This window comes from Mycobacterium intermedium (assembly GCF_002086275.1).
Taxonomy (GTDB): domain Bacteria; phylum Actinomycetota; class Actinomycetes; order Mycobacteriales; family Mycobacteriaceae; genus Mycobacterium; species Mycobacterium intermedium.
This window is the reverse complement of record NZ_MVHT01000048.1, coordinates 1-48,076: the sequence shown is the minus strand read 5'-3', so window position 1 is coordinate 48,076 and position 48,076 is coordinate 1. Positions and strand designations below refer to the sequence as shown.

General features: G+C 66.1%; 40 protein-coding genes and 2 pseudogenes. 30 read left to right on the top strand and 12 right to left on the bottom strand.

The annotated features are described in order from the left end of the window. Positions 1 to 32 precede the first annotated feature (32 nt). Both BST27_RS17545 and BST27_RS17540 read left to right on the top strand, forming a co-directional pair. Complete coding sequence (locus BST27_RS17545; RefSeq protein WP_069421295.1) at positions 33 to 851, top strand: amidohydrolase family protein; 819 nt, start codon at positions 33 to 35, stop codon at positions 849 to 851. A 14-nt stretch (positions 852 to 865) separates the two neighbouring features. Further along, on the top strand, positions 866 to 2,413 hold the full coding sequence (locus tag BST27_RS17540; RefSeq protein ID WP_069421296.1) for an acetolactate synthase large subunit: 1,548 nt from the start codon (positions 866 to 868) through the stop codon (positions 2,411 to 2,413). Here BST27_RS17540 and BST27_RS17535 read toward each other — a convergent pair. The 5 genes from BST27_RS17535 to BST27_RS17515 all read right to left on the bottom strand — a co-directional run bounded on the left by BST27_RS17535 (position 2,399) and on the right by BST27_RS17515 (position 11,597). After that, a complete protein-coding gene (locus tag BST27_RS17535) occupies positions 2,399 to 3,130 on the bottom strand; it encodes a serine hydrolase (protein ID WP_069421297.1) in 732 nt (243 codons plus the stop codon). The two genes, BST27_RS17540 and BST27_RS17535, sit on opposite strands and share 15 nt — an antisense overlap. Before the next feature lie 94 nt (positions 3,131 to 3,224). Then, complete coding sequence (locus tag BST27_RS17530; protein ID WP_069421298.1) at positions 3,225 to 7,406, bottom strand: PE family protein; 4,182 nt, start codon at positions 7,404 to 7,406, stop codon at positions 3,225 to 3,227. A gap of 167 nt (positions 7,407 to 7,573) precedes the next feature. Continuing rightward, positions 7,574 to 9,088 carry a long-chain-fatty-acid--CoA ligase FadD17 gene (fadD17, locus tag BST27_RS17525; protein WP_069421299.1) on the bottom strand — a complete coding sequence of 505 codons (1,515 nt, stop codon included), beginning with the start codon at positions 9,086 to 9,088 and terminating at the stop codon, positions 7,574 to 7,576. Positions 9,089 to 9,274: 186 nt separating this feature from the next. After that, positions 9,275 to 10,372, bottom strand: coding sequence for an acyl-CoA dehydrogenase family protein (locus tag BST27_RS17520; protein ID WP_069421300.1), 1,098 nt, complete (start codon positions 10,370 to 10,372; stop codon positions 9,275 to 9,277). Between the two features lie 46 nt (positions 10,373 to 10,418). Then, on the bottom strand, positions 10,419 to 11,597 hold the full coding sequence (locus BST27_RS17515; protein ID WP_069421301.1) for an acyl-CoA dehydrogenase: 1,179 nt from the start codon (positions 11,595 to 11,597) through the stop codon (positions 10,419 to 10,421). 202 nt (positions 11,598 to 11,799) lie between these two features. Between BST27_RS17515 and BST27_RS17510 the strand changes: the two genes are divergently transcribed. The 12 genes and pseudogenes from BST27_RS17510 to BST27_RS17455 all read left to right on the top strand — a co-directional run bounded on the left by BST27_RS17510 (position 11,800) and on the right by BST27_RS17455 (position 23,779). Further along, complete coding sequence (locus BST27_RS17510; RefSeq protein WP_055581977.1) at positions 11,800 to 11,991, top strand: ferredoxin; 192 nt, start codon at positions 11,800 to 11,802, stop codon at positions 11,989 to 11,991. 24 nt (positions 11,992 to 12,015) lie between these two features. Further along, positions 12,016 to 12,987 carry a 3-oxoacyl-ACP reductase gene (locus BST27_RS17505; protein WP_079220093.1) on the top strand — a complete coding sequence of 324 codons (972 nt, stop codon included), beginning with the start codon at positions 12,016 to 12,018 and terminating at the stop codon, positions 12,985 to 12,987. A gap of 248 nt (positions 12,988 to 13,235) precedes the next feature. Then, entirely contained in the window at positions 13,236 to 14,000 is a 765-nt protein-coding gene (locus tag BST27_RS17500) for an MlaE family ABC transporter permease (RefSeq protein ID WP_069421303.1), read from the top strand. 72 nt (positions 14,001 to 14,072) lie between these two features. After that, entirely contained in the window at positions 14,073 to 14,915 is an 843-nt protein-coding gene (locus tag BST27_RS17495; RefSeq protein ID WP_069421304.1) for an MlaE family ABC transporter permease, read from the top strand. A gap of 6 nt (positions 14,916 to 14,921) precedes the next feature. Next, positions 14,922 to 16,133 carry an MCE family protein gene (locus tag BST27_RS17490; RefSeq protein WP_069421305.1) on the top strand — a complete coding sequence of 404 codons (1,212 nt, stop codon included), beginning with the start codon at positions 14,922 to 14,924 and terminating at the stop codon, positions 16,131 to 16,133. Further along, complete coding sequence (locus BST27_RS17485) at positions 16,133 to 17,185, top strand: MCE family protein (protein WP_069421306.1); 1,053 nt, start codon at positions 16,133 to 16,135, stop codon at positions 17,183 to 17,185. Before BST27_RS17490 ends, BST27_RS17485 begins: the two co-directional genes overlap by 1 nt. Continuing rightward, positions 17,175 to 18,239: an MCE family protein gene (locus BST27_RS17480; RefSeq protein WP_139805213.1), complete on the top strand. Its 1,065-nt coding sequence runs from the start codon at positions 17,175 to 17,177 to the stop codon at positions 18,237 to 18,239. The genes BST27_RS17485 and BST27_RS17480 overlap by 11 nt, the downstream gene beginning before the upstream one ends. Further along, positions 18,236 to 19,665: pseudogene (locus BST27_RS17475) on the top strand (virulence factor Mce family protein). The gene BST27_RS17480 and the pseudogene BST27_RS17475 overlap by 4 nt, the downstream one beginning before the upstream one ends. Before the next feature lie 5 nt (positions 19,666 to 19,670). Then, positions 19,671 to 20,819: an MCE family protein gene (locus BST27_RS17470; RefSeq protein WP_079220094.1), complete on the top strand. Its 1,149-nt coding sequence runs from the start codon at positions 19,671 to 19,673 to the stop codon at positions 20,817 to 20,819. Positions 20,820 to 20,830: 11 nt separating this feature from the next. Continuing rightward, positions 20,831 to 22,504, top strand: coding sequence for a virulence factor Mce family protein (locus BST27_RS17465; RefSeq protein WP_069421309.1), 1,674 nt, complete (start codon positions 20,831 to 20,833; stop codon positions 22,502 to 22,504). A gap of 24 nt (positions 22,505 to 22,528) precedes the next feature. Then, on the top strand, positions 22,529 to 23,275 hold the full coding sequence (locus BST27_RS17460; RefSeq protein WP_069421310.1) for a mammalian cell entry protein: 747 nt from the start codon (positions 22,529 to 22,531) through the stop codon (positions 23,273 to 23,275). 21 nt (positions 23,276 to 23,296) lie between these two features. Further along, positions 23,297 to 23,779 (top strand): mammalian cell entry protein, encoded by a 483-nt coding sequence (locus BST27_RS17455; RefSeq protein ID WP_069421328.1) that lies wholly within the window; start codon positions 23,297 to 23,299, stop codon positions 23,777 to 23,779. 13 nt (positions 23,780 to 23,792) lie between these two features. On the opposite strand, the gene BST27_RS17450 is transcribed toward BST27_RS17455, so the two are convergent. From BST27_RS17450 to BST27_RS31440, 3 genes are all read right to left on the bottom strand, one after another. After that, on the bottom strand, positions 23,793 to 24,371 hold the full coding sequence (locus tag BST27_RS17450; protein ID WP_069421311.1) for a hypothetical protein: 579 nt from the start codon (positions 24,369 to 24,371) through the stop codon (positions 23,793 to 23,795). Between the two features lie 122 nt (positions 24,372 to 24,493). Continuing rightward, positions 24,494 to 26,032, bottom strand: a complete 1,539-nt coding sequence (locus BST27_RS17445; RefSeq protein WP_079220095.1) for an alpha,alpha-trehalose-phosphate synthase (UDP-forming) — start codon at positions 26,030 to 26,032, stop codon at positions 24,494 to 24,496. Next, entirely contained in the window at positions 26,032 to 26,196 is a 165-nt protein-coding gene (locus BST27_RS31440; protein ID WP_139805212.1) for a hypothetical protein, read from the bottom strand. Before BST27_RS31440 ends, BST27_RS17445 begins: the two co-directional genes overlap by 1 nt. Before the next feature lie 174 nt (positions 26,197 to 26,370). Between BST27_RS31440 and BST27_RS17440 the strand changes: the two genes are divergently transcribed. The 4 genes from BST27_RS17440 to BST27_RS17425 all read left to right on the top strand — a co-directional run bounded on the left by BST27_RS17440 (position 26,371) and on the right by BST27_RS17425 (position 30,797). Then, a complete protein-coding gene (locus tag BST27_RS17440) occupies positions 26,371 to 27,312 on the top strand; it encodes an enoyl-CoA hydratase (protein WP_069421312.1) in 942 nt (313 codons plus the stop codon). Between the two features lie 89 nt (positions 27,313 to 27,401). Beyond that, the gene (locus BST27_RS17435) at positions 27,402 to 28,235 is read left to right on the top strand and encodes an SDR family oxidoreductase (RefSeq protein WP_069421313.1); all 834 of its coding nucleotides are present in this window, start codon (positions 27,402 to 27,404) and stop codon (positions 28,233 to 28,235) included. 190 nt (positions 28,236 to 28,425) lie between these two features. Then, entirely contained in the window at positions 28,426 to 29,919 is a 1,494-nt protein-coding gene (locus BST27_RS35075) for a GH12 family glycosyl hydrolase domain-containing protein (protein WP_069421314.1), read from the top strand. 86 nt (positions 29,920 to 30,005) lie between these two features. Further along, complete coding sequence (locus tag BST27_RS17425; RefSeq protein ID WP_069421315.1) at positions 30,006 to 30,797, top strand: SDR family NAD(P)-dependent oxidoreductase; 792 nt, start codon at positions 30,006 to 30,008, stop codon at positions 30,795 to 30,797. A gap of 367 nt (positions 30,798 to 31,164) precedes the next feature. Here BST27_RS17425 and BST27_RS17415 read toward each other — a convergent pair whose 3' ends face one another. Beyond that, positions 31,165 to 32,724: an LCP family protein gene (locus BST27_RS17415; protein ID WP_069421316.1), complete on the bottom strand. Its 1,560-nt coding sequence runs from the start codon at positions 32,722 to 32,724 to the stop codon at positions 31,165 to 31,167. Between the two features lie 281 nt (positions 32,725 to 33,005). Here BST27_RS17415 and BST27_RS17410 point away from each other — a divergent pair, with 281 nt between their 5' ends. Then, positions 33,006 to 33,698: an LppP/LprE family lipoprotein gene (locus BST27_RS17410; RefSeq protein ID WP_069421317.1), complete on the top strand. Its 693-nt coding sequence runs from the start codon at positions 33,006 to 33,008 to the stop codon at positions 33,696 to 33,698. 58 nt (positions 33,699 to 33,756) lie between these two features. Further along, complete coding sequence (locus BST27_RS17405) at positions 33,757 to 34,491, top strand: DUF2510 domain-containing protein (RefSeq protein WP_139805211.1); 735 nt, start codon at positions 33,757 to 33,759, stop codon at positions 34,489 to 34,491. Between the two features lie 15 nt (positions 34,492 to 34,506). Here the strand turns inward: BST27_RS17405 and BST27_RS17400 are convergent, their stop codons facing one another. Continuing rightward, on the bottom strand, positions 34,507 to 34,893 hold the full coding sequence (locus BST27_RS17400; RefSeq protein ID WP_069421318.1) for a hypothetical protein: 387 nt from the start codon (positions 34,891 to 34,893) through the stop codon (positions 34,507 to 34,509). Between the two features lie 284 nt (positions 34,894 to 35,177). Between BST27_RS17400 and BST27_RS17395 the strand changes: the two genes are divergently transcribed. The 3 genes from BST27_RS17395 to BST27_RS17385 all read left to right on the top strand — a co-directional run bounded on the left by BST27_RS17395 (position 35,178) and on the right by BST27_RS17385 (position 37,581). Continuing rightward, the gene (locus BST27_RS17395) at positions 35,178 to 36,092 is read left to right on the top strand and encodes an alpha/beta fold hydrolase (RefSeq protein WP_197518176.1); all 915 of its coding nucleotides are present in this window, start codon (positions 35,178 to 35,180) and stop codon (positions 36,090 to 36,092) included. Positions 36,093 to 36,114: 22 nt separating this feature from the next. Next, the gene (locus tag BST27_RS17390; RefSeq protein ID WP_069421319.1) at positions 36,115 to 36,804 is read left to right on the top strand and encodes a GAP family protein; all 690 of its coding nucleotides are present in this window, start codon (positions 36,115 to 36,117) and stop codon (positions 36,802 to 36,804) included. A 105-nt stretch (positions 36,805 to 36,909) separates the two neighbouring features. Further along, positions 36,910 to 37,581 carry a GAP family protein gene (locus BST27_RS17385; protein WP_069421320.1) on the top strand — a complete coding sequence of 224 codons (672 nt, stop codon included), beginning with the start codon at positions 36,910 to 36,912 and terminating at the stop codon, positions 37,579 to 37,581. A 24-nt stretch (positions 37,582 to 37,605) separates the two neighbouring features. Here BST27_RS17385 and BST27_RS17380 read toward each other — a convergent pair whose 3' ends face one another. Next, positions 37,606 to 40,692 (bottom strand): patatin-like protein, encoded by a 3,087-nt coding sequence (locus tag BST27_RS17380; protein ID WP_083148562.1) that lies wholly within the window; start codon positions 40,690 to 40,692, stop codon positions 37,606 to 37,608. 237 nt (positions 40,693 to 40,929) lie between these two features. Here BST27_RS17380 and BST27_RS33800 point away from each other — a divergent pair. Continuing rightward, positions 40,930 to 41,778, top strand: a pseudogene (locus BST27_RS33800) (serine/threonine-protein kinase); the annotation flags it as partial. Positions 41,779 to 43,368: 1,590 nt separating this feature from the next. On the opposite strand, the gene BST27_RS17370 reads toward BST27_RS33800, so the two are convergent. After that, positions 43,369 to 43,722, bottom strand: a complete 354-nt coding sequence (locus BST27_RS17370; RefSeq protein ID WP_139805210.1) for a hypothetical protein — start codon at positions 43,720 to 43,722, stop codon at positions 43,369 to 43,371. Positions 43,723 to 43,910: 188 nt separating this feature from the next. On the opposite strand from BST27_RS17370, the gene BST27_RS17365 reads away from it, so the two are divergent. From BST27_RS17365 to BST27_RS34820, 6 genes are all read left to right on the top strand, one after another. Further along, positions 43,911 to 44,300, top strand: a complete 390-nt coding sequence (locus BST27_RS17365; RefSeq protein ID WP_232007396.1) for a hypothetical protein — start codon at positions 43,911 to 43,913, stop codon at positions 44,298 to 44,300. Positions 44,301 to 44,556: 256 nt separating this feature from the next. After that, entirely contained in the window at positions 44,557 to 44,979 is a 423-nt protein-coding gene (locus BST27_RS17360; RefSeq protein ID WP_083148560.1) for an MFS transporter, read from the top strand. Between the two features lie 264 nt (positions 44,980 to 45,243). Beyond that, the gene (locus tag BST27_RS32475) at positions 45,244 to 45,405 is read left to right on the top strand and encodes a hypothetical protein (RefSeq protein WP_170062335.1); all 162 of its coding nucleotides are present in this window, start codon (positions 45,244 to 45,246) and stop codon (positions 45,403 to 45,405) included. Between the two features lie 51 nt (positions 45,406 to 45,456). After that, positions 45,457 to 46,335, top strand: a complete 879-nt coding sequence (locus tag BST27_RS17355) for an alpha/beta fold hydrolase (protein ID WP_197518177.1) — start codon at positions 45,457 to 45,459, stop codon at positions 46,333 to 46,335. Between the two features lie 175 nt (positions 46,336 to 46,510). Next, a complete protein-coding gene (locus BST27_RS17350; RefSeq protein WP_232007397.1) occupies positions 46,511 to 46,960 on the top strand; it encodes a lipoprotein LpqH in 450 nt (149 codons plus the stop codon). Positions 46,961 to 47,009: 49 nt separating this feature from the next. Further along, entirely contained in the window at positions 47,010 to 47,966 is a 957-nt protein-coding gene (locus BST27_RS34820) for an MAP_0585 family protein (RefSeq protein ID WP_331250630.1), read from the top strand. Positions 47,967 to 48,076: the final 110 nt, after the last annotated feature.

The following is a 48,076-nucleotide window of genomic DNA, read 5'->3' as shown; positions in this document are numbered from 1 at the left end:
CCGTCCCCACAAGCGTCTACAGTCAGTGCGCGATGACGATCGATGTGTGGATGCAACATCCGACGCAGCGGTTCCTGCGCAGCGACATGTTGGACTCGCTGCGGCGCTGGACCGGCGGCTCGATACCGGATGCCGACATCCCTATCGAGGCAACCATCGCGTCCATGGACGCGGGCAACGTCGATATCGGCCTGCTCAGCGCCTGGCGCGGCCCGAACGGCCAGGACTTGGTCTCCAACGACGAGGTCGCCGAATGGATCCGGCTACACCCTAAGCGGTTCGCCGGACTGGCCACGGTCGACCTGGATCGCCCCATGACGGCGGTGCGTGAATTGCGCCGCCGCATCGCTGACGGGTTCGTTGGCCTGCGCATCGTGCCGTGGCTGTGGAACGCGCCGCCCACCGACCGCCGGTACTATCCGCTGTTTGCCGAATGCGTTGAGTCCGGCGTGCCGTTCTGCACCCAGGTGGGTCATACCGGCCCGCTGCGACCGTCGGAAACCGGGCGTCCGATTCCCTACATCGATCAGGTGGCCCTGGACTTCCCGGAACTGGTCATCGTGTGCGGTCACGTCGGCTATCCGTGGACGGAAGAGATGGTGGCCGTGGCACGCAAACATGAAAACGTCTATATCGACACCTCTGCCTACACCATCAAGCGGTTGCCGGACGAGTTGGTTCGCTTCATGAGAACGGGTACCGGGCAGCGCAAAGTCTTGTTCGGCACCAACTATCCGATGATCGGCCATTCGCACGCGCTGGAGGGTCTGGACGAATTGGGGCTGAGCGAGGACGCTTGTCGTGACTTTCTGCATGGCAACGCCGTGCGCGTATTCAGGTTGACCCTTTAGCGAAAGGTGCAGAAGTGAACGGTGCGCAGGCTTTGATCAACACCCTTGTCGACGGCGGGGTCGACGTTTGCTTCGCCAATCCGGGTACCTCAGAGATGCACTTCGTGGCCGCGCTGGACACCGTCGAACAGATGCGCGGCGTGCTCACCCTGTTCGAGGGTGTCGCGACCGGGGCGGCCGACGGCTATGCGCGCATCGCCGACCGTCCAGCGGCGGTCCTGCTGCACCTTGGTCCAGGATTGGGCAACGGTTTGGCCAATCTGCACAACGCCCGCCGCGCCCACGTGCCGATGGTGGTGGTCGTCGGTGACCATGCCACGTACCACAAGAAATATGACGCCCCACTGGAATCCGACATCGACGCGGTTGCGGGCACCGTTTCGGGATGGGTCCGTCGCGCCGAAACCGCCGCCGACGTCGGTAGCGACACCGCCGAGGCGATCGCAGCCAGTAAGTCCGGGCCTCAGATCGCGACGTTGATCCTGCCCGCCGATGCGTCCTGGTCCGAAGGCGGGCAGCCCGCCCCCTTCCCTGGCGCCGAACCGGTGCCCGCGGACTTCGACCTGGCGGCGGCGGCCGCGCTGCTGCGGTCCGGCGAGCCGGCGACGATCCTCATCGGAGGAGACGCCACTCGCGGACCAGGACTGGCCGCGGCCGCCCGCATCGCCGAGGCGACCGGGGCCCGGTTGTTGTGCGAAACCTTTCCGACGCGGCTCGAGCGCGGCGCGGGTGTGCCCGCCATCGAACGGCTGGGTTACTTCGCCGAAGCGGCAGCGGCCCAACTGGACGGGTCCAAGCACCTGCTGCTGGCCGGAGCCCGGTCGCCGGTGTCGTTCTTCGCTTACCCGGAGATGGCCAGCGACCTGGTACCCGCCGGCTGCGACGTGCACCTGCTGGCCGAGCACCGTGGCGCCGCGGTGGCTTTGGTCGCCTTGGCCGAAGAGGTGGCGCCCGGTACGGCCGCGCCGCTCGCCCCCGCATTCCGTCCGCAGTTGCCGACGGGCCCGCTGACGTCGCTCAGCGCCGCCGACGTGGTCGGGGCGCTGTTGCCCGAGCGAGCGATCGTTGTCGACGAGTCCAACACCTCTGGCGTGACGCTCGCGGCGTCCACCGCCGGCGCGCCTGCGCACGACTGGCTGACCCTGACCGGTGGGGCGATCGGTTACGGCATTCCGACGTCGGTGGGTGCGGCCGTCGCCGCACCGGATCGTCCGGTGCTGAACTTGGAATCCGACGGTTCGGCGATGTACACGATCTCGGGCCTGTGGACCCAGGCGCGGGAAAACCTCGACGTCACCACCGTCATCTACAACAACGGCGCCTACGACATCCTGCGGATCGAGCTGCAGCGCGTCGGTGCGGGTTCCGCACCCGGCCCCAAAGCGCTCGACCTGCTTGACATCAGCCGTCCCACAATGGATTTTGTCAAGATCGCGGAGGGGATGGGCGTTCCGGCTCGGCGCGTCACCACGTGTGAAGAATTCGCCGAGGCCCTGCAGCAAGCCTTCGCCGAACCCGGACCGCACCTGATCGACGCGATAATTCCGTCAATCCTGGGTTAGCACAGCGACGGTTCCGTTGGGCGGGCCGCCGAAATGGCTGAACAGCCATTCCGTCAATGTGTTGAGCACACTCACGCCGTTCTGGAAACTGTCGGCCTCAGCCGCTATGGCCACGCCCAACATGCCCAGTTCTGTTGGCAATATCCCGAATTGGCGCACCAGATAGCCATGCTCGACACCCGGGCCCCAACCGCCTTTGGCGGCAATGCCTTTGGCGGCCAAACCCCACTGTTGTTCGGCCACAAGACGTTTCATAAGGTTGATGACAACGGCGGCATCCGGAACACTGGCCAGGTTCGCGGCGAACCGCGCTTGGTCGCGCAAGGCCCATTGCGTTTGCCCAAATGCGGTGTAGCAGGCGCGAAGTCGCCGTGATTCGACGATGGTGGTCGAGTCGCCGCATTCCCGAAGTACGGCCTGTACCTGGCGGGCGGCGTCGGTCGGTTCGCCCAACTGCGACCACAAGCTCTCCGATGCCACGTTGTCGGACTGGCTGATCGCCTTGACTACCAAGTCATCCGGTCGCGACGGCTCGTTCCGTAACGCCGCGATGGCCAACGGGACCTTGATCGTTGACCATGCGACGCCCACCGACCAGTGGCCCAACGAGCGGACCTCATCCGGATACGCGATCGCGACGCCGATGGTCGCCGGAACCCGCGCGGAGAGCTCGTCGAAGCTCGCCTCGAGTGCACGGTGCAGGCGTGGGGGAGTCATGTCCCGCCTGAGGCTAGTACCAAGCGGGCACCGCGTTCAGGCAGCAACCGAACGACGCCAGATCATGCAGCGCTCGCCGAATAGGCCGACGACGTCAGGGGGCACCACCGACCCCGGCGGCCCCACCCGTACCCGTACCAGAGCCACCGGCAGCGCCGGCTTTGCCGGTGCTGGTGTCGCCGGGATTGAATGTGCCGGCTCCACCGGCGGTGCCCAAGTTTCCGCTCCCGGAGGCGCCACCACTACCGCCTTGGCCGCCGAGGCCGCTGTTGCCTCCGTCACCGCCGTCCCCATCGGTCGCACTCCCAGCGCCTGTGCCTTTGGCGCCGCCGGCACCGCCGGTACCGCCGGTGCCGCCGGCGCCGCCCGCACCACCGGCGCCACCTGCACCGGCTCCGCCGCCGCCTGAGGCGCCGCCCGCGCCTCCGGCGCCGCCCTGGCCTCCGGTGCCGCCGATGGCTCCATTGCCGCCGTCGCCGCCACTACCGGCATTGCCCGTCGTGGTACCCGAGCCGCCGTTGCCACCGGCCCCGCCGACTCCACCGGTGGCACCCTTACCGCCGGCCCCGCCGGCTCCCGCGTCGCCGCCGGTGCCGCCCTTGCCGCCGCCAACTGCGCCAGCGCCACCTTGGCCGCCCGATCCGCCGTTCCCGCCCGCGCCGGCATTGAGCGAGCCGATGCCGCCGTTGCCGCCGTTGCCGCCGTTGCCGCCGATGGACGTGCCGCCGGTGCCGGTTGCCGAGGCGTCGCCGCCGTTGCCGCCGTTTCCGCCGGCGGTGCCGTTGCCGGTGGTACCGATTGAGGTGGTGAAGTTGGTTGCGTTTCCGCCGTTTCCGCCGTTTCCGCCAACCGCCTTTCCGTTTTCGCCGTTCGCGGTGGCGCTGCCGCCTGCGCCTCCTTTGCCGCCTGCACCGAAGCTGCCGCCGTTCCCGCCGTCGCCGCCGTCTCCGCCGTTGGCGGTGCCGCCTTTGCCGTTCGCCGTGGCCGCGCCCCCCGCGCCGCCCGTGCCACCAGGCGCCAATTCCCCTCCGGTTCCGCCGTCACCGGCATCTCCGCCGTTTGCCGTCGCGCCATCGGCATTGTCCGTTGCGCTGACGCCGGCTCCACCCGTTCCGCCCTGTTGGATGACGTTGTTTTCCAAGTCAGTGACGCCCGTGGCTCCAGTCCCGCCGGGGTTGCCCGGGTTGGGTGAGCCGGTAGCAGCGGTGGAGTTCGGTGCGACGGGGTTGTTGAAACCGTCGGCGCCAACGCCGCCAGCCCCGCCTTTGCCGCCGTTGCCGCCGTCGCCGCCTTTGCCCGCGGAGCCGAAGAGGCCGACACCGCCAGGACCGTTGCCGGGAGTACCGCCGAAGCCACGCTGGCCGCCGTCGCTCGCGTTGCCGCCGTTACCGCCGGCACCGCCGTTTTGGGTGCCGATCGGATTCAGGGTTGTGGTCTGGGTGCCGTTGGCGCCGTTGGCGCCGTCGCCGCCGTTGGCGCCGTTGCCGCCGTCGCCGCCGTCGCCGGCGTTGCCGCCCTTGCTGTTGCCGCCAGTCCCAGCGCCGCCGTTGCCCCCCATCCCGCCGCTGCCGGCCAGGCCGGCATCGCCACCGTTTCCACCGGCGCCGGTGACCGGCAGCGGACCCACGCCTCCGTTCCCGCCGTTGGCAGCGCCGGTCCCGCCATTTCCGCCGGCGCCGGCGTTGCCGCCGGTGCCGCCCTTACCGCCATTGCCGCCGTTGCCGCCGATGTTGAATCCGCCCTGGCCGCCGGCGCCGCCGTTGCCTGCGTTACCGCCGGTACCGCCAGCGCCGCCGCTGCCGGGGCCAATGTTGATGGTGCCGGAGGCACCGATCCCGCCTTGACCACCTTTGCCGCCGGCACCGCCCGTGCCGCCTTGGCCGCCGGTACCGGCGATACCGCCGACACCGGCATTTCCGCCGAGGCCGCCGGCTCCGCCTGTTCCGCCGTTACCGCCGACGCCGCCGGCTCCCCCTTCGGGAACGATCGTGACAGTCGTGTCTGGGGTGACGGCGTTGCCACCGGCCCCGCCCAGGCCGCCCGAACCGGCCGCGCCGCCCATACCGCCATTGCCACCGTTGCCGCCCGGGCCACCAGCGCTACCGCCTGCGCCACCCGCGCCACCGTTCGCGCCGTCGCCGCCGTCTTGGCCGACGCCGCCAGCGGGCGCCGAGTCCGACTTGCCGGCGGCACCAGTGGCGCCGCTGCCCCCGTTGCCGCCGGCGCCGCCGGTACCACCGTCACCACCACTGCCGCCCTTGCCGCCGTTGGCGCCATTGGCGCCACCCGCGCCGCCATTGCCACCCGCACCCCCGACGACACCATCGGCGCCGGTACCGGCAGCGCCCGACTTGCCGGACCCGCCTTGGCCGCCCACCCCGCCGTTGCCGCCGTCGCCGCCCTTGCCCAGGCTGCCCGCGGTGCCGCCGTTGGCGAGTCCGCCGGCGCCGGGTGCGCCACCCGCACCGCCGTCTCCGCCGGCACCGCCGACAGCAAGAGCCGGATCGCTGCTGTTGTTGCCGCCGGCCCCGCCGGCGCCACCGTTGGCGCCGTTTCCGCCGGTGCCCCCGGTCCCACCGGTACCACCCGGACCGCCCGCGGCGCCGCCGTTGCCCCCAGCGCCACCCGCACCGCCCGTCTGGCCGGCGCCGCCGGGCGTGTCGGCGTTGGCGGCGTTATTCGTCCCGGCTGCGCCGGCACTGCCGTTGCCGCCGTTACCGCCGTTACCGCCGTCGCCACCGAAGCCCTGGGCACCGACCTTGCCGCCGCCGCCAGTTCCGGCCGCGCCGCCGGCTCCGCCAACGCCGCCGTTGCCGCCGTTACCGCCACCGCCACCCGCGTTGCCGTTGCCGTCGGCGTTCGCGCCGTTGCCGCCCAGACCGCCTTTGCCGCCGGTGCCGCCCTGGCCGCCCGTGCCGGCGATGCCGCCGGGTACAGCGGCACCGCCCTGGCCGCCCTGGCCGCCGGCTCCACCGGCGAAACCATCTCCGCCCTTCACGCCAGCCATAGCAGCGTTGGCGCCGTCACCGCCGGCGCCGCCCGCGCCGCCGGTGCCACCGGTGCCGCCGATCCCGAGCCCGCCCGGCGCGCCCGCACTGGTGAGCAAGCCACGGGTGCCCGCAGCTCCACCCGCACCCGCGGTGCCCCCAATGCCGCCGTTGCCGCCAGTGCCACCGACACCGTTAGGGTTGTCGGCACCATGGCCACCTGTCCCGCCGGTGCCGCCCTGGCCGCCTTGGCCACCGGCTCCGGCGTGTCCATACAGCACTGGACCGGCACCGCCGGGTCCGCCGTTGCCGCCCTTGCCACCGGCCCCGCCGGTGCCACCAGCGACCATGGGGTTGTTGGAATCGAAGCCCGGCCCGCCGTCGCCCCCTTGGCCGCCGGCTCCGCCGTTGCCTCCGTTCATGAACAGACCACCGGCCCCGCCGGCGCCACCATTACCGCCGTTTCCGGCGATGCCGCCGCCCAGTGCGCCAGGACTGCCGATCCCGCCGGCGCCGCCGTTACCGCCGGCGCCGATGAACACCGCGCCGTTACCGCCGTTGCCGCCTTGGCCGCCGGTACCACCGCCGATGCCGCCAATGCCGCCGGCGCCGCCCACGCCACCACCGCCGAAGAACGTCGAGCCGTTGCCGCCGTTCCCGCCCGTGCCGCCGACACCGCCGCCCGGGGCCCCGGTTCCGCCCATGCCGCCCGCGCCGCCGCCTCCGAACAGCAACCCCGCGTTGCCGCCGTTACCGCCTCGAGCGCCGCCTGTACCGCCCTTACCGCCGTGTCCGCCGTTACCCCACAGCCCGGCCGACCCGCCGTTGCCACCGGGCTGTCCCGGGCCGCCGTCCGCGCCGTTGCCGCCACTGCCGAACAACCACCCGCCGTCCCCGCCGTTGCCGCCCGGCGTTGTTGCGTTGGCACCGTTGCCGATAAGCGGGCGCGACAACAGCGTCTGCAGGGGCGCATTGAACTGGTTCAAGAACGACTCAAGGGGCGATACGGCGGCCGCCTCGGCGGCGGAATACGCTGCGGCACCGCCAGCCAGCGCCCGCACGAACTCGTGGTGGAACGCCGCAGCCTGCCCGGCCAACGCCTGGTAACCCCGACCGTGCTGAGAGAACAACGCAGCGATCGCCGCGGATACCTCGTCGGCGGCCGCGCTGGCCACCGCCGTCGTCGGGGCCGCCGCGACAGCGTTATGAGCGGCCAGCGATGCACCAATTTGGCCGATATCGGCGGCAACGGATGCCACCAACTCCGGCGCAACACTCAAGAACGACATTGTCCACCTCGCACACGCTTTGCCGCCCGGGCGTCACTCGGGCGGGATCGATGCAATCGGTAGTCGGATCGTATCGCCCAATCGGGCGGTGCTCACAGCAAACCCGTTCGAATATCCGATATGTGTTCAGTTAGTGCTGTGAGCTTTTTCGCAGTTTGCACGCGTAGTCAGCGGTTGATCGGCCACACCGGATCAGCGCATTCGACACCCTCGGCCGACAGTTGGCGCTTGAGCACCTTAAAAGTCACGGTGCGAGGAAGTTTCGGGCTGATCCGGACGTACGACGGCCACTGCTTGGGTCCTAGGTCGGGTTGGTCGGCGAGAAAGACCCGAAACTTGTCGGCATCGAACTCGGCACCCGGCGCTAAGACCAGTGCGGCCATCACCTGGTCACCGACAACCGGATCAGGCACGGCGTACACCGCGACCTCCACGGCGTCGGGATAGCGCAGCAGCACCCGTTCGATGGGTGCAGTACCCAGGTTCTCCCCGTCCACCCGCATCCAGTCGCCAAGGCGCCCTGCGAAATAGGCGTATCCGTCCTCGTCCCGATACGCCAGGTCGCCGCTGTGATAAACCCCGCCCGCCATCCGCTCGGCCGAGGCGGCCTCGTCGTTGTAATAGCCCTCGAACCGGCCCGCCCCGGTGATGTTGACCAGCTCACCGACGACCCCGACCGCGCATTGCTCGCCGGTCTCGGGATCGACGATCTGCACCCCGTCCGGCAGCGGACCCAAAGCACCCGGCGGTGTGTCCGGCGTCCGGGCGATCGCCACCCCGCCCTCGGTCGACCCGAAGCCGTCCTGGACGAGGCAGCCGAATCTGCGGCCGAACTTCTCGATGTCGCTGGGCACCCCTTCGTTGCCGTACACCGCGCGCAACGGATTGTCCGCGTCGTCGGGTCGTTCGGGCGTGGCCAGCACGTAGGACAACGGCTTGCCGACGTAGTTGGCGTAGGTCGCGCCGTAACGGCGGACATCCGGAAGAAATTGGGACGCCGAGAATTTGCGTCGCAGCGCCATCGAGCCCTGACAGGCCAGCGCGACCGCCCACCCGACCAGAACCGCATTGGAGTGGAACAGCGGCATCGACACGTAACAGACGTCGTCGCGGCCCAGGTCGAAGCGCTGTGTCATGGTCGTGCCGGCGATCGCCACCTTGCCGTGGCTGCACTTCACCGCCTTCGGGTCGCCGCTGGTGCCCGATGTGTAGATGAGCATAAAAAGGTCGGCCGACGAGGCGGATTGGAACTGCAGTTGGGCATCTCTCGGTACGGCATGTGCGGCAACCTCATCGGCCCAAGCGCTTGAGTCGACGTTCACATACTCGATGCCGTCCAATGTCGCCGCCGAACCCGAGTCGGCAAGCACTACTTGGCAATCGGCGTGCTCGATGTCGCGAACCAATGCCGCGCCGCGGCGCACCGGGTTGAGGCCGACCGGCACGATACCCGACATGCCCGCCGCCACCAGCATCGCCGAGAAAAACGGCGTGTTCTGCAGCAGCACACCGACGTGCGGTGGGCGCGCGGGGTCTAGGCGTGCGCGCAGCGCCCCGGCGATCGCCGCGCCGTGCCGCAGATGGTCGCCCCAACTGGTGAACGAGTCCTCGAAATAGACACCGCGATCGTCGATTTCGGCCAGCGGCACCAGCAGTTGGGTGACGGTCGGGTCTGTGCTCACGGCAAGGGCAACCCTTTCGTCGTATCGAGCCTCGTATCGAGCCTCGTATCGAGCCTGGTATCGAGCGTCACGCTGGCGTGGCACCCGAGCCCGGCCGTCACGCTGACGTGACGCTCGGCGGCGCTCAAGCCCAACGCTCGGTGGCGCTCAAGCCCAACGCCCAACGCTCAAGCGCCCGCCGGGCGCTCAGGCCGGGGTCTCCGCTAGTTCCCGGCCGATCCGCCGCAGCTGGCCGGTCGCCCCGCCAAGCGCGAACTCGGTTTCCTTGGCGGCCAAGAAGTATCGGTGTACCGGGTGGTCGGTGTCGACGCCGACGCCGCCGTGCACGTGCACGATGGTGTGCGCGACGCGATGTCCGGCATCGGCGGCCCAGAACGCCGCGGACGCCACATCGATCTCGGCCGGAATGTCCTCGGCCACCTTCCACGCCGCCTGGGTCAACGTCAGCCGCAGTCCCTTGACGTCGATGTAGCCGTCGGCGAGGCGCTGTGTCACCGCCTGGAAGCTGCCGATCGGGCGGTCGAACTGCTCACGGGTGCGCGCGTACTCGGCCGTCAGTTGCAACCCGCGCTCGAGCACCCCAAGCTGAAAGGCGCTGCGGCCCAACGTCGAAATGGTACGCAGCCATACCGGGACATCGGCCCCGCCGACCTTGCGCCCGGCGGCCAGCTCGACACCGTCGAGCGCCAGGTGCGCGACGCTGCCCAGTCCGGTGGTCTGCAGCGCGGTGACCGTAACTCCCGGGTCGTCCGCGGCGACGAGGAAAACCGACGTGCCGGAGTCGGTTTCGGCGGGTAGCAGGAAGGCATCCGCGACGGGACCGTAAAACGCCTGGGTGCGGGTTCCGCTGAGACGGAAGCCGTCGCCGTCGGCCACGGCCTGCACCGGGCCCTCGCCCATCTCGCCGTCAAGGGCGACGGTGAGGATCTTCTCGTCCCGAACCGCCGCTGCGCCCCAGGTCTGCTGCAGCTCCTCGGAACCGAAACGGGCCAGCGCGCCGGCCCCCAAGACCACCGACTCCAAATACGGGACGGCGGCCAGTTGGTGGCCCAGCGCGACCAGTATCGCGACCTGCTCGAGCACCCCGAACCCGTCGCCGCCCACCTGGGTGGCGGCCGCACTGGTCAGGATGTCGGAATCGATCAACTTGCGCCACAAGGCGCGGTCGAAGCGCTGCTCCAGCTTGTCGAGCTCACGCTGATGCTCCGGCGTGCACACCGCATCCACGATGCTGTCGACCAGACCGCCCAGATCCTGTGCCGCTTCGGTCGTCGAAAAATCCATGCCTACTCCTTATTGAGGGCGGGGCCTCTCCCGTGAACCCGTACCGTCAGCGGCTGCGAGGCAGGCCGAGCGCGACCATGCCGATGATGTCTCGCTGCACTTCGTTCGTGCCGCCACCGAAAGTCAAAATCAGGCACGCGCGGTGCATCCGCTCGACCCGGCCGCGCAGCAACGCGCCCGGCGAGTCCTGGCGCTGCGTGGCCGCGGTGCCGAGTACCTCCATCAGCAACCGGTAAGCCTCGGTGGCAAGTTCGGTGCCAAACACCTTGGCGGCCGATGCGTCGGCCGGCCCGAGCGCCTGATTCTCCGAGGACGCCAACTCCCAGTTGATCAGCTTGAGCACCTCGGCCTTGGCATGTACCCGGGCCAGGTTGAGCTGCACCCATTCGGAGTCGATCAGCCGGGCGCCACTGGCGTCCTTGGTGTTCTGTGCCCACTCGCGAACCTCGCGCAGGCACAAGAAGATCGGAGCCGACGAGACGAGGGCCACCCGTTCATGGTTGAGCTGGTTGGTCACCAGCTTCCAGCCGGCGTTCTCCTCGCCGACCAGATTGGTCACCGGCACGCGCACGTCGGTGTAGTAGGTGGCGCTGGTGTCCGGCCCGGCCATGGTGTGCACCGGTGTCCAGGAAAAGCCCTCGGCGGTCGTCGGCACGATCAGCACCGAAATGCCGCGGTGCTTCTTGGCCTCGGTGTTGGTGCGCACCGCCAGCCAGACGTAGTCGGCGTAGGCGATCAGGCTCGTCCACATCTTCTGGCCGTTGATCACGTACTCGTCGCCGTCGCGGACGGCGGTGGTGCGCAGGTTGGCCAGGTCGGTTCCCGCCCCGGGCTCCGAATATCCGATCGAGAAGTGCAGGTCCCCGGCGGCGATCTTGGGCAGGAAGAACTTCTTCTGCTCGTCGGTGCCGAACGCCATGATCGTCGGCGCGACGCTGTTGATGGTCAGGAACGGCACCGGGGCGCCGGCCAGCGCGGCCTCGTCGGTGAAGATCAGCGAATCCATCGGCGAGCGGTCCTGGCCGCCGTACTCCTTGGGCCAGTTCAAGGTGAGCCACCCGTCCTTGCCCATCTGCGCGACGGTCTCCCGGTACACGTTGCCGGTGCCGTATTCACCCTGCACGGAGCTCAGCGCCTCGCGCCGCTCGGGAGTCATCAGTTTGTCGAAGTAGGCGCGCAACTCGCGCCGCAACTCCTCCTGCTCAGGGGTGTAACTGATGCGCATGGCAGTCGCCTCCGGTCCGAGTCACGGGCGCCAATGGCTACCCATTCGTTCTCCCGGTTGTAACACGTTCTAGTCTGGGAATCCAGCGACCCTGTCGTCAGCGATGCCGCAGCTCTAAGGTGGTGCTACATACTGATCCATTAGCCAACGAGTTCGGACGAGGCGTGTTTCTTACTCCCAGCCCAGGTTCAAGGAGGATGCCGTGCGAGTGATAGTCGACCGTGACCGATGCGAAGGTAACGCCGTGTGCTTGGGAATTGCGCCGGACATCTTCGATCTGGACGACGAGGATTACGCCGTCGTGAAGACCGACCCGATTCCGCCCGACCAAGAGGATCTGGCCGAGCAGGCGATCGCCGAGTGCCCGCGCGCCGCCCTGCTTCGCGAAGACTGACCCGAAACTAGAGGTATTCATAAATTGACAGCGCCTGATTCGCCGACCCCTCCTCAGACCGCTGCGCGGTCTGCATCGTCGCCCGCGAGCTCGACGAACGCGACCGATCTATCCGGAAAGGTCGCGGTGGTCACCGGCGCGGCCGCGGGCCTGGGCCGTGCCGAGGCGATAGGGCTGGCCCGGCTGGGTGCCACGGTCGTGGTCAACGACCTCGCCAAGGCCATCGAGGCCTCCGACGTACTTGACGAGATCAGTGCCGCCGGTTCCAAAGCGGTCGCGGTGACGGGCGATGTCAGCGACCGCGCGACGGCCGACGAACTCGTCGAAACCGCTGACGGACTGGGCGGCCTCAGCATCGTGGTGAACAACGCCGGCATCACCCGCGACCGGATGCTGTTCAACATGTCCGACGAGGAGTGGGACGCGGTCATCGCCGTTCACCTGCGCGGCCATTTCCTGCTCACCCGCAACGCGGCGACCTACTGGCGCAACAAGGCGAAGGAATCCGGCGACGGCACCGTCTACGGCCGACTCATCAACACTTCCTCGGAGGCGGGACTGGTCGGTCCGGTGGGGCAGGCCAACTACGGCGCCGCGAAGGCGGGCATCACCGCATTGACCCTGACCGCCTCTCGAGCGCTGGGCCGCTACGGGGTTTCGGCCAACGCCATCTGTCCCCGTGCGCGCACCGCGATGACGGCGGACGTCTTCGGAGACGCCCCCGAGGTGCAAGAGGGTCAAGTCGACCCGCTGTCGCCGGAGCACGTGGTCTCCCTGGTCCAGTTCCTGGCCTCGCCGGCGGCGGCGGAAGTCAACGGCCAGGTGTTCATCGTCTACGGTCCTCAGGTGACCCTGGTGGCGGCGCCGACCGTCGAACAACAGTTCCGCGCGGACGGCGACGCCTGGGACCCGGGCCAGCTCAGCGCGACACTGCAGGGCTACTTTGCTGGCCGCGATCCGAACAAGAACTTTTCGGCGACCGGCCTGATGGCCTGATGCGGGCCTGATGCGGGTAGGCAACACTTCACCCACGATGCGACCCACGCTGGAACTGGTATCAAAACGGTTACAAAAAAGCCTTTTTACCTGCGAAATCATCGGTCGTGGCAAGAAGTGACATTCATTGACATGGCTAAGTCGTTCTGGGTTAATATGACTCGGCTCACACCGAGCGGCTTGTAAACCCAAACATGAACAGGAAATCCGTAGAGTTCGCCGCAAGCAGGAGACGGGGGTAAACCACGTTGATCCAACGCCTTGCGGTCCCGGCTCGGGCTGTCGGTGGGTTTTTCGAGATGTCGATGGAAACCGCTCGCGCGGCTTTCCGGCGCCCCTTCCAGTTCCGCGAATTCCTGGATCAGACCTGGATGGTCGCCCGGGTTTCGCTGGTCCCGACGCTGCTGGTGTCCATTCCGTTCACGGTGCTGGTGGCCTTCACCCTGAACATCCTGCTGCGCGAAATCGGTGCCGCCGACTTGTCCGGTGCCGGAACGGCATTCGGCACCATCACCCAGTTGGGCCCGGTTGTGACGGTGCTTGTGGTCGCCGGTGCCGGTGCCACCGCGATCTGCGCCGACTTGGGTGCCCGCACCATTCGCGAGGAGATCGACGCGATGCGGGTGCTTGGCATCGACCCGATCCAAAGGCTGGTCGTCCCCAGAGTATTGGCGTCGACGCTGGTTGCGTTGCTGCTCAACGGTTTGGTCTGTGCCATCGGTCTATCCGGTGGCTATGTTTTTTCGGTGTTCCTTCAGGGCGTGAACCCGGGCGCGTTCATCAACGGGCTGACCGTGCTCACCGGACTTCGCGAGCTGATCCTTGCTGAAGTCAAGGCTTTGCTGTTCGGTGTGATGGCCGGGTTGGTCGGTTGCTACCGCGGCCTGACCGTCAAGGGTGGGCCCAAGGGCGTCGGAAACGCGGTCAACGAAACGGTTGTGTACGCATTCATCTGCCTCTTCGTGATCAACGTCGTCATGACGGCCATCGGCGTACGAATTTCGGCCAAGTAGAGCAAGCGGCGCAGGTAGAGCAGGTAGAGGCGGAGTAACGAACGATGGCGGCGAAGCGATGGTGAGCATGGGATGAGCTACGACACCACCTATCGCTTCCGTCGCATCTTGTCGAGGCTGCAGGGGCCGGTCGACGGCTTTGGCGAGCAGGCGCTGTTCTACGGCGAGACCATGCGCTACATCCCCAACGCGATCACCCGGTACCGCAAGGAGACCATCCGGCTGGTTGCCGAGATGACGCTGGGTGCCGGGGCGCTGGTCATGATCGGCGGGACGGTCGGGGTGGCGGCTTTCCTGACGCTGGCTTCCGGTGGCGTGATTGCGGTGCAGGGTTATTCGTCGCTGGGCAACATCGGTATCGAGGCCCTGACGGGATTTCTCTCGGCCTTCCTCAACGTGCGTGTGGTGGCACCCGTCATCGCTGGCATCGCGCTGGCCGCCACGATTGGCGCCGGCGCCACGGCCCAATTGGGCGCCATGCGGGTTTCCGAGGAGATCGACGCCGTCGAATGCATGGCGGTGCACTCGGTCTCGTACTTGGTGTCCACCCGGCTGATCGCGGGCCTGATCGCGATCATTCCGTTGTATTCGCTATCGGTGTTGGCGGCGTTCTTTGCCGCCCGATTCACCACAGTCTTTGTCAACGGTCAGTCTGCGGGCCTGTACGACCACTACTTCAATACCTTCCTCATACCCTCTGACCTGCTGTGGTCGTTCCTGCAGGCGATCGTGATGTCGATCGCGGTGATGCTGGTGCACACCTATTACGGCTATAACGCCACCGGCGGGTCGGTGGGCGTCGGCATCGCGGTCGGGCAGGCCGTGCGCACTTCCCTGATCGTCGTCGTGGTAATTACTCTGTTCATCTCGCTGGCGGTTTACGGCTCTCAAGGCAACTTCAACCTTTCTGGGTAAGGAACGATGGCGAACACCGGATCTCGACGCACCGCAGCGCGGATAGCCGCTGCGGTGCTGGCCGGTGTGATCGTGGCGTTCGTGGCCATCACCTTCCTCTCGTACACAGCGGCCTTCACCCCGACGGACAAGGTGACGGTCAAAGCGCCGCGAGCCGGCCTGGTGATGGAGAAGGGCGCCAAGGTCAAGTTCCGCGGCGTACAGGTCGGCACGGTCGAGGAGATCAGCTACGTCGACCAGACGGCCACGCTGACGCTGGCGATCCGGAGCGGCGAGATGCGGTTCATACCGGCCAACGCCAAGGTGCACATCGGCGGCAACACCATCTTCGGCGCCAAGTCGGTCGAGTTCCTCGAGTCGGACGGGGACAAGGGCAAAAATGTCCCCAGGCTGCGTCCGAATTCGACGGTGCAGGCGTCGGAGGTGCAGCTGGAAGTCAACACGTTGTTCCAGTCGCTCCTCGACGTGCTGCACAAGGTCGACCCCATCGAACTGAACGGAACGCTGAGCGCCCTGTCCGAAGGCCTCCGCGGTCACGGCGACGACCTGGGAGCGCTGCTGTCCGGGCTGAATACGTTGACGCGGCAAGCGAACCCGAAGTTGCCCGCCCTGCAGGAGGACTTCCGCCTAGCGGGGCTCGCCACCGGCTACTACGGCGATGCCGCTCCCGACCTGAACACCGTGCTGGGCAACCTGCCCACCATCAGCAAGACCCTGGTCGACCAGGAGAGCAACCTCAACGACACGTTGTTGGCCGCGATCGGGCTGGCCAACAACGGCTATGACACGTTGGCGCCGGCGGAAGAGGACCTCATCGCCGCGATCCAACGCCTGCGCGCCCCGCTCAAGGTGGCTGCGGAGTACTCTCCGGAGTTCGGTTGCTTCTTCGGCAGTGTCGACCGCGGTATCAAGGAGTTCGCGCCGTTGATCGGTGTCCGCAAGGCGGGTCTGTTCACCTCGTCGAGCTTCGTCCTGGGCGCGCCGTCCTACACCTACCCGGAGAGTCTGCCGATCGTTAACGGGTCCGGCGGCCCGAATTGCCGAGGGTTGCCCAACATCCCGAACAAGCAAACCGGCGGGTCGTTCTACCGCGCTCCCTTCCTGGTCACCGACAACGCCCTGATTCCCTACGAGCCATACACCGAGTTGCAGGTCGACGCGCCCTCGACGCTGCAGTTCCTGTTCCACGGCGCCTTCGCAGAACGGGACGACTTCTGATGGCCGAGGGCGGTTACGAATCAAAGGCGGCGATGCTGACCAAGGTCGGCATCTTCACGGTGGTGATGTTGCTGGTCAGCGCCGCCCTGGTGGTCGTGTTCGGCGATTTCCGGTTCGGTCCGCAAAGTACCTACCACGCAACGTTTCTCGACGCGTCCCGGTTGAAGGGCGGCCAGAAGGTGCGCATCGCCGGTGTCCCCGTCGGCTCGGTCAACGGGGTCAAGCTCAACCCCGACAACACCATTGACGTCGAATTCGGGATCGACAAGCGCTACCAGCTGTACACGTCGTCGCGGGCGATAATCCGCTACGAAAACCTGGTCGGCGACCGGTTTTTGGAGATCACCTCGGGCCCGGGAGAGCTCAAGAAGCTCCCCCCGGGCGCCACCATCGACTCCCGGCACACCCAGCCCGCATTGGATCTCGACGCGCTGCTGGGCGGGCTGAAGCCGGTGTTGAAGGGCTTGGACGCGGACAAGATCAACACCCTCAGCAACGCGGTAATCGAGTTGCTGCAGGGTCAGGGTGGGGCATTGTCCAAGGTGCTTTCCGACACCAGCGCCTTCTCGACGTCGCTGGCCAGACGCGACCAACTCATCGGTGACGTGATCACCAACCTCAACACCGTGCTGGGGACCATCGATTCACGCAGCGAGCAATTCTCGGCCAGCGTCGACCAGCTGCAGGAACTGATCGACGGCCTGGCCAAGAACAAGGACGTCATCGCCGGCGCGATCCCCCCGCTGGCCTCGACGACGACGGATCTGACTGAGCTGCTTCAGAATTCGCGTCGGCCGCTGCAAGGTGTGTTGGAGAATGCGCGGCCGTTCGCCACCGAGCTGGACAACCGCAAAGAAGAGATCAACAACGATGTCGAGCAACTGGCCGAGGACTACCTGCGTCTCTCAGCGCTCGGCGCCTACGGGTCCTTCTTCAACATCTACTTCTGCTCGGTGACGATCAAGATCAACGGTCCGGCCGGTGGTGACCTCCTGATCCCGTTCGGTGGTCCGGTTGATCCGAGCAAGGGGAGGTGTTCTTTTGCCCAATAGCAAGCGAGACACAGACCCATTACGCACCGGCACCATCGGCCTGGTGGTCGTGGTCTGCGTCGTCCTCATCTCGTTTGGGTATGCGTCGCTGCCCTTCTTCCCGCAAGGCAAGACATACGACGCGTACTTCAGCGACGCCGCCGGCATCCGCCCGGGCAATTCGGTTCTGGTGTCGGGTTTCAAGGTGGGCAAGGTTTCCGAGGTGAGTCTGGCCGGCGACACCGCCAAGGTCAGCTTCACCGTCGATCGCAACGTCGTCATCGGCGACCAGTCACTGGCGGCGATCCGAACCGACACCATCCTGGGCGAGCGTTCCGTCTCGATCAGCCCGGCCGGCAGCGGCCGCGCGACGTCGATTCCGGTGACCCGGACCACGACGCCGTACACGCTCGCCGGGGCGCTGGACGATCTGGGTGGGGCCGCCAACGGCATCGTTGACAAGCCCACCTTCGAGCGGGCCCTGAAGGTCCTCACCGACACATTGCACGACGCCACGCCCAATCTGCGTGGCGCCCTGGACGGCCTGACCTCACTGTCCCGCACCCTGAATACCCGCGACGAGGCGCTACAGGGCCTGCTGGCCCACGCGAAGAATGTCACCGGAGTGCTGTCGGAGCGCGCCGCCCAGGTCAACAAGCTGATCGACCAGGGCAACGAACTGTTCGCCGCACTCGACGAGCGGCGGGCCGCGCTGAGCGCGCTGATCGCCGGCATCGACGACCTCTCCGCACAGCTTTCGGGTTTCGTGGCCGACAATCGCAAGGAGTTCGGCCCCGCACTGAGCAAGCTCAACCAGGTGATCGGCAACCTCAACGAGCGTAAGGACTACATCACCGAGGCGCTCAAGCGTTTACCGCCGTACGCGACCTCGCTGGGTGAAGTGGTCAGTTCCGGCCCGGGCTTCAACGTCAACGTCTACGGTGCCATCCCCGCGCCATTGCTCGCGTCCATGTTCGACTTCTTCTACCAGCCGGGCAAGCTGCCCGACAGCCTCGCCGACTACCTGCGCGGAATGATCCAAGAGCGCTGGATTATCAGGCCGAAGTCGCCATGACGACAAAGCAGCGTTTCGGCAGCAAAGGGCTGCGTACGGTCGCCATCGTCGTGCTGGTCGCGGCGCTGGTGGGTGGTGCCTACGTGCTGTGGTCCGCCGGCAGCAGCGGCAGAAAGATCACCGCTTACTTCACCTCTGCCGTCGGGATCTACCCCGGGGACGAGGTCCGTGTCCTGGGCGTTCCGGTGGGCGAGATCGAGTCGATCGAGCCGCGCCCGAAGGACGTCAAGATCGTCATGACCGTGTCCAATGACGTCAAGCTCCCGGCGAACGTCAAGGCCGTGATCATGTCGCCAAACCTGGTGGCGGCGCGGTTCATTCAGCTTTCGCCGACGTACAGCGGGGGAGCGTCGCTACCCGACGGCGCCAGCATCGACCTGACCCGCACCGCGGTCCCGGTGGAGTGGGACGAGGTAAGGAGGCACTGACCAAGCTGTCCAAGAAGCTCGGGCCCACGGCCGAGGGCCTGCAGGGTCCGCTGGAACAGGTGATCAACCAGGCCGCCAATACCCTTGACGGTGCGGGCGATTCGTTCCACAGCGCGCTGCAGGAGCTCTCGGTGGTCGCCGGGCGGTTGGGGGATTCGCGCAGCGACATCTTCAGCACGGTCAAAAACCTGCAAATCCTGGTCGACGCGCTGGCCGCGAGCAACGAACAGATCGTGCAGTTCGCCGGGCACGTCGCATCGGTGTCGCAGGTGCTCGCCGACAGCTCGCAAAACCTGGACAACACACTGGGGACGCTCAACCAGGCGTTGTCGGACATCCGCGGTTTCCTGCACGAGAACAACTCGACTTTGATCGAAACGGTCGACCAGCTCAGCACTTTCACCACCACGCTGTCCGACCAGAGCGACAACATCGAGCAGGTGTTGCACGTGGCCGGGCCCGGAATCAGCAATTTCTACAACATCTATGACCCCGCGCAGGGCACCCTGAACGGTCTGTTGTCGTTGCCGAACTTCATGAACCCGGTGCAGTTCATCTGCGGCGGCTCGTTCGAGACGGCGGGTGGCCCGTCGGCCCCGGACTACTTCCGGCGTGCGGAACTCTGCCGTGAGCGCCTGGGGCCGGTGCTGCGCCGCCTCACCGTGAACTACCCGCCGGTGATGTTCCACCCGCTCAACACCATTACGGCGTACAAGGGTCAGATCATCTACGACACCCCGGCTACCCAGGCCAAGGCGCAGACACCGGTTCCGGACTTGACCTGGATACCGGCCCAGGGCTCGGGGCAACACCCCGCCGAGAGCAACCAGACCGACTTGCAGAGCCTGTTCGTTCCGCAGAATCCGGGATCCCCGCCGGGGTACGGCCCGGCGCCGGGTCCCGTGCCCAACGCCGCGGCCCCGGCCAATGCCGGCGCCGCACCCGGACCTCCTAACAACCCGGCGCCTTTGCCGGCCGAGCGAGGAGGTGGCGGGTGAAGCGAATGATATTGCGAGGCAGCGTATTTGCTGCTAGCAGCGTACTGCTCGCCGGTTGCAGTTTCGGCGGATTGAACTCGCTGTCCATGCCCGGCACCGCCGGCCATGGCCGAGGCGCGTTCTCGATCACCGTCGAGCTGAAGGACATGTCGACGTTGCCACAGAACTCGCCGGTCATGGTCGACGACGTCACCGTGGGCAGTGTCGCCGGTGTCACGGCCGAGCAGCGGGCCGACGGATCCTTCTATGCCGCGGTCAAGCTGGCGCTGGACAACAACGTCAAGCTCCCGGAAAACTCCATCGCCGCGGTCGCCCAGACGTCGTTGCTGGGTTCGCTGCACATCGACCTCAAAGCGCCAGAGAACAAGGCAAACTGGAAGGGCAAGCTGCACGACGGCTCGGTCATCAGAGAGGCCAACACCACCAAGTTCCCCACCACCGAGGAGGTGTTCTCCGCCCTCGGCGTGGTGGTCAACAAGGGCAATGTCGGTGCGCTGGAAGAGATCACCGAGGAGACCTACCGGGCGGTGGCCGGGCGCACGGGTGAGTTCAAGGGCTTGATACCCAGGCTCGCCGAGCTGACCGAGGGGCTCAACAAGCAGGTCGACGACATCATCGCCGCGCTCGATGGGCTGAACCGATTCTCCTCAGTCCTGGCCCGCGACAAGGACAAGCTGGGCCGCGCCCTGGACACGCTGCCGGCCGCACTCAAGGTCCTCAATAGGAATCGGAACAACATCGTCGACGCCTTCACCGCACTCAGGAGGCTGGCGATGGTCACCTCGCACGTGCTTTCCCAGATCAAGTCGGACTTCGCCGCCGACCTCAAAGACGCCTATTCGGTGGTCAAGGCGCTCAATGACGCCAAGAAGGACTTCGTCACCTCGTTGCAGATATTGCTGACGTTCCCGTTCCCCAACTTCGGCATCAAGCAGGCGGTCCGAGGGGATTACCTGAACGTCTACACCACATTCGACCTGACGCTGCGCCGACTCGGTGAGACATTCTTCACCACGTCCTATGCGCTCGACCCGAACATGATGCACATGGACGAGATCCTCAATCCGCCAGACTGGTTGCTCGGCTCGATGGCCAACCTGTCCGGGCAGGCGGCCGACCCGTTCAAGATCCCGCCCGGCACGGCGAAGCAGTAGGGGGCGGGTAGATGATCGACAGACTTACCAAGATCCAGCTATCGATCTTTGCGGTGATCACCGTGATCACCCTGGCCGTGATGGGCATCTTCTATCTGCGCTTGCCCGCCACGTTCGGCATCGGAACCTACAGTGTGAGCGCGGACTTCGTCGGCGCGGGCGGTCTGTACAAGAGCGCCAACGTCACCTATCGCGGTGTCGCCGTCGGGCGGGTGGAGTCGGTCGAACTGAGCGACACCGGCGTCGTCGCCACGATGCGGCTCAACAGCGGCACCCCCATTCCGTCCAACGTCAAGGCGACGGTCAGGAGCGTGTCGGCCATCGGCGAGCAATACATCGACCTTGTGCCGCCGGACAATCCGTCGCCGAGCAAGTTGCAGAACGGATCCAGGATTGACGTCAACAACACCGCAATCCCCCAAGACGTTGCCGAGTTGCTCGGGCAGGCCGAAAAGCTCGTCAACAGCCTGGGTAACACCAAGCTGAGCGAGCTGTTGCACGAGGCGTTCGTCGCGACCAACGGCACCGGCCCGGAACTGGCCAGACTGGTCGAATCGGCGCGGCTGCTGGTGGACGAGGCCAACACGAATTACCCGCAGGTTGCTCAACTGATCGATCAACTCGGCCCGTTCCTGGAAGCCAATGTTCGGGCCGGGGGTGACATCAAGTCGCTGGCCGACGGGTTGGCCCGGTTCACCTCCGAGCTCCGGCGCGCTGACCCGCAGCTCCGCGACACTCTGGCCACCGCGCCGGGTGCGATCGACGAAGCCAACACCGCGTTCAGCGGGATCCGTCCGTCCTTCCCGATGCTGGCCGCCAGCCTGGCCAATCTGGGCCGGGTGGGCGTGATCTACCACAAGACGATCGAACATCTGCTGGTCACCTTCCCCGCGCTGTTCGCCGCGATCATCACCGCCGCCGGTGGCCAGCCGCAGGACGAGGGCGCCAAGCTGGACTTCAAGCTCGACCTCAACGACCCGCCACCGTGCAACACCGGCTTTCTGCCGCCGCCCTTGATGCGTACGCCCGCCGACGAGACGCTGCGCGAGCTGCCCACGGACATGTACTGCAAGGCGGCGCAGAACGCCCCGACCGCGGTGCGCGGTGCCCGCAACTACCCCTGCCAGGAGTTCCCCGGAAAACGGGCGCCCACGATCCAGCTGTGCCGTGACCCGAGAGGTTTCGTGCCAATCGGTAGCAACCCCTGGCGCGGTCCGCCGATCCCGTACGACACGCCGGTCACCAATGGGCTGAACATCTTGCCGCCCAACCACTTCCCGTATGTTCCGCCGGAGGCTGATCCGGACCCGGGCATTCCCATCGTGGGTCCGCCGCCACCCGGTGTGACACCCGGTCCAGGGCCGGCGCCGCATCAGCCGGCGTACGACCCGCCGCCGCCCAACGACACCCTGCCGCCGCCGGGCAACCCGCCGTGGATGCCGCCGAACTACCCGCCGGTGCCGCCGCAGCTTCCGTACCCGAAGTACCTCCCGCCACCGGGACCGCCGTTGGGAACGGGACCGGCTGAACCCCAGGCCAGCGGCGTGCTCTACGCGCCGTATGACCCGAACACCGGGGAGTTCAAGGACCCCACGGGCGGCACCGGTATCTTCGCGTCGGGACGGGTTGGTGCATCCAGTGCCGAGAACTGGGTGGACCTGATGCTTGCCCCGCAGCCGATGTAGCGGCCTGATCAAGAGGCGTAGTCAGTGGAAACAGAACGACAGTTGGTGCCCCGAAGGGTGCGCAGACGGGCTTCCCGTCCGGCGGGGCCGGCGAAGAGTACGTCCGCTGATGCGGCTACGGCCGAGTCCGAGGTGGCTGGGATATTCGATGCCACCGTCACCGTGGAGATTCCGGCGGAATCCAAGCGCGACACCTCGCGGACGGCCAAGCTGGCCAAGGGTTCTTCGGCCCTCCGCCCGCCGCCACGGCGGCCGGCGAACCGCCGTCTGGTCGGCTGGATTTCGCTGGCGGCGGCGTTGCTGGCGATCGCCGGGCTGAGCTGGGGCGGGTTTGTGCTCGTCGGGCAGCAGCGCGATGCGACCGCTCGTCACGCGCGCGAACAGCGCTTCGTCGACACCGCCACCCAGACGGTGGTCAACATGTTCAGCTACACGCCGGACACCATCGACGAATCGGTCAACCGGTTCGTCACTGGCACCAGTGGGCCGTTGCACGCCATGCTCAGCTCCAACAACAACGTCGAGAATCTCAAGGCGCTGTTCCGGTCCACCCAGGCGAGGTCCGAGGCCGTCATCAACGGTGCCGCGCTGGAAGGGATCGACGCGGTCAGCTCCAACGCGTCGGTGCTGGTCTCGGTGCGGGTGACGGTGGCCGACATCGACGGCGTAAACAAGCCGTCGATGCCGTACCGGCTCCGGGTCATCGTGCACGAGGACGACACTGGCAAAATGACCAGTTACGACCTGAAGTATCCAGACGGAGGTAACTAGGTGGGTGGCACGCGGCGGTGGTTGCGCTGGGTGATCACCGTCGCCGGTAGCCTGCTGGTCGGCACCATCATCGGGCTGTCAGCCGTGGGCGGGTGGTTCTACTGGGACCGAGTGGAGACCCGCGGCGAGGAAGCGGCGCGCGCCCAGCTGCCGCAGCTCGCGGCCAAGGAGATTCCCCAAGTCTTCGCCTACGACTACCAGACGGTGGAACGCAGCCTCACCGCGGCGTATCCGTTGTTGACGCCCGACTATCGGCAGGAATTTCAGAAGAGCGTCAACACCCAGATCATCCCCGAGGCAAAGAAGCGCGAGGTGGTGGTCCAGGCCAACGTCGTCGGCGTGGGAGTCATCAGCGCCAACCGCAGTTCGGCATCGGTGATGGTCTACATGAACCGGACCGTCACCGACAAGACGCGCCAGCCGCTGTACGACGGCAGCCGGCTACGAGTCGACTTCAAGCGGATCGACGGTAAGTGGCTGATTTCTTACATCACGCCGATCTGAGCGAACCGCCCGCTCAGAAGCAGATCGCAATTTCGTTGCAGCGCAACGGGTAACGCTCCACCGGGACCGGTGGGGGAGCTACCAGCTGCAACGAGAACGGCTCCTTCTTCATGTCCGGCTGGAGGCCACACACCGCGTCGTGCAGGATCGTGTGCGTTCCGGTGAGCGTCTCGTTGTCGAACGCGTAGGTTTCGACCGACTGTGCGGTGCCGCCGTTCGGACAGGTGACGCCTTGGTCCTTCCTGACCTGAAATGTCCACTGCAGACCCGTGAGTCGGGCCCGGCCGGTGTAATTCTGCACCTTGTCCTGGTTGGTGACGGGCGCGTGGGCCGTCTGGCTCACCACGTTCACGAAACAGAAGTCGGCCATGATCTCGGGGTTGTCGTAGTCCTTGTAGTAACGACTTCCGTTGACTTGATCGCAGATCACCCCGATAGTCCAGGTGGCCGGCACCCCTGGCCCATTGAAGACGTAGACACCGTCCGCGGGCGGCGCGATGGCGTATGCCGGGGTGCCCGAATTCGCGGCCATCCCCACCGCGACGGCCGAGGAAACGCCGGCAACAGCGGCCAGCCCACGACGAACCTTCACCGGCTTCTCCCTTCGAATCCCTTCGAATTCCTTCGAATCCCTTCGAACCTGCCTACATCCGGAAGGTGCTGCATCGAGTATCACAGCCATTCGACGCGAAAACCATGACCATTCCAGGTCTTTTAGTCCTTGGGTCGCGCTTCGGTCAGTGCGTCCAGGAACGACCGCGCCCAGCGGTCCACGTCGTGCGCGAGTACCTGGCGTCGCAACGCGCGCATCCGGCGCCGGCCTTCCTCGGGCGTCTGATTGAGGGCCGCTTCGATGGCGTCCTTGACGCCTTCCAGGTCATGCGGGTTGACCAGGTAGGCCTGCCGCAGTTCGGCTGCGGCGCCGGTGAACTCGCTGAGCACCAGGGCGCCGCCCAGATCGCTGCGACAGGCGACGTACTCCTTGGCCACCAGGTTCATCCCGTCGCGCAACGGGGTGACCAGCGCGACGTCGGCCGCAACGAAGAACGCGATGAGTTCGTCGCGGGGTACCGGGCGGTGCAGGTAATGCACCACCGGGTGACCGACCTCGGCGTACTCGCCGTTGATGTGGCCGACCTCTCGCTCGATGTCGTGACGCAACAGCTGATAGCTTTCGACGCGCTCGCGACTGGGAGTGGCCAGCTGGATCAGCACGGTGTCGTCGCGCTTCACCCGGCCCTCCGCGAGCAGCTCGGACAGGGCCTTGAGCCGTACGTCGATGCCCTTGGTGTAGTCGAGCCGGTCGACACCGAGCATCACTTTGCGGGGGTTGCCCAGTTCCTGGCGGATCTCGCGCGCTCGGCGCCGGATATTACGGTCGCGCGCGGCCTGGTCCAGCGCGCCGGAATCGATCGAGATCGGGAAGGCGCCAACCCGGACGGTGCGGGACTCGAGCTGCACCTCGCCGAAGCGCGAGCGAACACCGACCGTCCCGCGCGAGGTCTCCGCACCGGTGAGCCGACGGGACAGGATGAGAAAATTCTGCGCCCCACCCGCCAAGTGGAATCCCACCAGATCGGCGCCGAGCAGGCCGTCGATAATCTCGGTCCGCCAGGGCAACTGCATGAACAGTTCGATCGGCGGGAAGGGGATGTGTAGGAAGAAGCCGATGGTCAGGTCGGGTCGCAGCGACCGCAGCATCTTCGGGACGAGCTGCAACTGATAGTCCTGCACCCACACCACCGCGCCCTTGGCGGCCGCGCGTGACGCGGCCTCGGCGAACCGGCGGTTGACGTCGACGTAGCGGTCCCACCACTCGCGGTGGTAGATCGGCTTGACGATCACGTCGTGATACAGCGGCCACAGCGTCGCGTTGGAAAAGCCCTCGTAGTACTCCGCGACGTCGTCGGCGGACAGGCGCACCGGCTGCAGGGTGAGTTCTTCTTGGACTATCGGCTCTTCATCGCCGTCGATGACCCCGGGCCAACCTACCCAGGCCCCGCGCCGACGGCGTAGCAGTGGCTCTAATGCGGTGACCAATCCCCCCGGGCTGCGCTTCCAAGTGGTGGTGCCGTCCGGGAGCCGCTCCTGATCGACCGGCAACCGATTGGCCACCACCACAAAATCCGATTGTCCGGTGGTCTTAGTGGCCTTAGCGGCTTTGGCGGCGCCGGTGGTCTTAGCGGTCTTGGTGGTCTTGGTGGTCTGGGCGGCCTTAGCGGCCGCAGTGGCCTGGCTCCCCTTGGAAGCCATTAGCTCTCGTGCTTCGCCGGCCCAATACCGAGCATGGATAGGAAGACGCGGCACTCGTCAGCATCGTTCGCGTAGGCGGCGACTACCCGCCGCGCCTGGCTCGCGGTGCTGTCTGCCACCGGCTCCACCTCGCCGATATCTCCATGGTCAGTTTTGCTTGGCATTGTTCAACTCTAAGCCAAAGCGGTGTGCAAGCGTCTGCGACCACCGGTTTTCCCGTCTGCACGTGCGCTTGCCCGGCCCACACAGCGGACCGGCGGATCAACCCCACCGTCCGATCGCTTACACACTGACCGTAATCTGTAAACATCAGATCGGACAAAGACGAGGCAGGCGCAATGACACTCTCCGACCAGGCCGGTGCCCAGGCGAAACCGGACGACTCAGACGAGGCTCGATCGGTAACCTACGAAACCCTCGACGAGGGGCGCATCGCCCGGATCTGGCTCAATCGGCCCGCAGAGCACAATGCGCAGAATCGCACGTTGCTGGTGCAGCTCGACGAGGCGTTCTTGCGCGCCGAGGCCGACGACACCGTGCGCGTGGTGATCCTGGCGGCGCGTGGTCGGAACTTCTCGGCCGGTCACGATCTTGGCTCCGACGCAGCGCTGGCGGAACGCAAGCCTGGGCCGACCCAGCATCCGACCTTTCGCTCCCACGGCGCCACCCTCGACCCGGTCGTGGAGAAGTTGTACCACCAGGAATGGCACTACTTCTTCCAAAACACCTGCCGTTGGCGCGATTTACGCAAGATCACGATTGCTCAGGTGCAGGGTAACGCGATTTCGGCGGGGTTGATGCTGATCTGGGCGTGCGACCTGATCGTGGCGGCGGACAACGCGAAGTTCAGCGACGTGGTCGCGGTTCGCTTGGGCATGCCCGGGGTCGAATACTATGCGCATCCTTGGGAATTCGGCCCACGCAAGGCCAAAGAGCTGCTGCTGACCGGTGATTCGTTGGACGCTGACGAGGCGTATCGACTTGGCATGGTGTCCAAGGTGTTTCCGCTGGAGGAGCTGTCGGAGAAGACCCTCGAATTCGCCCGGCGCATCGCCGAACGGCCGACGATGGCGGCGTTGTTGGTCAAGGCGTCGGTCAACGCCGCGTCCGACGCGATGGGCTTCACCGAGGCGCTGCGCCACGCGTTCCATGTGCACGAGCTGGGCCACGCGCACTGGGCGGCCCACAACGAGAACCGATTTCCGGTCGGCTTACCGCCCGAAGTCGAGGACTGGCGGACGGCCAGGCCGACGAAGGTGGCGCGCCGGGATACGCCGTAGAGCCCGGGGCCGCTGGCTCACCAGTGAGCGGCGAGGTTGTCGAAACACCACCTGCGGGGCGGCGCAGGCCGCATGGTTCGATGAGCTACATGCAGCTTTCTTTCCAGGACCGGACCTACCTGGTCACCGGTGGCGGTAGCGGAATCGGCAAGGGAGTGGCGGCCGGATTGGTCGCCGCCGGCGCGGCGGTCATGATCATCGGCCGCAATCCAGACAGGCTCGCGGCCGCGGTCGCCGAGCTCGACGCCGTGAAAGGCCATGGCGGCGAAATCCGCTATGAGCCAGCCGATGTCACCAACGAGGACGAGACCGCCCGCGCTGTCGACGCCGCGACGGCATGGCACGGCCGCCTGCACGGTGTCGTGCACTGCGCCGGCGGCTCGGAAACCATCGGGCCCATCACGCAGATCGACTCGGAGGCCTGGCGTCGCACCGTCGACCTCAACGTCAACGGAACGATGTACGTCCTGAAGCACTCCGCGCGCCAATTGGTGCGCGGTGGCGGCGGCTCGTTCGTCGGCATCTCGTCCATCGCGGCGAGCAATACCCATCGCTGGTTCGGCGCCTATGGCGTCACCAAATCCGCCGTCGACCACATGATGCAGCTGGCGGCCGACGAACTCGGCCCATCGTGGGTCCGGGTCAACAGCATCCGCCCCGGCCTCATCCGCACTGACCTGGTCGTGCCCATCACCGAGTCGCCGGAACTGAGCGCGGATTACCGGGCCTGCACGCCGCTGCCGCGGCACGGTGAGGTCGAGGACGTCGCAAACTTGGCCATGTTCCTGCTCAGCGACGCGGCCGCCTGGATCACCGGACAGCTCATCAACGTCGACGGCGGCCACTTGCTGCGGCGGGGCCCGGACTTTTCCGCGATGCTCGAGCCCGCCTTTGGCGCCGACGGGCTGCGCGGAGTCGTTTAATTTGCACAATTCCGTGCAAATGTAAATTTCCTAGACGATCTCAAATAGTTGATCGGATAGCGGACACTTTTTATTCGCAATTTCGGCTGCACGCGTGTCGACGTGGTGTTATGTTCCACGGTGAAGCCATCGTTATCTGTCTGAGATATGTTCGTTATTGCGACATCGTGTCCCTGTCAAAGGATTTGCTATGTCATTTGTTTTGGTCGTACCGGACACTCTGGCGCTGACGGCGGCCGATCTTGCCGGCCTTGGCTCTGACCTCGCCGCTGCCAACGCCGCTGCGGCGGCTCCGACTACCGCAATCGCGCCCGCCGCAGCGGATGAGGTGTCGGCGGCAATCACCGCGCTGGTCACTGGGCAGGCCCTCGAGTATCAGCGGCTGAGCGCCCAACTGACGCAGCAAATCCAATTCCGATTCGTGCAGACCCTGAACGCGGGCGCGCAGTGGTATGCCTCCGCGGAGCGGAACCTTGCGTTGACGCTGCAGAACTTCGAAAGCCAGCTGCGCGGCGTGGTGGATTTGCTGCTCGGCCGCACGCCGACGTCCCCGAGCCAGGTGGTTCCCACCGAGCCCACCCCGCCGACCGGACCACCGGAAACCCCGCCAACGACACCTACGACACCACCCGGGACCGCGCTCACGGCCACCTACAGCGCATCGCAGTGGGACACCGGCTTCAACGGCAAGTACACGATCACCAACCCGACCGCGTCGGCGATGACCAATTGGCAGCTGCAATTCACCCTGCCGGAAAACACCTCCATCTCGAATGTGTGGAACGCGCAGGTCACCCAATCGGGAACGCAGTACACCCTGACACCGATGAGCTACAACGGCACGATCGCCCCCGGCACGTCTATCGATGTCGGCTTTCAGGGCGCGCACCCCACCGGCGGGTATTCGCCACCCAGCAACGTCCTGCTCAACGGGGATCCGGTCACAACCACCCCGCCGACGACCCCGCCGACGACGCCGCCGACGACGCCGCCGCCGGGTGCGACGGTGATTTCCACGCAGTATGGGACGACGACGGTCACTGGTGGGTATGTGGTGCAGAACAATGCGTGGAACAACCCGGCGGGGCAGACGATTGCGGTGGACCCGACCGGGGGGTTCACGATCACGCAGATGAATGGGTCGGCGTCGACCAACGGTGCGCCGCTGGGGTATCCGTCGATCTTTGCGGGGGTGCATTACGGCACCAGTTCGACGGGGACGAATCTGCCGGTTCAGTTGAGTCTGATCGATACGGCGATGACCAGTATCGATTACAACTACGTGCCGACCGGGGTGTGGAACGCCTCCTACGACATCTGGCTGGATTCGAGTTACACGACCACCGGGGTCAACGATCACGAGATCATGATCTGGTTCAACCATCAGGGTCCGATTCAGCCGGTGGGTTCGCCGACGGGGAATGTGACGGTGGGGGGCAAGAACTTCACGTTGTGGATGGGCAGCAATGGTCAGAACACGGTGACGTCGTATGTGGCGACCGAGCCGATCGAGGTGTGGACCTTCGATGTGATGGATTTCGTCGACCACACCGACAGCATCGCCAGCTTGCCGGTCGACCAGAGCTGGTATCTGACCAGCATCCAGGCCGGCTTCGAACCCTGGCAAGGCGGCGTGGGCCTGGCCGTCGAATCCTTCGACGCCAAAGTCACCACCAACACGTAAGGCACCTATGGCCAGCGAATTAGCCCGCCGTCACCCCTTGCGATGATGGTCACGCCGAGTGCCCGCGCGCATAGGGGGAGAAGCCGATGAACCGACTCGACGGCCAGCGAATCTTGGTCACCGGCGCCGCCTCCGGAATCGGACAGTCCACCGCGCTGCGACTCCTCGCCGAGGGCGCGTCCGTGGTCGGCGTCGACATCATCGCCGACGGACTGGCCACGACCCAGGCCCGGGCCGACGAAGCTGCCACCGGCGACCGGTTCACCGCGTACGAGTTGAACGTGGCCGACGAGCAGTCGGTGATCGCGGGGGTGCGCCGGGCCGTCGAGACGCTGGGCGGCCTGGATTCGTTGGTCAACGCCGCCGGCATCCTGCGCGCCGCGCACACCCACCAAACCAGCACCGAGCTGTGGAATCAGATCATCGCCGTGAACCTGACCGGCACTTTCCTCGTAGTCCGCGAAGCGCTACCGGCACTGCTGGAGAACCAGCGCAGCACGATCGTGAACTTCAGCTCCACGTCGGCGTCCTTCGCACATCCGTACATGGGCGCCTACGCGGCCAGCAAAGGTGGCGTCCAGGCGTTCACCCACTCGCTGGCGCTCGAGTACGCCGGGCAGGGTCTGCGAGCGGTGTGTGTGGCCCCCGGCAGCATCAAGACTGGCCTCACCGATGCCACCGGCGGATACATTCCGCAGGACGCCAACTGGAAACTGTTCACCAGGTTGATGCCGATCCTGCCCACCACGGAGACGTCCAGCGGCGCCGGAATGGCAGACCCCTCCGCAGTCGCTGGCGTCGTGGCCATGCTGGTTTCCGAAGACGGCGCATTCATCACCGGCACCGAAATCCGGATCGACGGCGGAACGCACGCCTGAACGGCCTAGCGGCCTAGGCGGCGGGTCGCCACTAATTCACGCCGTGGCGATCGCAAGCGCGGTGTAGCCGGGCGCGGCGGGTCGCCACTAATTCACGCCGTGGCGATCGCAAGCGCGGCGTAGCCGGGCGCGGCGGGTCGCCACTAATTCACGCCGTGGCGATCGCAAGCGCGGCGTAGCCGGGCGCGGCGGGTCGCCACTAATTCACGCCGTGGCGATCGCAAGCGCGGCGTAGCCGGGCGCGGCGGGTCGCCACTAATTCACGCCGTGGCGATCGCAAGCGCGGCGTAGCCGGGCGCGGCGGGTCGCCACTAATTCACGCCGTGGCGATCGCAAGCGCGGCGTAGCCGGGCGCGGCGGGTCGCCACTAATTCACGCACGGCACCCCGCCGCCGTCGATCGGCTTTCCGCGATCCGGCGTCGGGTAGGTCGTCAGGGTGCCGTTGTAGTAGTACGAGTACGGCGTGACGGACGTCGTACTCGTGGTGGTCGTCGTGGCATCGTCGGCGGCCGGCAGCGAGAAGTTGGTGTCCACCGTCACCCGTACATGTCCGGGGGCCAGAGTGGGGTCGGGCTGGCTGGGGGCGGCAATGTCGAGCAGGTTCGCCACGTTGTGCGCGTCGGCCTCCGCGCCGACGCCATAGGCGATCGTGGTGGCCGACGGGTCGCCGGATTGACGGTCGCGCACCTGGCCCGTGGTGTAGCCCTGCTTCTGCAGCGCGCTGGAAACCCGGCTCGCCATGCCGCTGATGCTGCCGGAGTTGATCACATCGACCACGGTCTCCGGGTTGGGCTTGACCGTCGTCGTGGTGGCGGGAGCGGCGGGGGGAGCGGCGCCGATAGCCGTAGCGATCTCGGCCTTGATCGCGACCGGATCGATGATGTTGACGTCCTGGCCGTCGATGTTGTCGTAACGGACCACCGGCAACGTCCGGAACTCCACATTGCCGTTCTCTGGCCCGCCAGCCAGATCACCCATGCGCCGGAACAGGTTCTCGTCCCACCCGGCGGACAACACGACGTCCTTGCGCGCGACGGCCATCAGGTTGCTGAGCCGGTCCAGGTTGGTAAACGTGCCGGACGCCTTGAGATCCCGCATCACCGAGGACAAAAACGCCTGCTGCCGGTGTGTACGGTCCAGGTCCCCGTTGTCCAGGCCATGCCGCTGCCGCACGAAGGCCAGCGCCTGTGACGCGTTCAACCGCTGCCGCCCGGCGGGGAAGTCGGCGCCGGAGTAGGAGTCGTAGACGGCGTGGTTAAGACACACCTCGACGCCACCCAGCGTCTGGGCCAGGTCGTAGAAGCCGGCCAGATTGACCTCGGCGAAGTAGTCGATAGGAACCCCCGTCAGGCTCCGCACCGCGCGCAGGGTGGCCGCGCGACCGGCCTCGCGACCCCGCGTCTCCAGTTCCCGCTGGGAGGTAATGCCCTGGTTGACCAGCTGCTGCGCGACGTACTGCTTGGTCAGCCCGTAAGCCTCTTTGATCTTGATGTGGTTGTACCCCGGGACTCCGTTGAAGGGCACCCAGTCGTCGCGGGGGATGGAGAACGCGACAACTTTCCCGTCGGCTGCGACGTGCACCAGGATCAGGGTGTTCGTGTTGTAACCGCCCTGGTCTGAGTCGCCGGCGTGCAGTTGATCCAGGATCGATTGCGGCAGGTCGTTGCCGTCTTGGTCTTTCCGCGAATCCAGCCCGATAAGCAGGATGTTCATGGTGTTGCCGGTGGAACGCGGATCCTCGGGGGTCAGCGCCTGGGAAATCGTGATGCCCCCCAGCGCGCCATGGGCCACCCAATAGCCCGCGCCGGTCAGCACCAGCGCCACCAGCGATACCAGCGTCATCAGGGAGCGGGTCACTCGCCGACGCAAGCGCGACGGCTGTGGCGTAGCCCGCCGTCGGTGGCGGCCTTTGCTGGCTGCTCCCATTTAGCAGCCCCGGCCCGCCATCCGCGCAGCAGCCACCACCGAACCGGCTGGCGCTCGGCCCTCGGTTTGCGGTGATGTCGCTTGCTGCATGATGTCCAGTATGCGGTAGCTTGCTGCGCCGTCCCTAGCCTCGCTGCCTGTTTGTGGGCAGTCTCACCTGTGTAAATGGGTGTCGTGCAGCGCCGCGTTATTTCCGCTACCAGCACGTTCTGGCTACAATTCGCCAATCTGGGGATGACCGGGGGAGTAAGCGAGACGTTTAGCCGGAGAGGTCTGTAGGAGTGGCAGCTGAGCATGTCGGCCAGGTCGACCCCAACTGGCCGCCGCCGGCTTACGACCCGTCGGACGACATCGACACGACGCCGCCGACGGAAGGCGCCCGGCCCACGCCCTCCCGGTGGCTGGTTGCCGCGGGTGCGCTCGCCGTAGGCATCGGTGCCGCCGCCGTCTTCATCTTCGCGGGCCAGGACTCGGGTACACCGAGCGCTTCGTCAACGCCGCCGTCGGCCGCCGGCCCGTCGGCCGCCACATCCGCGGCGGCCACCTCGGGTGCCAACGCGGGCACGTGCGGACCGGACGAGGCGGCCGCGCTGGCGGCCACGCTCCCCAAGCTCCAGCCGGACAAGCGGACCGGCAAACCGTGGGACAGCAAACCCCAGTCCAGCAACTACAACCCCTGCGCAGATCTGTCCGCAGTGGTGTTGACGGTGCAGGGCGCGACCGCCAGTTCACCCGACCTGGCGTTGCTGTTTCACCGGGGGACGTACGTGGGGACCGCGACGCCCAGCGCCTACCCGTTCACCGAACTGGAGGCGCCGGCCTCAACCAACGACACCGTCGTCCTCACCTATCGCACCCGGCAGAGCTGCAGCACCTGCTTGGACGGCACGCTGACGGTCGTCGGCTTCAAATGGGACGGCGACCGCGTCCAGGTGCTCGATCGGCCGCCAGAGCCGCTAGAAACACCACCGTGACGCAACGGCGGAAAAGCGCGACCCCAAACGTGACGACCTCTCACGAGCGGAATGGAGCATGACCGTGCCGAGTTCGCCCCCGGCAGGATGGTTCGCCGATCCTGACGGATCAGGGGGCCAACGATACTGGGACGGCGCAAAGTGGACCACGCATCGTCGGGCGGCGGGATCGACGTCCGCGACCCCCGGTGGTGTTCGTCAGCGCTGGCGGGCGTTGCCCAAGGCGCTGCGGCTCTTGGTTCCCATCGCGTTGGTCGTGGTCGTGGGCGTTGTCGGCCTGATCGCTTGGATGACGTCACCGACGGACTACTGGTCGCGGCTGCCGAAGCGACTGAGCTGTCAAACCCAGGACGGGCCCAGGCCTTCCACCAGCATCGCCGTGGCGACGGTCGAGGCGAAGCGTCCCCGAAAGGGCGTGTTGGAGTTGCTGATTCGATTCGAACAGGCGCTGCCGCAGTCTCCCTCGGGTTCCCGCGCGAAGGGATTCGTCGGCTACGTGTTGACCTACAGCGTCGCCAACAACGGCAAGAAATTCGCCGAATTGGGTCCGGAGCAAGACACCGACGACCTTGCCATCATCGACACATTGGGACCCGGTTCCGGGGACAGGTCGATGCGGCCGGACCGAGACACCAATGCCCGCCGGACTTCCGCTGACACCGTGCAGGTCTACCTCGAGCTGAAGCGGTTTGGCATTGAGAACGAGGTGGTGAACCCGTCGCTCACCCTCGAGGCTCAATTCAATACGCCGTCGACCACCACGGTGAAGTTCGCTCCGCAGGTCTGCCAGTAGCGTCGCGGAAGGTCCTCAGCAGTACGGGTAGGCGATGTGCCAGTGGCCGTTGACGTAATCGGCGACGAAGCGGCCACCCAGACGCGGATCCGCGTCGTTGACGCTTCCGGATCCGCCGACATTCGGCGCGAAGCCGGGCGGATCCCAGGTCACCGACTGTGGGTTGGCCGGTAGGTCCGGTGTGCAACCGGCCTGCTTGTCGACGTAACCCTCGATGACACGTTGCTCGGCAGTGGGTTGGTCGCCGGCATCGGGTGCTGGATCGGCTGGGTACAAATGCGTTGCACCACTGATGCTTTGGCTACCAGCCGCCGCTGCGAACGCGCTCGTGACCGGTGCGCCAATCCCGGTCGGCGCCAAGGCCAGTGCCGTTGCCGCGACTACGACGATGCGGTGAGGCATATCAGCCACCTTTCACGATCTTCTTCTCCCGACGCGTCATCCACCGGAGTATTGGAACCCAACACAGTCTCCGGCAGAAAGGAGGAGTACCTGTGCGACCCATTTCAATGCGAACCTCGCTCCGTCGCCGACGCCAGCCTCCGCAGTCTAGGTGGCTCCGTCTCTCGCCTTGACGCGGCTCCCGTCACCCCGCACCATGTGCGTACCAGTGCGATTCTTGTCCCCTAAAACCTCATCGTGGAGGTGAGTCGGTTTGAACGGCGCCGCAACGGATTACGGCTGCGATGTTTGTTGACCACAAGACGACCGACCACGTGCTGGGCCTTCGTGACGGGCGTACGCTCAGTTACGCGGAATACGGCGACCGACAAGGTTTTCCAATCGTCAATGCGCACGGGGGGCTCGCCTGTCGCTTGGATGTCGAGGCCGCCGCAGAGGTGGCGCAGGAGTGCGGGGTGCGGTTGATCTCTCCCGACCGCCCGGGCATCGGACGGTCTGATCCCAAGGCCGGTCGCACCGTCCGCGACTGGGCCGGCGATGTCGTCGAACTGATAAACGCTCTCGATATCGACCGCTTCGCAGCGATGGGTTGGTCGCTCGGCGGCCAGTACGCCGCGGCACTCGGTTGCGTGCTACCGGCGCGCGTGACGCGCGTCGCGATCATCGCAGGCATGGTGCCACTGACCGAGTCGGACGCCGTCGAGGGTCTGCCGGCCTTCGACCGGATGTACCTCAAGCTGTCCCAGCGCGCCCCCTGGCTGGCCCGACAGTGCCTCTACGCCATGGGATTCGCCGCAACGTGTGCCCCGCCGTTGTATGGTCGGCTAGCCGCACACAGCCTCGGCCCAGCCGATGCGGCTGTGTTGCGGGCTCAGGGTTACGGCACCTTCGCCAGGATGTCCCGGGAGGCGCTGCGGCAACCCGAGGGTGTGGTGGAGGAGTACCGGGTGATGGTCCGGCCGTGGGGTTTTGAGCCCGAAGACCTGCAGGTGCCGGTGGACGTGTGGGCGGGCACCGAGGATCAGCTGTTGGACGCGAAGTGGACTCGGCAGCTTGCCGAGCGGATCCCTAATGCCACAGTGCATTTGGTGCCGGGTGGTCACTTCCTCGCCCACCACCACTACGCAGAGATTTTCGCGGGCCTGAAACTGCCGGCCAGTTCGGAGCCGGTCGAAGCAAGCAAGGACACGCTGCATTGAGTGCACGCTTACCTCGGCGTCGATGGGAGGATTGCTGCCCGTGACCGAAAATTGGGCCTCGGTGCTGGGCAGTCTGGTGCCGCTAGCGCTTGTCATCGCCGTCTCGCCGCTGACCATCATCCCGGCGGTATTGGTCTTGCAGGCGCCTCGGCCACGGCCGGCCAGTCTGGCGTTTCTCGGCGGTTGGGTTGCGGGTTTGGCCGCGCTCACTGCGATCTTCGTCATTGGCTCCGGTGAACTCGGCGACCTGAACTCGTCGCCTCCGGCCTGGGCGTCGTGGCTCCGGATCGTCCTGGGGTCGGCCCTCATCTTGTTCGGCATCTACCGGTGGGTGAGCCGGAAAGGGCACAGCGAGTCACCGCGCTGGATGCGTTCGTTTGCCACCATCACCCCGCGGCGCGCGGGGCTCGTCGGAGCGATCCTGGTCGTGGTACGGCTCGAGGTGTTGGTACTGGTCCTGGCCGCCGGGTTGGACATTGGCACCAGTCGTCTGGGCACGGCGGGTGAGTGGCTGGCCGCCGCAATATTCGTCGGCCTCTCCGCCTCCACCGTGGCAATTCCCATCCTTGCTTACGCGGCTGCCGGTGACCGACTCGACGACCAGCTCAATCGCCTCAAAGACTGGATGGAAAAGAACCACGCCGCGATGCTCGCGGCCGTCCTGATACTGATCGGGTTGATGGTGTTGTCCAAAGGGATCAAAGCTGTCTGAGGTGCGTGCGGCGTTGTCAACGCGCCGCGCCCGCGAACCGACGCATTGAACACGGCTGCGCTAAATGAGTGCCTGCGCCTGTCTCCGATGTAAGGATTACCGCCCGTGACGGCAAGTTGGGGATCCGAACTGACCAGGTTGACCGCGCTTGCGCTGGTGATCGCGACGTCGCCGATAACGGTCATTCCCGCGGTGCTGGTCTTGCATGCACCGCGGCCGCGGCCTACCGGCCTGGCCTTCCTGGGTGGCTGGCTGCTGGGCGTGGGCGCGGCGACCGCGGCGTTCATCTCTGTATCGGACAGATACAGCGGGTTGACCCACTCACCGCCGACGTGGGCATCCTGGCTGCGGGTGGTGCTAGGTTCGGCGCTCATCGTGTTCGGTATCTACCGGTGGGTGACCCGGCACAACCACGCCCACGTCCCGGGCTGGATGAGTTCGTTCAGCCGGCTGACGCCACGGCGCGCGGGTGTGACGGGCGCGGTACTGGCAGTGGCACGACCCGAGGTGCTGCTCATTTGTGCGGTGGCCGGTTTGGGTATCGGCACCAGCGGCTTGGGGGGGGCGAGCGATTGGATTTCGGGCGTGTTCTTTGTTGCGATGTCCTCATCGACGGTCGTCGTTCCCATCGTCGCGTATGCGGGTGCCGGTGCGCGGCTTGACGATCCGTTGGAACGGCTCAAGGTGTGGATGGAAGAGAACAGTGCGGCACTCGTCGCCGCCGTGCTCGTGCTCATCGGTTTGATGGTGCTGTACAACGGCGTTCGCGCCCTGTAGCCGGCCCGGTAGTCAGCGCTAGCGCTATCGCTTGGGCTTGGTAACTCCGATTAGCGCCATGACCGCGACAATCCCGCCGACGATGGCCAGTCGGATCCACCACTGTGAGTGCGGCCAGTCAGCGCCACCGCCGATCAGGGCCTGCTGGATCGCGACGGAAAGCCCCGCGCCGACGAGGAACGACGGCAACAAAACCCAGAGCAACGCGTTGGAAGACCACCAGGCCCTACGCACGATGAGATAGCCAGCCGCCACCGCGAGTATCACCCCGACGACGCCGGACGTTGTCGGTTCAAGTGCAACCGCAACGCCCAACATCAGTAGTAACGCGGCCCCGATGGTCAGTCTGACGGTGCTTCTTGCCCAGGAGACAAACTGGTACACAGCCAGCGCCAGTGCTCGCACGATAACCACCAGCGGTCGAGCGGCGGCGGGCAATTTTCGAATAGACCGGACCGCCCCGGCTCCGGTCGCGGCGGTTTTCGCAACCGTATGGGTCATCAGCGGCGATCCCCAGTCGCCGGCAAGGGTCTCCTTGGCGACTGGATTGTCGTTCAACAACCCGTATTTGGCGATCGGGGACAGCGCCGCGAGCACGTCTTTCGCCCAGGCTTGTGAGATCTGTGGACTCCAATCTGGGCGCTCGTGATTACCCGGGCGGATCACGGTGTTCGCAAGTGCATCCAGTTCCTCGTCCAGCACGCGCTGCTGCCACGCCTGCGCCAGCCACATCGACGTCCTGGGAAGGCTGGGCGGCATCTCCGCCTGGGGGTCGTCCACGAACGCGAGCTCGCGCAGCAGGTGATCGGCCGTATGCTCGCCAGACTCCGGGAAGTCCAGGTGCGCGAGTTCTTTGAGCTTCCGCAGGAACCATTGGCCGCCGCTCTCCCGGCCGCCGTCGGCGGATTGGCGACGTTCGTGCCGGCGTGCCTGAGCCACCCACCGCACCCGACGCGGGTCCAGCAGCACGTGAACCAGCCAACCTGCCCCGTCGAGTCGGCCCCACATCCAGTCGTTGGCCCGCCACGAACGCTTGTAGAAGGCGCCGAAATGGTGAAGCTGCATGCCGGTGAGCTTCTGTTGCGCCGTCTCGTAGTCCGGCGCAAGCAGACTCCGGGTGTCCGCACTCACCTGCACCAACTCCACGGACTGGTCGATGTCGTCCTCCGCCGGAAGCATCGCCCGCTGCGTGGTGGCCAGGTCGAACAGCTTGCCCGCCATCGCCGATGGATCGTCCTGCGGCCCCAGGTAGCGCAGATACGTCGTCAGCTGACCGGCGGCGGTGTTCCTGCGTTGTAGCAGCGAACCGCGTTGTGCGCCGGCGGTGTTGGCAGATCCGGCGGCGAGGCGCGCCAATGTCCGGTAACCGTCGGACAAGACCCTGCCGAGTTTGTGCCACGACTCTTCCTGCACTTGCGCCTGATCCAGGTACGCCTCGGTGAGCTCGTGCGCGGCATCGCCAAGCGAGCCTTGGCGAATTACCGTGTCGGTGCAGACATTCCGCACCAGCCGAACGAGATCCACGGGGTCGGGCGGTGGGCACGCGTCGTGAATTCCGTAGGTCAGCTTCGTCAACTCGTCGATTTCCGCTGGGGACTGGGCGAGCTGATACGCCGCGCCGACAATGGCGATCGCGCACCCCTTTGCCAGGTCGTAGGCCGGTTGACCGTACCGGGCGAACTCGCCCGGACTGTCAGGAAGTGGGCCGTCGGGCGCCGACCAACGACGCAGAACCGACGCCGCGATGCGCCGCCGGCACACCTTCTCGGCGTCGCCGCCGATCTTGAGTTCGTCGTGCCAGTGCTCTGGGACGCTCTCGTCCAGCGCGCTCGGTGCCGGAGGCCAGGTGCTGAGCTGGCGTAGCAGCACGTCGGTGAGTTGGTGCGCATGGTTGGTCGCCTCGCGCGCCTCGTAGTCAGCCAACAGGGACGGGGTGAGCAGCCGCCCGTCGTTCTGCAGGTTCGCGGCAAGCTCAGCGAGGCGCAGTTTGGTTTCCGTTCGCGCCTCCATCCGGTCCTGGTGGGACCGGATCGCTCGCAGGTCGGTCGCGATGGATTGGGTGGTGATCGCCTGCAGGTTCTTCAGCAGCGCTTCGACCAGTCCGAGCGGGGTGTCGATGTTGTCCGCTGGCGCCTCTTCCACCAGGTCTGGCGACGGGCCTGCCGACGGGACGACGAACAACAGCACCCGGCGCACCTGTCGTCCGGCGCGGCGGTCGAAGATGCGCCTGAGCACTACGCCGAGCGGCCGGTTGTCCAGCAATCCGCCGTCGGCCACCCAGTGCGGACGTGTTGTGTTGGCGTAGGGCTGCATCGGCGGGCGAGCCGGCACCTTGTCGGTGGCGGGCGTCGCTTCCGTATACGGCACAAATGACGGCTCGAAGGCGACGGGGAACGACGCCGAGCTGCGCGCCGCCAACGCCAACGCCAGCACCGACGCGGTGTCCGTCTTGGTGAGTTGGGTGTCGGTGAAGGTGAAGATGCCTCGCCGGTCGACGTCTGGAACCAACGTGCCGAACGAGTCGGTGAATCTGCCCGTCTCTCCGGTGAGCAGGGTGGTGGTGATGTACAAGGTCGTCGAGATACGCGCATCTTTGGAAAACACGGTGGGGGGAATCGGCCCGGACTTCAGTCGCGGAATCTCTTCCGCGAGTGACTTGAACATCCTTTCGTCGCCATACAACAGCGACGGGGTGTAGCCGTCTCGTGGGTTTCGGATCAGATCGGAGAGCGCGCCGAGATCGAGCCAAAGGTCGCGAAGGCCACCGAGGTCGGCACCCGAAACCCGGGACGACGCAAGCAATGCCGCGTTGATTCCGCCGGCGCTGGTGCCGGACAACACGTCGACGTCGACGATCGTGTCCAGCAGTTCGAGGAGTTCCAGGTACAGCCGCAGGGAGGCCTCCGATGCTGGACTGAGTGCTACGTGCGCGCTGCGTTCCCCCGCCCGACGCCACTGCGACGCCTGCCCGAGCAGGTTTAGTTCCCGGGCTACCCCGGCCATCCAAATTGCGAGGCTGACCCCGCCGGTCATGGTCGCCGCCAATCGGAGTTCCAGTGTCGATTGCGTCGGCTGGGACGGACGTGACGCCGCCTGATCGAAGGCCGCCATCAAAAGCCCCCTTAGCTAACAGCCGCTGCGCAGGGGTTCGGTTGCGCTTCCTCGAACTGGCCAGGGGATGCTCGTAGCGAAGGCTCGTCGCCACCATATCGCGGCAAAATCCGAGACTATCGCCAAATGCCCCCCAGTGCCGGGGCCTGCTCGGCTTCAGATTCATTTAGCGTTGGGGAGGCGAGCGGACTTATTGTAAGTTTGCTAACTATTTTCGACTCTCGCTAGGGGGGCGGAGTGGAAGGGACGCCGTTCGGCCGATATCGGTTGATCGAGCTGATAGGTCGCGGTGGCATGGGCGAGGTGTGGCGCGCCTATGACACCGAGACCCAGCGTGTGGTCGCCGTGAAAGTGCTGCCGGTGAACCTGGCCAACGACCCGGTCTTCACAGAGCGTTTTCGGCGGGAGGCTTTGGCGGCGGCCAGCCTCAACGATCCCCATGTGGTACCGATTCACCACTTCGGTGAAATCGACGGCCGCCTCTACGTGGACATGCGTCTCGTCCACGGTCGTGATTTGCAGGCCATCATCGCCAACGGGGTGCTCGACCCGGAACGCGCCGTGAACATCATCAGCCAGGTCGCGTCGGCGCTGCGGTCCGCTCACCGGATCGGGTTGGTACACCGCGACGTCAAACCTTCCAACATCCTGGTCACCGAGGACGACTTCGCTTACCTGATCGACTTCGGCATCGCTCGTACCGAGGGGGAAGCCTCGATGACGGGCACCGGCAACGTGATCGGCACCTGGGCCTACATGCCGCCGGAACGAGTCACCAGCGGCCAGACCGACCCCCGCGGCGATACCTACGCGCTGGGATGCGTCCTGCACGAGTGTCTGACAGGCAGTCATCCTTTCCCCGGGGACAGCCTCCAACAGCAAATCGGAGGTCACCTGTCGAAACCGCCGCCGAGGCCGTCGGTCATGCGACGCGGCCTGCCGCGCGAGATCGACGACGTCATCGCCAAGGCCATGGCCAAGAACCCCGAAGACCGCTACGCGACGGTGACCGAGATGGCCGCCGCGGCAAAGGATGCGATCTCGGGTACCGGGACGCGCAAGGCCCCCGCGGTCCGGTCGGACCCCATCAAAAGGCCTCCGCCGCAACGGATTCCGCCGGGCCGGCCGAAGAATGCGCAGAATGTCTTGCCGCCGGGAAGCGCTCGTCGTCCCCCCACCGACCCCAACCAGTACCCGCCGACCACCAGGCGCCGCCACCCGTCCGACCCGAGTCAGTACCCGCCGGCAGCCCCCTCGCCCCGTCGGCCGCCCTCGGATCCGAATCCGTATCTGCCGCCTGGGGCGCCGCCGCGTCGGTCATCTTCGGATCCGAATCAGTATCCGCCGCCCGGGCCTTCGCCGCGGAGGCCGCCGTCTGACCCGAACCAGTACGTGCCGCAGGCGGAACGGCGCCCGGCCACCGATCCGAATCAATACGCTCCGCCCACTGTGCGTCGGCCGCCGAGCGATCCGAATCAGTTCGCTCCGCCGACGGTGCGCCGGCCGGCGAGCGATCCGAGTCACTTCACCCCGCTTGGCAGTCAGTCGTCGAGCGAACCGACCATGTTCCGTCCGTCAGGTGACGACCCGTACAGCGACCCGACTTTGTATCGGCCACCCGAAGACCAACCGACGCCGGTCCCATGGCCCGAGCCGGATGGCGTCCCAGAAGACGCGTCCCCAGCGACGCCGCCCGCCAAGGATGGCCGCCGCGCCTGGCTGATGGTGGTGGGCGCGGCTGCCCTGGTAACCGTGGTCGGGATCGTCATCGCCTTCGTGTTGACGAGCGGCGGTGGCGATTCGGCCACGCCGGCTGCCAGTCCTACGACAACGACCCAGGTGAACCAGAATGCCGCAACCTTCACCGGCCTTTACGCGGCTGACTTCGGCCCGAAGCTCTCGTTGTCCGGGAAGGAGGTGCCCGATTCCGATCCACCGAGTAAAGAGACGTGGGTGGTCCGCTCATCGTGCAGCCACGAGGGGTGCATCGCCACCGCATCGAGAAAAGGTGGGGGCTACAACCACACACCCAATCTGACCTTCGACGACGTGCGGGGACGCTGGATTGCGATCGTCCTCGAGGGCGGGACGTGCAACAACAAGTCCATCGAGAAATGGAACTACGTCTGGCTGCAACCTCGGGCTGACGGCAGGTTGGAAGGCGAATGGATTACGGATTCGCTGGACTGCTACAGCAAGCGAAAGGTGACGTTCACCCGCACCGGCGACGCCAACGCGGCCAGCCTGGGCGATCCGAATGACCAGCCGCCACGCGTGGTGTCCCCGGCGCAGGGTCTGCACGGTAACTACCATTTGCTGACGACGTATACCGGCCCGTCGGCACCCAGACCGCAAGAGGCGGACTACACCGTCGACACCATCTGTGTACGCACCGGGGAGCGCTGCTTGAGTCGTTTCGTCAGGAGTGGTGGTGAGGGGACCCAGTTGCTGCTATTCGCCAACAACGTCTGGACCCGAGATGACGAGTACGACGCCCCATGTCCGGCGGGCGGAACGTCGCACGTCAAAATCACCGGGACCTTCCCCCTTCCTGAACCGCATGTGGACCCGATCGCGGAGCTCAAAGGCTCCGGCTTCAAAGACGAGTCCGGTAGTTCGTGCAAGGGTGGCGACTACCAGATGACATTCACCCGCACGGGTGGCTGAACGCGAATCTCAGTACGCTACGCCGATTTCGACCATGGCCATCATGCCGTCGGTGCAGCCGCGAAAGAAGTCCGCGTTGCCCGACGCTAGACCCTGTACTTGCGCCGCCTCCCTGGCGCACAACGCCGGAATGCGGCTGGAAATGACGATGTCGGCCAATTGGAAACCCTCCGCCCGCATGTGGGTGGCCGTGTCTTGAACCGCGGCAACGGCCTGCGAGTAACCCAGTTCGTAGGCAGCGTTGGTCACCTCGCCACGCGCATCACCTGCCGTCGTGGTCGCCGCTCCCAGCGCTGCCGCTATCGCGGTGCAAAACACCAGGGCAGGCAACAACCGAGCGGTTGGGCGTGGTGGTTGTGTCATGGCGTCTCCTGGTGGCCGGATCCGCTCGGGTCGGGGTTCTTAGGCGTCCCTTCGGGCCGTTTGGATCCTCCAAGTCAGCAGTTTAATGCCTATGTTCCGAATATGAAACTGTGATGCACAACAGATGCAGGTTCGATCAAGATCGGCATAATTGACTGGACACGGGTATGCCAACTACTGTGTGCGGAATGCCACGTCGCAATCGTGCCGGTAAGGATCTGGTGCGTGTTCTCGAGTGGATGCTGAACCGCGATGTTCCAGACAGCGAAATTGGTTCCGCTCTGAAGTTGGCCAAAGCGACCTACTCCCGTCGGAAAGACGCGGACGACTTCCCCAACTATTCCGAACTGAGCGCGCTGGCCGATTCCCTGGGGTTGTCCGCCCGCGTCTTGCAGATCGCCTTCGGCTGGCGTGGGGAGGACGAACTGATCCTGCTCGACCTCACTGAAATGCGCCAATACATGGAGCAGGCGGGGTCGGCGATGTTGGGCAACGAAGGGGTGCGGCGCTACATCGAGTCTCAGGAACCCGACACTCCCTGGGCCAACGCGATCCTGCAAATGTCTAACCAGCTTTGACTCTGCAGATTTGGCGGGAAAGGCCGAGAAGGCATCGCCAAAAGCGCAGAGTCAACGGCGCCGATCAGCTCCGAGACCGATAGTCTCGTTAGTCACTCGGTAGCTTCCTACGACCCATGGGGGCGGCGGTGGCGTTGAGTCCCATGGCGATTCCGCTGCTGAGCCTTTCCGCGCTGTCATCGTGGTACCTGCCGAAGCTCGGGCTGCGGACGGTGGTGCTCGTAAGCATGGTGCTAGTCGCGGTGGCTTCTTGTGCATGCGCACGCTGGCGGTCGACTCGTCGTATCTTGAGGTGTGCCGGCCACTGCTGGTGATCAGCACGGGTTTCGGATTGTGCACGGCGCCAACGACATCGGCGATCATGACCGCAGCTCCGTATCAGAAACAGGGCGTCGCGTCCGCGGTCAACGACGCCACCCGCGAGGTGGGCGGCGCAATGGGCATCGCCCTGGCCGGTTCGATACTCGCCAGCAGCTACCATCATCACATTGCGGGTGCGGTGGTCGCCCTGCCCGAACCAGTTCGGGGTCCGGTGTCCGACTCGTTGGCGAAAGCCCTTGCCGTCGCTCATCAACTCGGGCTGGCCGGACCGCAACTCGCCGAGCAAAGCAAGGAGGCGTTCATCACGCTGTTCGCCCCCGGACGCCGAGCAGACACAAAGTCGTCCGAAATCAACTGATTTCGGCCAACTTTGCGTCTTCTCGCGGGACTCAGGCGCGCAATGCCCACGAACTTCCGTTTTAGTTCGCGGGTTTGGTGGGTAGGCAACCAACCGTGACTGAGCCGCAAACACCGCACCGAGGCACGCCAGAGGAGACGCCAGAACGGCTGACGCCGGCGGAAACGCCTGAGCGCCTGACACCAGCAGAGCCGCCGCAGCGGCCGGTGCCCGGCGAATCGCCCGAGCGTCTCAATCCGGCATAACCGACGAAGGGAATCAGACATGCGCGCCGAAGAAGGCGACGAAACGGTCAACGACTACGCCGAAGAAGCCAAGCACACCAAGAGCAAGGTCGAAAAAGCCCAACGGCGAGCCGAAATCCGCCCGCGATCGCTCGCCAGACAGTTCTTCCGGCTCTGGCGCGGTGAGCACGGTTCCCGGTAGCGCGTCCCGTTAGCGGGTCCCGGCAGGGCGCGGCTCTAAGATCCTCCCTTGATGACGCTCGAGCCTGCAACGTTTGCTACCCGAGGGGTGGGTGGCGTCCGTATCGTCTGCGACCGCCTGGGCAACCCACAGGCACGCGCGGTGGTGTTCCTGCACGGCGGTGGTCAGACCCGACGCTCCTGGGGTCGCGCCGCCGCAGCGGTCGCCAAACGTGGGTGGCAAGCTGTCACCGTCGATTTTCGGGGGCATGGCGAATCGGACTGGGCGAGCGACGGGGACTATCGCGTTTCCAGCTTCGCCGCCGACGTCATCGAGGTGCTGCGCGGTCTGCCGCCCAAACCGGTTCTGGTCGGCGCCTCATTGGGCGGGTTCACCTCAATGCTGCTCGTCGGCGAGATCGCCCCTGACGCTGCAAGCGCGGTGGTGCTGGTCGACATCGTCCCCAACATGGAACAGTCCGGCGCGAACCGGATACACGCCTTCATGGCTGAGCGGGTGGAATCGGGCTTCGGTTCGCTCGATGAAGTTGCCGACGCCATCGCCGAATACAACCCGCACCGGCCACGGCCCACCGATCTCCAGGGTCTGACCACCAACCTGCGCCGCCGCGGTGACCGCTGGTATTGGCACTGGGATCCCCAATTCATAAGTGGCACAGCGAAGTTCCCGCCGACCGAGGTCACCGATGTGGACCGGATGCACGCCGCCGTCGAATCGATCCTGCGCAACGGGGTGCCCATGCTGCTCATTCGCGGGCAGATGAGCGACTTGGTCAGCCAGGAGCGCGCCGACGAATTTCTCGCCCGCTTCCCGCAGGTCGAGTTCACCGATGTGCGCGGGGCCGGTCACATGGTCGCCGGCGACCGCAACGACATCTTCGCCGACGCCGTGCTGGACTTCCTCGCCCGAAGCGTCGAGGCGGACACATAGTCCGCACTCATGGCGGGCACAGGATCTGCCCACGTCAGCGCGGCATAGTTCGTAACCAGACCACGTGTTTCGCAATTTGGCTTGGGGGGTATCCCGCCCGCGGCGGTGCGTGGTGAAATCAGAAAGCCGACGGCATGAGGGGGATGCAGTGGCGAAACGGGTGATCGCGGTCGGGGTGGCCAGCGCGGCGATGGTGGTTGCGGGCTGCATCGGTTGTTCAGACAAGAAGTCGAACCAAGGCCAGGGCGCACAGCCCGGTCAGCCGGCCGCGCCTGCCGGCCCGGTGCTGATCATCGATGGCAAGAAGCAGGACGTCGCCGGTGCGGTGACCTGTACTCCGGTCGGCGACAACATCAACATCGGAATCGGTGATGTATCAAGCGGAATCGGTGCGGTCGTCAGCAATGCCGATCCGCCCATCGTCCACTCGGTCGGGCTCGGCAGCTTCGACAACATAGCGCTGGGCTTCTCCGATGCAGCCCCCAATCAGGCGACGAACGCTGGGGCAGTGAAGAAAGACAAGACCTACGCGATCAAGGGCACCGCCTCCGGCGCCGACATGTCCAACCCGGACCAACCGCAGACGGTGACCAAAACATTTGAAATGCAAGTGACCTGCCCGTAGGCGCTTGTCATCTGATCGTCGGAAGAAGCTTCAGGAGGGGGACCCAGCGATGTCGGTGAAACGAGTAGTCGGCGTGGCCGCGGTTGCGGCCAGCATCGGCATTGCCGCGGCGACGGTGGAGGCCGGTTCGGCCCACTCCGCGCCGTATCCGCCGCCACCGCTGGATCCGACGTCGGCACCTCCCGCCCCGACCGGTGGAGGTCAGACGCCACAGCCTCAGCCCACGCATGCGCCCCAGCCCAAGCCGACCCAGGCCCCTCAGCCCACCCAGGCTCCGCAGCCGACTCAGGCTCCCCAAACCACGGCGGCACCCAAGCCGACCACGCATAGCCCGCAGCCGACCGACACTTCGGCTCCGCCGACGGCCACGACGACAGCGCCGCCGAGTACCACTGCTGCACCAACCGGCACGACCACCCCGCAGTCGACGGCCGCGTCGACGCCACAGCCCAGTAGCACGACGACGACCACCTCGTCGACTGGCGGGACCACCACGCCGGGTGGGGCAACCACCACGCCGTCCAGTGGGGAGAGCACTACGGTGCCCGCTGGGTCGTCGAGCACAACGCCTTCCCCGGCCCAACCGGGGATCACGGTGGTCCTTAACCCGCCGAGCATTCAGCCCCCGCACCCGCCCTACGTCCCGCGCGTTGCGTTGGTGCTGCCAGGTGTGGAGATCGGCGGTCCCATCGATACGCCGGCGGGTTTCAGCATTGCCGCTCGGGTGCCCCCGCCGCCGCCGCGAGCATGGGGCTGGAACGACGGGCCCGCGCCGGGGCATCCGCCACCAAACTGGCAGGGCCCGCCGCCGAACGGCTCATGGGATGGTCCGCCACCGCCTGGAGGGTGGAACCGGCCCTGGAGCGGAGCCCCGCGCGACGTCAACTACGCGCGCAACGACTTCGGCCCGTTCAACTACAACACCTTCACCGTTGTCCCGGTCTTCAACTGGCAGTACGGCGGTTGGGGTTACTGGTTCTTCGGTGTGTGGGTGCCGCTGTACTGACCTTTCTGGCGTTGAGTCTGCGAATTTGGCGGTGTCCTTAAGTTCGTAGGTGCAGTTACTTCGTGTTGTTACGTTGTGCTGTGACCCGGGCGGGTCGGGTGAGGTTGTTG

Bases quoted from the DNA above. Each gene is read 5' to 3' on its own strand.
- BST27_RS17545 (WP_069421295.1), top strand. From the start codon at position 33: ATGACGATCGATGTGTGGATGCAACATCCGACGCAGCGGTTCCTGCGC.
- BST27_RS17535 (WP_069421297.1), bottom strand. From the start codon at position 3,130: ATGACTCCCCCACGCCTGCACCGTGCACTCGAGGCGAGCTTCGACGAG.
- BST27_RS17530 (WP_069421298.1), bottom strand. From the start codon at position 7,406: ATGTCGTTCTTGAGTGTTGCGCCGGAGTTGGTGGCATCCGTTGCCGCC.
- BST27_RS17520 (WP_069421300.1), bottom strand. From the start codon at position 10,372: ATGGATTTTTCGACGACCGAAGCGGCACAGGATCTGGGCGGTCTGGTC.
- BST27_RS17515 (WP_069421301.1), bottom strand. From the start codon at position 11,597: ATGCGCATCAGTTACACCCCTGAGCAGGAGGAGTTGCGGCGCGAGTTG.
- BST27_RS17495 (WP_069421304.1), top strand. From the start codon at position 14,073: ATGAGCTACGACACCACCTATCGCTTCCGTCGCATCTTGTCGAGGCTG.
- BST27_RS17490 (WP_069421305.1), top strand. From the start codon at position 14,922: ATGGCGAACACCGGATCTCGACGCACCGCAGCGCGGATAGCCGCTGCG.
- BST27_RS17485 (WP_069421306.1), top strand. From the start codon at position 16,133: ATGGCCGAGGGCGGTTACGAATCAAAGGCGGCGATGCTGACCAAGGTC.
- BST27_RS17470 (WP_079220094.1), top strand. From the start codon at position 19,671: ATGATATTGCGAGGCAGCGTATTTGCTGCTAGCAGCGTACTGCTCGCC.
- BST27_RS17465 (WP_069421309.1), top strand. From the start codon at position 20,831: ATGATCGACAGACTTACCAAGATCCAGCTATCGATCTTTGCGGTGATC.
- BST27_RS17445 (WP_079220095.1), bottom strand. From the start codon at position 26,032: ATGGCTTCCAAGGGGAGCCAGGCCACTGCGGCCGCTAAGGCCGCCCAG.
- BST27_RS31440 (WP_139805212.1), bottom strand. From the start codon at position 26,196: ATGCCAAGCAAAACTGACCATGGAGATATCGGCGAGGTGGAGCCGGTG.
- BST27_RS17440 (WP_069421312.1), top strand. From the start codon at position 26,371: ATGACACTCTCCGACCAGGCCGGTGCCCAGGCGAAACCGGACGACTCA.
- BST27_RS17435 (WP_069421313.1), top strand. From the start codon at position 27,402: ATGCAGCTTTCTTTCCAGGACCGGACCTACCTGGTCACCGGTGGCGGT.
- BST27_RS35075 (WP_069421314.1), top strand. From the start codon at position 28,426: ATGTCATTTGTTTTGGTCGTACCGGACACTCTGGCGCTGACGGCGGCC.
- BST27_RS17425 (WP_069421315.1), top strand. From the start codon at position 30,006: ATGAACCGACTCGACGGCCAGCGAATCTTGGTCACCGGCGCCGCCTCC.
- BST27_RS17415 (WP_069421316.1), bottom strand. From the start codon at position 32,724: ATGGGAGCAGCCAGCAAAGGCCGCCACCGACGGCGGGCTACGCCACAG.
- BST27_RS17405 (WP_139805211.1), top strand. From the start codon at position 33,757: ATGACCGTGCCGAGTTCGCCCCCGGCAGGATGGTTCGCCGATCCTGAC.
- BST27_RS17400 (WP_069421318.1), bottom strand. From the start codon at position 34,893: ATGCCTCACCGCATCGTCGTAGTCGCGGCAACGGCACTGGCCTTGGCG.
- BST27_RS17395 (WP_197518176.1), top strand. From the start codon at position 35,178: ATGTTTGTTGACCACAAGACGACCGACCACGTGCTGGGCCTTCGTGAC.
- BST27_RS17390 (WP_069421319.1), top strand. From the start codon at position 36,115: ATGGGAGGATTGCTGCCCGTGACCGAAAATTGGGCCTCGGTGCTGGGC.
- BST27_RS17380 (WP_083148562.1), bottom strand. From the start codon at position 40,692: ATGGCGGCCTTCGATCAGGCGGCGTCACGTCCGTCCCAGCCGACGCAA.
- BST27_RS17370 (WP_139805210.1), bottom strand. From the start codon at position 43,722: ATGACACAACCACCACGCCCAACCGCTCGGTTGTTGCCTGCCCTGGTG.
- BST27_RS17365 (WP_232007396.1), top strand. From the start codon at position 43,911: ATGCCACGTCGCAATCGTGCCGGTAAGGATCTGGTGCGTGTTCTCGAG.
- BST27_RS17360 (WP_083148560.1), top strand. From the start codon at position 44,557: ATGCGCACGCTGGCGGTCGACTCGTCGTATCTTGAGGTGTGCCGGCCA.
- BST27_RS32475 (WP_170062335.1), top strand. From the start codon at position 45,244: ATGCGCGCCGAAGAAGGCGACGAAACGGTCAACGACTACGCCGAAGAA.
- BST27_RS17355 (WP_197518177.1), top strand. From the start codon at position 45,457: ATGACGCTCGAGCCTGCAACGTTTGCTACCCGAGGGGTGGGTGGCGTC.
- BST27_RS34820 (WP_331250630.1), top strand. From the start codon at position 47,010: ATGTCGGTGAAACGAGTAGTCGGCGTGGCCGCGGTTGCGGCCAGCATC.